General features: G+C 54.2%; 53 protein-coding genes and 2 pseudogenes (1 of these 55 running past the window's edge). 26 read left to right on the top strand and 29 right to left on the bottom strand.

What is annotated here, in order from left to right:
• Positions 1–295: 295 nt before the first annotated feature.
• Positions 296–913 (bottom strand): C10 family peptidase, encoded by a 618-nt coding sequence (locus B9Y90_RS06695; protein WP_085540679.1) that lies wholly within the window; start codon positions 911–913, stop codon positions 296–298.
• Positions 913–1290 carry a C10 family peptidase gene (locus B9Y90_RS06690; protein WP_085540678.1) on the bottom strand — a complete coding sequence of 126 codons (378 nt, stop codon included), beginning with the start codon at positions 1288–1290 and terminating at the stop codon, positions 913–915. The genes B9Y90_RS06695 and B9Y90_RS06690 overlap by 1 nt, the downstream gene beginning before the upstream one ends.
• 378 nt (positions 1291–1668) lie before the next feature.
• On the opposite strand from B9Y90_RS06690, the gene B9Y90_RS06685 reads away from it, so the two are divergent.
• From B9Y90_RS06685 to B9Y90_RS06670, 4 genes are all read left to right on the top strand, one after another.
• The gene (locus tag B9Y90_RS06685; RefSeq protein ID WP_085540677.1) at positions 1669–2058 is read left to right on the top strand and encodes a DUF2946 domain-containing protein; all 390 of its coding nucleotides are present in this window, start codon (positions 1669–1671) and stop codon (positions 2056–2058) included.
• Between the two features lie 77 nt (positions 2059–2135).
• Positions 2136–3503, top strand: coding sequence for a PepSY-associated TM helix domain-containing protein (locus B9Y90_RS06680; protein ID WP_085540676.1), 1368 nt, complete (start codon positions 2136–2138; stop codon positions 3501–3503).
• An 81-nt stretch (positions 3504–3584) separates the two neighbouring features.
• Positions 3585–3971: a hypothetical protein gene (locus tag B9Y90_RS06675; protein WP_085540675.1), complete on the top strand. Its 387-nt coding sequence runs from the start codon at positions 3585–3587 to the stop codon at positions 3969–3971.
• Between the two features lie 84 nt (positions 3972–4055).
• Positions 4056–4307, top strand: coding sequence for a hypothetical protein (locus B9Y90_RS06670; protein WP_085540674.1), 252 nt, complete (start codon positions 4056–4058; stop codon positions 4305–4307).
• A gap of 565 nt (positions 4308–4872) precedes the next feature.
• On the opposite strand, the gene B9Y90_RS06665 is transcribed toward B9Y90_RS06670, so the two are convergent.
• The 4 genes from B9Y90_RS06665 to B9Y90_RS06650 all read right to left on the bottom strand — a co-directional run bounded on the left by B9Y90_RS06665 (position 4873) and on the right by B9Y90_RS06650 (position 7953).
• Positions 4873–5265 (bottom strand): tautomerase family protein, encoded by a 393-nt coding sequence (locus tag B9Y90_RS06665; RefSeq protein WP_085540673.1) that lies wholly within the window; start codon positions 5263–5265, stop codon positions 4873–4875.
• A 179-nt stretch (positions 5266–5444) separates the two neighbouring features.
• Complete coding sequence (locus B9Y90_RS27230) at positions 5445–6233, bottom strand: HNH endonuclease (RefSeq protein ID WP_085540672.1); 789 nt, start codon at positions 6231–6233, stop codon at positions 5445–5447.
• Between the two features lie 164 nt (positions 6234–6397).
• Positions 6398–6937: a dihydrofolate reductase family protein gene (locus B9Y90_RS06655; protein ID WP_085540671.1), complete on the bottom strand. Its 540-nt coding sequence runs from the start codon at positions 6935–6937 to the stop codon at positions 6398–6400.
• A gap of 71 nt (positions 6938–7008) precedes the next feature.
• Positions 7009–7953: a GlxA family transcriptional regulator gene (locus B9Y90_RS06650; protein WP_176227848.1), complete on the bottom strand. Its 945-nt coding sequence runs from the start codon at positions 7951–7953 to the stop codon at positions 7009–7011.
• Between the two features lie 117 nt (positions 7954–8070).
• On the opposite strand from B9Y90_RS06650, the gene B9Y90_RS06645 reads away from it, so the two are divergent.
• The 5 genes from B9Y90_RS06645 to B9Y90_RS06625 all read left to right on the top strand — a co-directional run bounded on the left by B9Y90_RS06645 (position 8071) and on the right by B9Y90_RS06625 (position 15294).
• Positions 8071–8868, top strand: a complete 798-nt coding sequence (locus B9Y90_RS06645; RefSeq protein ID WP_085540670.1) for an SDR family NAD(P)-dependent oxidoreductase — start codon at positions 8071–8073, stop codon at positions 8866–8868.
• A 209-nt stretch (positions 8869–9077) separates the two neighbouring features.
• Positions 9078–9950 (top strand): ChaN family lipoprotein, encoded by an 873-nt coding sequence (locus tag B9Y90_RS06640; protein WP_085540669.1) that lies wholly within the window; start codon positions 9078–9080, stop codon positions 9948–9950.
• Positions 9951–9957: 7 nt separating this feature from the next.
• Positions 9958–10746: a cell envelope integrity protein TolA gene (locus B9Y90_RS06635; RefSeq protein WP_085540668.1), complete on the top strand. Its 789-nt coding sequence runs from the start codon at positions 9958–9960 to the stop codon at positions 10744–10746.
• An 81-nt stretch (positions 10747–10827) separates the two neighbouring features.
• Positions 10828–12936 carry a S9 family peptidase gene (locus B9Y90_RS06630; RefSeq protein WP_176227847.1) on the top strand — a complete coding sequence of 703 codons (2109 nt, stop codon included), beginning with the start codon at positions 10828–10830 and terminating at the stop codon, positions 12934–12936.
• 90 nt (positions 12937–13026) lie between these two features.
• Positions 13027–15294, top strand: a complete 2268-nt coding sequence (locus B9Y90_RS06625; RefSeq protein WP_085540667.1) for a TonB-dependent receptor domain-containing protein — start codon at positions 13027–13029, stop codon at positions 15292–15294.
• Between the two features lie 41 nt (positions 15295–15335).
• Here the strand turns inward: B9Y90_RS06625 and B9Y90_RS06620 are convergent, their stop codons facing one another.
• Positions 15336–16223, bottom strand: coding sequence for an SDR family oxidoreductase (locus tag B9Y90_RS06620; protein WP_085540779.1), 888 nt, complete (start codon positions 16221–16223; stop codon positions 15336–15338).
• Positions 16224–16347: 124 nt separating this feature from the next.
• On the opposite strand from B9Y90_RS06620, the gene B9Y90_RS06615 reads away from it, so the two are divergent.
• Positions 16348–17244 (top strand): AraC family transcriptional regulator, encoded by an 897-nt coding sequence (locus B9Y90_RS06615; protein ID WP_085540666.1) that lies wholly within the window; start codon positions 16348–16350, stop codon positions 17242–17244.
• 10 nt (positions 17245–17254) lie between these two features.
• Here the strand turns inward: B9Y90_RS06615 and cybB are convergent, their stop codons facing one another.
• The 9 genes and pseudogenes from cybB to B9Y90_RS06575 all read right to left on the bottom strand — a co-directional run bounded on the left by cybB (position 17255) and on the right by B9Y90_RS06575 (position 24310).
• A complete protein-coding gene (cybB, locus tag B9Y90_RS06610; RefSeq protein WP_085540665.1) occupies positions 17255–17791 on the bottom strand; it encodes a cytochrome b561 in 537 nt (178 codons plus the stop codon).
• 144 nt (positions 17792–17935) lie between these two features.
• Positions 17936–18730 carry a YdcF family protein gene (locus B9Y90_RS06605; protein ID WP_085540664.1) on the bottom strand — a complete coding sequence of 265 codons (795 nt, stop codon included), beginning with the start codon at positions 18728–18730 and terminating at the stop codon, positions 17936–17938.
• An 86-nt stretch (positions 18731–18816) separates the two neighbouring features.
• Entirely contained in the window at positions 18817–19272 is a 456-nt protein-coding gene (locus B9Y90_RS06600) for a GNAT family N-acetyltransferase (protein ID WP_369678983.1), read from the bottom strand.
• Positions 19264–19662: pseudogene (fos, locus tag B9Y90_RS06595) on the bottom strand (fosfomycin resistance glutathione transferase); the annotation flags it as partial. The pseudogene fos and the gene B9Y90_RS06600, both read right to left, overlap by 9 nt.
• A gap of 2 nt (positions 19663–19664) precedes the next feature.
• Complete coding sequence (locus tag B9Y90_RS06590; RefSeq protein WP_085540663.1) at positions 19665–19943, bottom strand: VF530 family protein; 279 nt, start codon at positions 19941–19943, stop codon at positions 19665–19667.
• 124 nt (positions 19944–20067) lie between these two features.
• Positions 20068–21762 carry a methyl-accepting chemotaxis protein gene (locus B9Y90_RS06585; protein WP_085540662.1) on the bottom strand — a complete coding sequence of 565 codons (1695 nt, stop codon included), beginning with the start codon at positions 21760–21762 and terminating at the stop codon, positions 20068–20070.
• Positions 21763–21990: 228 nt separating this feature from the next.
• Positions 21991–22125 (bottom strand): annotated as a pseudogene (locus B9Y90_RS27225) (hypothetical protein); the annotation flags it as partial.
• 178 nt (positions 22126–22303) lie between these two features.
• Positions 22304–23953 carry a putative bifunctional diguanylate cyclase/phosphodiesterase gene (locus tag B9Y90_RS06580; RefSeq protein ID WP_085540661.1) on the bottom strand — a complete coding sequence of 550 codons (1650 nt, stop codon included), beginning with the start codon at positions 23951–23953 and terminating at the stop codon, positions 22304–22306.
• Between the two features lie 105 nt (positions 23954–24058).
• Entirely contained in the window at positions 24059–24310 is a 252-nt protein-coding gene (locus B9Y90_RS06575) for an HTH domain-containing protein (RefSeq protein ID WP_045782434.1), read from the bottom strand.
• Between the two features lie 265 nt (positions 24311–24575).
• Between B9Y90_RS06575 and B9Y90_RS26895 the strand changes: the two genes are divergently transcribed.
• Positions 24576–24752: a hypothetical protein gene (locus tag B9Y90_RS26895; protein ID WP_176227846.1), complete on the top strand. Its 177-nt coding sequence runs from the start codon at positions 24576–24578 to the stop codon at positions 24750–24752.
• Here the strand turns inward: B9Y90_RS26895 and B9Y90_RS06570 are convergent.
• A complete protein-coding gene (locus B9Y90_RS06570) occupies positions 24708–25250 on the bottom strand; it encodes a GNAT family N-acetyltransferase (RefSeq protein WP_085540660.1) in 543 nt (180 codons plus the stop codon). The genes B9Y90_RS26895 and B9Y90_RS06570 overlap by 45 nt on opposite strands.
• 186 nt (positions 25251–25436) lie before the next feature.
• Between B9Y90_RS06570 and B9Y90_RS06565 the strand changes: the two genes are divergently transcribed.
• On the top strand, positions 25437–27734 hold the full coding sequence (locus tag B9Y90_RS06565; RefSeq protein ID WP_085540659.1) for an FdhF/YdeP family oxidoreductase: 2298 nt from the start codon (positions 25437–25439) through the stop codon (positions 27732–27734).
• A 67-nt stretch (positions 27735–27801) separates the two neighbouring features.
• Complete coding sequence (locus B9Y90_RS06560; RefSeq protein ID WP_085540658.1) at positions 27802–28458, top strand: O-methyltransferase; 657 nt, start codon at positions 27802–27804, stop codon at positions 28456–28458.
• A 33-nt stretch (positions 28459–28491) separates the two neighbouring features.
• Here B9Y90_RS06560 and hrpA read toward each other — a convergent pair whose 3' ends face one another.
• Positions 28492–32391, bottom strand: coding sequence for an ATP-dependent RNA helicase HrpA (gene hrpA, locus B9Y90_RS06555; protein WP_085540657.1), 3900 nt, complete (start codon positions 32389–32391; stop codon positions 28492–28494).
• 213 nt (positions 32392–32604) lie between these two features.
• Between hrpA and azoR the strand changes: the two genes are divergently transcribed.
• On the top strand, positions 32605–33210 hold the full coding sequence (azoR, locus tag B9Y90_RS06550) for an FMN-dependent NADH-azoreductase (protein ID WP_008459208.1): 606 nt from the start codon (positions 32605–32607) through the stop codon (positions 33208–33210).
• A 72-nt stretch (positions 33211–33282) separates the two neighbouring features.
• On the opposite strand, the gene paaY is transcribed toward azoR, so the two are convergent.
• From paaY to B9Y90_RS06515, 7 genes are all read right to left on the bottom strand, one after another.
• Positions 33283–33879: a phenylacetic acid degradation protein PaaY gene (gene paaY, locus B9Y90_RS06545; protein WP_085540656.1), complete on the bottom strand. Its 597-nt coding sequence runs from the start codon at positions 33877–33879 to the stop codon at positions 33283–33285.
• Positions 33880–33893: 14 nt separating this feature from the next.
• Positions 33894–34820: a phenylacetic acid degradation operon negative regulatory protein PaaX gene (paaX, locus tag B9Y90_RS06540; RefSeq protein WP_085540655.1), complete on the bottom strand. Its 927-nt coding sequence runs from the start codon at positions 34818–34820 to the stop codon at positions 33894–33896.
• Positions 34821–34946: 126 nt separating this feature from the next.
• Entirely contained in the window at positions 34947–36134 is a 1188-nt protein-coding gene (locus B9Y90_RS06535) for a glycoside hydrolase family 5 protein (protein ID WP_085540654.1), read from the bottom strand.
• An 88-nt stretch (positions 36135–36222) separates the two neighbouring features.
• A complete protein-coding gene (locus B9Y90_RS06530; protein WP_085540653.1) occupies positions 36223–37041 on the bottom strand; it encodes a DUF2861 family protein in 819 nt (272 codons plus the stop codon).
• Positions 37038–37700 (bottom strand): response regulator transcription factor, encoded by a 663-nt coding sequence (locus B9Y90_RS06525; RefSeq protein ID WP_085540652.1) that lies wholly within the window; start codon positions 37698–37700, stop codon positions 37038–37040. The genes B9Y90_RS06530 and B9Y90_RS06525 overlap by 4 nt, the downstream gene beginning before the upstream one ends.
• Entirely contained in the window at positions 37687–39105 is a 1419-nt protein-coding gene (locus B9Y90_RS06520) for an ATP-binding protein (protein ID WP_139827357.1), read from the bottom strand. The genes B9Y90_RS06525 and B9Y90_RS06520 overlap by 14 nt, the downstream gene beginning before the upstream one ends.
• A 256-nt stretch (positions 39106–39361) precedes the next feature.
• Positions 39362–40072, bottom strand: a complete 711-nt coding sequence (locus tag B9Y90_RS06515) for a YnfC family lipoprotein (protein ID WP_085540650.1) — start codon at positions 40070–40072, stop codon at positions 39362–39364.
• Between the two features lie 106 nt (positions 40073–40178).
• Between B9Y90_RS06515 and B9Y90_RS06510 the strand changes: the two genes are divergently transcribed.
• The 8 genes from B9Y90_RS06510 to clcB all read left to right on the top strand — a co-directional run bounded on the left by B9Y90_RS06510 (position 40179) and on the right by clcB (position 49194).
• Positions 40179–40451 carry a DUF1161 domain-containing protein gene (locus tag B9Y90_RS06510; protein ID WP_038472878.1) on the top strand — a complete coding sequence of 91 codons (273 nt, stop codon included), beginning with the start codon at positions 40179–40181 and terminating at the stop codon, positions 40449–40451.
• Between the two features lie 207 nt (positions 40452–40658).
• Positions 40659–43100, top strand: a complete 2442-nt coding sequence (ynfE, locus tag B9Y90_RS06505; RefSeq protein ID WP_085540649.1) for a selenate/tellurate reductase subunit YnfE — start codon at positions 40659–40661, stop codon at positions 43098–43100.
• A gap of 89 nt (positions 43101–43189) precedes the next feature.
• Entirely contained in the window at positions 43190–43816 is a 627-nt protein-coding gene (dmsD, locus tag B9Y90_RS06500) for a Tat proofreading chaperone DmsD (RefSeq protein ID WP_085540648.1), read from the top strand.
• Positions 43817–44128: 312 nt separating this feature from the next.
• Complete coding sequence (osmY, locus tag B9Y90_RS06495; RefSeq protein WP_085540647.1) at positions 44129–44845, top strand: osmoprotectant ABC transporter permease OsmY; 717 nt, start codon at positions 44129–44131, stop codon at positions 44843–44845.
• Positions 44846–44863: 18 nt separating this feature from the next.
• Positions 44864–45769, top strand: coding sequence for a glycine betaine ABC transporter substrate-binding protein (locus tag B9Y90_RS06490; RefSeq protein WP_085540646.1), 906 nt, complete (start codon positions 44864–44866; stop codon positions 45767–45769).
• 9 nt (positions 45770–45778) lie between these two features.
• Positions 45779–46417 (top strand): osmoprotectant ABC transporter permease OsmW, encoded by a 639-nt coding sequence (gene osmW, locus B9Y90_RS06485; protein WP_085540645.1) that lies wholly within the window; start codon positions 45779–45781, stop codon positions 46415–46417.
• Positions 46418–46659: 242 nt separating this feature from the next.
• Positions 46660–47805: an osmoprotectant ABC transporter ATP-binding protein OsmV gene (gene osmV, locus B9Y90_RS06475; protein WP_085540644.1), complete on the top strand. Its 1146-nt coding sequence runs from the start codon at positions 46660–46662 to the stop codon at positions 47803–47805.
• 96 nt (positions 47806–47901) lie between these two features.
• Positions 47902–49194: a voltage-gated ClC-type chloride channel ClcB gene (clcB, locus tag B9Y90_RS06470; protein ID WP_085540643.1), complete on the top strand. Its 1293-nt coding sequence runs from the start codon at positions 47902–47904 to the stop codon at positions 49192–49194.
• Here clcB and bioD read toward each other — a convergent pair.
• The 3 genes from bioD to B9Y90_RS06455 form a co-directional block, all read right to left on the bottom strand.
• A complete protein-coding gene (bioD, locus tag B9Y90_RS06465; protein WP_085540642.1) occupies positions 49147–49842 on the bottom strand; it encodes a dethiobiotin synthase in 696 nt (231 codons plus the stop codon). The two genes, clcB and bioD, sit on opposite strands and share 48 nt — an antisense overlap.
• Positions 49843–49964: 122 nt before the next feature.
• Complete coding sequence (gene mlc, locus B9Y90_RS06460) at positions 49965–51182, bottom strand: sugar metabolism global transcriptional regulator Mlc (protein WP_085540641.1); 1218 nt, start codon at positions 51180–51182, stop codon at positions 49965–49967.
• Between the two features lie 125 nt (positions 51183–51307).
• On the bottom strand, positions 51308–52210 hold the full coding sequence (locus B9Y90_RS06455; protein ID WP_085540640.1) for a LysR family transcriptional regulator: 903 nt from the start codon (positions 52208–52210) through the stop codon (positions 51308–51310).
• Between the two features lie 99 nt (positions 52211–52309).
• On the opposite strand from B9Y90_RS06455, the gene B9Y90_RS06450 reads away from it, so the two are divergent.
• From B9Y90_RS06450 to B9Y90_RS06435, 4 genes are all read left to right on the top strand, one after another.
• Entirely contained in the window at positions 52310–53560 is a 1251-nt protein-coding gene (locus B9Y90_RS06450; protein ID WP_085540639.1) for an MFS transporter, read from the top strand.
• A gap of 74 nt (positions 53561–53634) precedes the next feature.
• Complete coding sequence (locus B9Y90_RS06445; protein ID WP_085540638.1) at positions 53635–55119, top strand: carboxypeptidase M32; 1485 nt, start codon at positions 53635–53637, stop codon at positions 55117–55119.
• A 152-nt stretch (positions 55120–55271) separates the two neighbouring features.
• Positions 55272–55697 (top strand): acid resistance repetitive basic protein Asr, encoded by a 426-nt coding sequence (gene asr / locus B9Y90_RS06440; RefSeq protein WP_008459254.1) that lies wholly within the window; start codon positions 55272–55274, stop codon positions 55695–55697.
• Positions 55698–55991: 294 nt separating this feature from the next.
• On the top strand, positions 55992–56798 hold the full coding sequence (locus B9Y90_RS06435; RefSeq protein ID WP_085540637.1) for a trypsin-like serine peptidase: 807 nt from the start codon (positions 55992–55994) through the stop codon (positions 56796–56798).
• Positions 56799–56871: 73 nt separating this feature from the next.
• Here B9Y90_RS06435 and mrdB read toward each other — a convergent pair whose 3' ends face one another.
• Positions 56872–57223 carry the final stretch of a peptidoglycan glycosyltransferase MrdB gene (gene mrdB, locus B9Y90_RS06430; RefSeq protein ID WP_085540636.1) on the bottom strand. 761 nt of this gene lie beyond the right edge of the window, so only the last 352 of its 1113 coding nucleotides appear in the window; its start codon lies beyond the right edge, outside the window; it ends in the stop codon at positions 56872–56874.

Below are 57223 nucleotides of genomic sequence, written 5' to 3'. Positions count from 1 at the left end.
AAAATAATGTTATATTTTTTTGCGATGTAACTTCAGCATCAAATTCCAGTTGCATGGGTATTTTGATTAGCCCCTCTCCTGCTGGAATACTTGTGCACCCTACCGCATTAAATAGATTGAGGTGACTATCAACAAGGTATGCAAAGAGTGTTGCTATGCTATTCTCCTGAGTTCTATTTAGCTCAATGGTAATATTTACAGACTCATTTTGCTTTATTTTTTTCAGGTATGTTTTCTGTACTGATGATTTGAATGTTACTATTAGATAGTCTCTTTGCCTCAATTGCTTGACAGATCAGGTCGTTTTGTAAGTTACGAAGTGGCCTGAAGTTTTTCCATTCTGGCTGTAAAAAACCTCAATGTTTCGCGAGCCAAATGTGATGTCATCAGGAACGGAATACGTTAATGTAATTGATTCTTCTTTATTCGATGCCATCGAGAAAATGGTTTCCCCTGAGATATAACTCCGTAAAACATGTGAATCATCAGTTAACGCTAATTTTAAAAAACCATCAAAAGGCATCTCTTTTGTAAAAACTGACAATGATACATCGCCAATATTTACTGGCGATAATGATAGATTTTCAGCATATACCCCATCAGCAAACAGAACCTCATTTACAGCTGGTTGTATACCTATATGCGCATCAAAAAAATCTAATTTTTCCAGATCATACCATGAATTTGAAGTCGCTCCGGAAGGATCGCCCCAACCCCAGTTTATTGCAAAAAGTCCATCATCACGATAACCGTCACAATAAACCGCATGGGCTAGCACACCAAGAAAAACAATCCTTCCTTCATCTAATTCTCTGCGTATAATATTTTTCACTTCATCCATAGTGTAAAAGAAATCAGGTGTCCTGACTTTTACTCGACGAACATTTGCATCATAAGAAAAATGTTCCGTGATTACTTTTCAATATGAGTGGGGTTAGCCGGAGTCGCAGAACCAAAATCACTGCGCAATGCAAATGCTACATGGTAACAAAAAGCTGCCACAGCATCTTGCTGCTCTATTGTTGAGCCATGAGTGTAATCATCAAGCATTAAATCCCATTGATACTCATATCCATCAATGTCTAAGCTAGAATAATTATCATATGCAGGTAAAATTCCTTTTGCTTTTTTGGGCCAGTTATAATATTTCATTATCTGTGAAAGAGCTGTTCCTGTGCATCCAACAACATAGTCTGGATAGTAGGGAACTTGTTTATTATAAGAGTCACCCTGGCCCCATGCGAGTGTAGTCAATGGACCTACGAATCCAATGGATTTTTTATTTTTCATTCTGATCTCAACTCCTTAATAGTAAGGCTGGAGTTATACCCCTGAATGATTATAAAAAAACTTTATTTCTTTAATGAATTGATAATGATCAAAATAAAATATACTTATGTTAATATAACGGCCTTAATGTTATTAATTTCATCCCTAAATTAAATCCAGCCTTAAGTGATAACCAGCTCACCACCCTGCTCTTTGGGACTTAATAGATAAATCTTTCTTTCGCTCAAGTTATTAAGGAAAAGACGAAAATGATGCCGGGTGTTATCCGGTATCATTGCTGTGACCAATATGCCAATAACCTTGAATAATTTTCACAACAACATTTGTTAACTTCACCGCTTCAAATCACTTACACTCCTCCGGCAGTCTGGGGGAAGCATGGCAGAGAATCGATTTCATCGTGGTCGTAGCAGAGTTATCGCCGCAGGACTGGCGCTGTTTGCGCTTGCCCTGATCGTTGTGGCGCCGTTCGTCTCGATTTCTCTGCAAAAATTGCCGATGCCGATGATGCCAGGCATGATGCATCACCCTATGATGGAAATGGATGAGCACCACTCCGGGCATAAACCGGTTTTGATGCCCATCGATCATGCTGAGGCCTGCGGTTACTGCGTACTGCTGTCGCACATGCCGGGTATACAGCCAGAGCTAATTACCCCCCTTCACACTCTTTTCTTACTCCAGGGCTTTCAACCCTCATCACCTTTACTCGAAATACGGCATTTCTTTGCCTGGCTTTACCCTCATCCTCGCGCGCCTCCGGCATAAACGACTTTATCTGCTAAAAACTAAAAAGATGGGCGTTTCAACGCCATAACTTCGTTTTGCTTGCATTAAGGAAAAGTATGACCACCTGCACCCCGCGCGCGGCCTGGATAAATTTTCTACGTCGATTGCATTTTGCTATTGGTTTATTTGTAGGGCCTTTTATTTTCGTCGCGGCGCTAACCGGCACGCTTTACGTTGCCACGCCTCAATTGGAGTCGTTTATTTATCATGATGCGCTAACGGCAAACACAAGTGGTGAAGCTCACTCGCTTGCTGAACAGATTGCCATCGCCAGGCAAGTCACGGGCGAGCATTTGCCGCTCTACGCCGTTCGTCCGGGGATGATCACCGGGGTGACAACCCGCGTAATGTTTAACGCGCCCGGCCTGGGGAGTTCTGAAAGCCGGGCTATATTCATCGATCCCATTACTTTGGCCGTAAAGGGAGACATGACGGTCTATGGCACCTCGGGCATTTTGCCTCTGCGGCAATGGATTGATTATGCGCATCGCTCTCTGTTATTAGGCTCCGCAGGCAGGCTTTACAGTGAATTAGCCGCCTCGTGGATGTGGATTGTCGCCTGTGGCGGGATCGCACTTTGGTTTTATACCCGCCCCAAGCGCCGAGTGAATAATCTTGTGCAGCGCACCCGCCGCTGGCATGTGACCCTCGGCTGGTTACTGTTGGCAGGTATGCTGGTGTTCTCTGCCACCGGCTTAACCTGGTCTCAATGGGCGGGCGGCAATGTGGATCTACTTCGAGCGGCATTCAACTGGGAAACCCCTCAGCTTAAAACGCAACTCAGTGACGTAAGCGGTGCCCAGGCCTCGCATGCAGAGCATCATGCCGGTATGACGATGCCAATGAAGATGGATATGTCGCCAGATCTTTCCCTTTTTGATAAAACGCGCCAGTTAGCACAAGGCGCCGGAATTGATGCAAACACTATCGAGATAAGGCCGGCCAAAAGCCACGACAAAGCCTGGACTGTGACAGAAATTGATCGCGGCTGGCCGACTCAGGTCGACGCGGTGGCTATCGATCCTGCCACAATGCGAGTCGTGGACCACACCAGATTTGAAACGTTTCCCCTGATGGCAAAGCTGACTCGATGGGGCGTGGACTTTCACATGGGCATGCTGTTTGGCCTGGTTAACCAACTGTTGTTGATCGCATTCGGTACAGGCTTATGCGTAATGATTGCCATGGGCTACCGCCTGTGGTGGATACGTCGCCCCACCCCAGCCAAATACAATCCACTCCTGACGCTGACGCAGAGCTGGTACGATCTCTCCTTCCGAGCAAGAGTATCGGTGCTGATTCTTGCGATTCTGTTCGGTGTTGCCATGCCGGTGCTTGGCGTCAGCCTGCTTATGTTTATCGGATTCGATGTGGTTCGCTGGCGACGGGCCAACGATTTTTCTGCCGCGCACCAGACGGAGTAATGGCAAAATAGGTATTCAGCCCGGCCAACTGACTGGCCGGGCTTTATCAAAAACAGTGACGAAACTAATCAGCGAGGCAGCATGAAGCCTGATGTAACTTACACCTTCCATCATTTTGGTATTCCCTTACAGGATGGCCTGTCTGAAGGCACGCACAGTGAAAAAGCCGGGATGTACACCGCCGATAATCCGGGTAAATTCCGGGTCCAGTGGCACAGATTTACCGATGAATCGCCGCTGCACCCACTGCTAAAAACCGTGCCACACGTAGCGTTCAAAGTTGACAATCTGTCAAAGGCCATCGAAGGAGAGGATGTTATCCTGGGGCCATATGAACCGATTGATGACTTTTTTGTTGCCGTCATTAACGATAATGGTGTTCCCATCGAGCTCATTGAAACCACGCTGACGGATGAAGAGATCTGGGGTCGAGCAAGGTCGGGCCAGGGCAATTTATACCGAAAGTAATAATTTGCCCTACCAGGATTAATAGCTGACGCACTGGAGATAAAACCGCTAGAAATAGGCGGTGCAAAAAAATGGATGATGGCCATGAATCGTAGAGAAATGTTGATCGAGTGCAGAGCTCTTCTTTCCTACAGTAGAGAAATTATCGCCGATGGTTGGGTGTGTTTTGCCACTATTTACGCCTGCTTCTCCCTGGGCAATCTAATTGGCGAAAAATACTATCATGGAGCACAGCTTCCCGGTCTGATCGGTATATGGGTTGCCACCTTCATTTGCTGCATTACGCCATCGTTCACAAAGATGGCGAAAGCAGCGAAAAATAAACCTATCACCTGAATAGTTTTCTACGCCCTACTCACATCAACAATAAGTGACCTGCTCCCCATTGATTAATGCATTACGCCCTTAGCAATTTGTGGCTATTGTTGATAGTCATACAGAAATGCCGCGGTGGTGTGCTTATGTGGTGATTGGCTATGAAAACCTCAGGAGTCTAAGTATCGAAGAAATCATGCGGTTTGATATTCATCGTCAGGCTAAAATCCACGGACATACCGCCAGTGATAAGCGATAAGCTCACAGATACAGTCAGCCGGGCGTTGAGATAGACATCTTCCGGCCGTTGCGCTTCATCTGTGTAGCCTTACCCTTTGCACTGGGCTGTACGGCCTCTTTGCTCGCCTGCGTGTACGCGTGCTGCTTACCTGAAGCGCCGTATCAGACGCCCGACCAGATCATTATGAGTGATATTTTCACCGCAAAGACAGGAGGCATGTTCAGCCATAACCACGCCCCCAATCTATAGCTTTTCACTAAATGTTATGAGCGCAGAGTTGTTGTGACAAAGAAAAACCTGTGGCCCGCAAAGAATGTCCTGAAATATAAAAAATACGCCCGTACCTCATTGAGACATCGAGACAGGTGATGCTCTTCTCCCCCCTCCAAATGAACTATTCAGACGATCGACCTCGCTGAAAAGCACCATCAGATCATTGCTATCCACCCCGATCATGCCGAGTTCGTGAACCAGAGATTCAAGGAGCAGATGCTTACGGGCATCAGGAGAACCAGAGGAGAGTACGGCCTCAATCAGCACGAAATTAGCACTCCGCGGATGTTCAAGATCGGGATACGTTGGATCCACATAGAGCGACTCGTCATCAAGACTGATAAAGCGCTGGAACAGATCGTTATGGGGGTAGCCGGTTGCCACCGTGGCGGCGTGAATGGCGGTCGAAATTCTTTTTTTATCTAACGTACCGGTGTTTCGCAGTGTGATCGTAAATACGGGCATGGTCTGACTCCTCAGGGTAGTAAAAGGAGTCTACTGACTTCCGTTCCAATAGATAGCCTCAAAACTGTTTCGCACTGTAACTACTGCCCATTTTTAGCGTGCAACTCTCCGGCTTCGGCAAAGCTGGCGGCAGTTTTACCCCAGCCGCACTCATGTACGGCTGGTACTAAAACCCACTTTCAGTTAACTCTAAACTTCACCGGAGTCTTGGGTGTTTGAATCTCAGCATTATGAAGCGCGTGATATCGCGGTTCATTCTGAGCCTTTAATGACAATATAACTCTATTCCCCTCAAAGCTTAGATCGTCACTGTCGAATAAATGGTGTAAATCCGCCGCTAACGCAATACCGTTTTCAACAGTAGGTTCTCCTTGCGAGGCATGGCTGATGATATGACAAGCCTCAACGGCAAGTGAGCTCCCTGTTATTGCACATTTATTATTCCAGTTATTCAAAACATCGCGTCTAAATGCAGCCTGATCTTGCCGAACTTTAACCATTCTAAGGCCATCTTCTCGGCGAGGCCTATGCTCAAACTGTGCTTCAACAGCCTCCCCAACCAGCGAACTTAAGACTTCAACGACATTGCTATCCAGCGCTCTGGCAAAGGCTGCCCCCTGGCGGCAAAAGTGCCGCTGAAATATATTCCAACGACTATCACCGTCTCTTTTTGGTAGCATTTTACTTAATGCAATAGGATCAAGTTCTATGAAATGATCTAACTGTGATACGTCTTTCAGTGCAAAGCGATACTTATAATTAAGTTTATTGTTTATCGAGTGCCCGGTAATTTCATATTCACCGCAAAGATAGAACAGGCTATTTCTTCCTGCAAGCTTCTGGATAATGAAGACACGATCACCATCTTTAACCCGTTCATAATTATGTTGCAGACGAGTACCATATCCTCCTTTAGGATCGAAGTCTTTTTCGTTTTGAGGGCCGTGATAGGCATAAAAATACTGCATTTCACTCTCCTTGTTAAAGGTCTTCTTATAAAAAATAATATTTAAACACCAAATCGTGTTTATTTGGCCATGGGTAAAAATATTTGATGAAAATATTTAAATTTATCTTACACAGCAATTGAAAAAACCGGCTATTTACCGGCAAATACAAAAACATCAAGCCATCACCCCACTACCACATCATAAACAAGCTCGACGCCCCCGCTTTTAAGCACTTTTTGCGTGACTGGCTTAAGGCTTACGGGCTTACTCACCGGTAACAACGGGATTCCCGCTCCGATAACGACCGGGATCTGGGTGATAAACAGACGCTGTAGCTCTCCTGCTTCGGCAAACATAGCGGCGGTTTTGCCTCCGCCCACCAGCCAGACATCTTTGCCTTTGGCGGCTTCGCGGGCCTGCGCTGCAATATCTGCGGCTTCACCCTGCACCAGCGTGATAGTTTGCCCCTCAGGCACGGATAACGAACGATGCGTGACGATAAATGCCGGGACATAGGCATAGGGCCAGGCTTCTGGCGAGTTTTCCTGGATCCAGCTGTAGGTTTCCGCCCCCATGATCACCGCCCCGACGGTCTGATAGAACTCATCGTATGGCGTTGCGTCATCCCCCAGCGGGAAGTTCATTAACCAGTCCAGCTGATGCTGCCGATCGGCAATGTAACCATCCAGCGTCGCCGCAACGTAATAGACTAAATTCGCCATGTTTTTCCCTCTCAGTCAGACCATTATCCGACTGATAATACAGAGATAAAAACCTGTCGCCACTGCCAATTTTAGGCTTGCAGTTCTTCATCTCCTCGCGCCTGGCGGCGTATCACCTGCGGTGGCTGGCCGTAGGCGCGAAGAAATGCCCGGCGCATTCTGTCCCGCTCGCCAAACCCGGTCTGCCGGGCCACTTCATCGATGGAGCGCGCGCTGGTTTCAAGCAGCATGCGGGCGGACTCCAGGCGCAGATGCTCTATGGCGCGGGCGGGCGACTGCCCGGTTTCCGCCTGGAAACTGCGGCTAAACTGCCGGGGCGATAAATTTGCTACCGCCGCTAGCTCTTCCACGCTCAAGGCGTTTTCCAGGTGTGCACGAGCGTAAGTCATCACTTTTTGAATACGGTCAGATTTAGGCTCCAGTTCAAGAAGGGAGGAAAATTGAGACTGCCCACCGGCGCGGCGATGATAGAGCACCAGCTTCCGGGCGATGGTTCGGGCGATATCAGCCCCCAGATCGTCCTCAATCAGCGCCAGCGCAAGGTCGATGGCCGCCGTCATCCCTGCCGAGGTCCAGTAAGGTCCGTCGCAAATAAAAATCTTATCTTCTTCCACGCTGATGCCTGGAAAACGCTGCTGCAGGTCTCGCGCGTACATCCAGTGCGTGGTGGCTCTTCTGCCTTCCAGCAACCCGGCTTCGGCCAATAAAAATGTGCCCAGACAAGCAGCGGCCACGCGGCGTGCATAGGCTGCCGCCTGGCGAACAAAATGAATCGTCGTGGGGGAAGCCTGCTCCATCGTGGCGCCAAACAGCAGGAGATCGTACTGCGTATCTGCCATTGACTCGGTCATCACGTCAAACCCGGCTGACGTCTGCACCTTGCCGCCGTGTTCAGAGAGTAAATGCAGTTCATAAACCGGCTCGCTCGCCATCAGGTTAGCGACTTCAAACGCCGTTATTACGGCAAAGCCCATGGTGGAGTACCCCGGGGTAACAACAAAACCGACCTTTTGCATGACACAGACCGCCGTGATTGATGGTGTCATAAAAAGACGGTTATATGTCATTTGAGACACAAAAAGCCAGTGTTAATGTTGCCTTCGTCAATTAATCCCCTTTTCAGGAGTCACACAATGAGCAACGTATCTAAAGGCACGGCCCTGGTCACTGGCGCATCCGGCGGGATCGGCGCTGTCTACGCGGCCCGTCTGGCCAAACGTGGTTATGACCTTATTCTGGTTGCACGGAACACTGACCGCCTGAACCAGGTTGCCCGACACATTCGCGAAGAAAGCGGGCAAGCGGTGGAGGTCGTTACCGCCGATCTGGGTAACGCGGCTGAACTGCTGCAGATCGAAACGCGGCTAAAAAACGACGAGTCCATTTCGCTGCTGGTTAACAACGCGGGCTTCGGCTCAAAAGAAAGCGTACTGGAAGCCAGCGTGGATGAAATGACCGCGATGATAGACCTCAACGTCACCGCGTTAACCCGCCTGACCTATGCCGCAGCCCCGGCAATGGCCGCCCGCCAGCACGGCACCATTATTAACATCGCCTCGGTCGTCGCCATTGCGCCTGAATTGCTGAACGGCGTTTACGGTGCCAGCAAAGCGTTTGTGCTGGCATTAAGCCACTCTTTGCAGCAGGAACTGGCGGAGGCTGGAGTGCGTATTCAGGCCGTACTGCCTGGTGCCACGGCCACGGATTTCTGGAATATTGCCGGCGTGGGCGGGCACGAAAATCTGCCGCAAAGCTGGGTGATGAGTACGGAAGATATGGTGGATGCCGCGCTGGTCGGCCTTGATGCTGGCGAGAAGGTCACCATCCCTTCTTTACAAGAAGGCAGCGAATGGGATAACTGGGAGGCAGAACGCCGGACAATCGGCTCACATCTCAGCGCTTCTCAACCTGCGCCGCGTTACGCTCGCTAACCGTTCACGCTATTTTGCCCCGCAGATGCCGCCCTCAGGCGGCATTTTTGCTGCCATGAATGCGATCTTCCGCTCAAATCACCGTCTTATAAAAACATTCAAATGATAATGAGTATCATTTGATTTTATTGTTTGTTAACATCCTGCCCGCGGTAAATTGATCGACATCAAGACTAACAGCCAGTGAAGGCTACCTCCGGGCAAAAGATATGCATAAAAAATTGATCCTTACGTCTTTGATAGCGTTAGCCAGCCTGGGCCTCAGCGCCTGCAGCCAAACCACTCACTCTCCTCAAGCAGCAAGCCATGTCGCCGTCGCGCATGGGCAAATCATTGATTTGCAGAGCGGCGAAACGCTGACTGAAAGGCAGTTGCTGGCCAAACTCGCCAGCGCTCAGCGGCTCATCGTCGGCGAAAAGCACGATAACGCCGAACATCATCAAATTGAACTTTGGCTGTTGCAAAATCTGCAACAGGCGCGCCCACAGGGCAGCGTCTTGCTGGAGATGCTGACCGCTGACCAGCAGCCGCGCGTCAACCAGGTGAAAGCCTGGCTGAAAGAGGAGCCGCAGGTGCGGGACAGCCGCATTCAGGAACTGCTTCACTGGCAAAAAGGCTGGCCGTGGGAGATGTACGGCTGCGTTGTGATCGAAGCCCTGCGCGCGCCCTCACCTTTGCTCAACGCCAATATCAACCGCGATGAGATAATGCGCCTTTATAAATCCCCGCGCTTCCCGGAAGGAAAAAAATCAACTGCGCCCGCCGTCCAGGCCGCGCTGAAAGAAACGATCATTGCCATGCACGGAGGCAATATCGAAGGCCAGCAATTAACGTCGATGCTGGCGATTCAGCAGCAGCGCGATCGCTATATGGCCCAGCAGTTGTTGAACGCCCCAACGCCCGCCTTACTGATTGCAGGCGGCTATCACGCGTCGAGAAGCATCGGCGTGCCGCTGCATATGGAAGACTTGTCTCCATCGTCGCAGCCGGTTGTGCTGATGCTGGCGGAAAAAGGCATGAATATCACGGCGGATCAGGCTGATTATGTCTGGTTTGTTGCTCCTGCTCCGGCAAAACGGTAAACCGTGGATGACAGACACGTTTACTACTGCGCTGGCGGGCAGAAAGGGCACGGGCTTTACGCTGTCTTTGCTTCTTCATGGGAGCCTTTTTTTAGCGCTAATTTGGCAAGTGTCTGACACGCCGCCAGCCCTGCAGCCTGCGCCCGCTGTCATGCTGGAATGGGCGGACGATATCGAAGCCCCGCCTGCGCCAGTCCCGCTTCCGGTGGGTATTGCCCAGCAGGAGTCAGCGGCAGCTGAAGAAAAGCAGCAGGCCGAAGACAAGCAGCAAAGGCCGCTGCCAGAAGATAAAGACGCGCTAATTGAAGTCACCCGTCGGAAAAAAGCCGCCGAAGGTGAGAAGAAAAAACCGCGTCCACCGCGCAACGTCAGGGAGCAAACCAGCGACAACAGCCAGGCGGCTATCTCGACCAATGCCGCACCTCAGCCCAGCGTGGTGTCCTCGCGCATTGCCGCGCCCTACCACAGTGATGCCGAGAAGCAAAACAGCCAGCAGGATGCCTGGGAGAGCCGGGTAAAAGGCCATCTCAACCGCTTCAAACGCTACCCCGGCGACGCCCGTCAGCGTGCCAGAACGGGTATCGCGGTGGTGACGTTTACCGTGGATGCTGCGGGCAAAGTTGTTGCCAGTTCTCTGACCGGTTCATCGGGAACGCGCTCGCTTGATCGGGAAGCCGTGGCCGTTTTAGAACGCGCCCAGCCGCTGCCGAAACCGCCCGCCGAGCGCTTAAAGGGAGGCGTGTATAACGTCACAATGCCAATCAATTTCGACCTGACGGAACTTAGCCGAAGCTAGCGCTAAGCCCCACAACCTGAACGTTAACTTTATGCTGAATATTCGGCAGGGCGCCCCATCGCCCGACATTAAGGACGCATCATGGAAAAACTATGGCAAGCCACGCCGCTGCTCCTCGTTTGCTCGCTGCCAGCCAGTTGGGCCATCGCTGACGCGCCACAGCCCCCGGCTACGCCCAAAATCCCCCATCAGCTTATTGAGCATGGCGATGTTCGCGTGGATAACTATTTTTGGCTCAGGGATGACAGCCGCAGCGACGCCAAAGTGCTGCGTCACCTTGAGGAAGAAAATATCTACGCCCGGGAGGTACTGAAACCGTCCGCCGCGTTAACGGACACGTTGTATAAGGAAATGGTCGCGCGAATGAGCCCGGAAAACCGCTCGGTGCCCTTCCAGCGAAACGGCTATCGCTACCAGGATGTTTATCTGGCCGGGCAAGAATACGCCGTCAGCCAGCGGCAGCCCGTCGGGGGCAAGGGCGACTGGCAAACGCTGGTGGACGGCAACCAGCGCGCCAAAGGCCAGACCTATTACCAGCTAAACGGCCTGGTCGTCAGTCAGGATAACCAGATGATGGCAATTGCCGAAGATACGACGGGCCGCCGTCAGTATCGCCTCTCACTTCGCGATTTAAAGAGCGGGCAATGGCTCCCCGATGCGATCGAAAATACGTCCGGAAATATGGTCTGGTCCAATGACGGGCGCTACCTGTTTTACCTCCGCAATAATCCGCAAACGCTGGTGCCCTCGCAGGTCTGGCGGCATCGCCCAGGCACGCCTGTCGCCGAGGATGTGCTGGTCTATCAAGAGTCTGACGGCGGCTATTACCTCGGGCTTTCCCGTTCGGCTTCGGATCGCTATTTAATTATCACGCTTAGCGCCAGTACCTCCTCGGAAGCTCGCCTGATCGATGCGGATAAACCCGAAACACCCCCTGTGCTTTTCGCCACCCGCAGGCCGGGGATTGAATATTATCTCGACCATTTTGAGGGCGAATTCTACCTGCGTGCAAATCAGGAAAGCGCCAATTTTGGGCTCTATAAAAGCCACGCGCCCGGCGACAAGTGGCAGGCAGTGGTTGCGCCCAACCCCAATAAAATGGTGGAAGGATTTACCCTCTTTAAAGACTGGCTGGTGGTGGCAGAGCGCCAGGACGGGCTGAGCCAGATACGTAAGATTAACTGGCTGAACCGCAGCGAGCAGACGCTACAGTTTGATGACGCGAGCTATATGGCCTGGCTCGGCTATAACCCGGAGCCACAGGCTGGCAAGCTGCGCTATGGCTACTCTTCGATGACCACGCCCACCAGCACTTATGAATGGGATCTGACCAGCGGCGAACGCACCCTGCTTAAACGCCAGGAGGTCAATAACACCTCTCCGCAGGATTATCACAGCGAACGAATCTGGGTCGCCGCGCGTGACGGCGTGAAGGTGCCTGTCTCGCTGGTTTATAACAAAAAAATGTTCAAACCGGCCCACAGCCCGTTGCTGGTTTACGGCTATGGTGCTTACGGAATGAGCATGGATCCGGCCTTCAGCGCCAACAGACTCAGCCTTCTGGACCGCGGTTTTGTGTTCGCTATTGTGCACGTTCGCGGCGGGGGTGAGCTTGGCCAGCGTTGGTATCAGCAAGGCAAGCTGGAAAACAAGCCCAACAGCTTTAATGATTTTCTCGATGCGACCCACGGCCTGGTTAAGCTGGGCTTCGGACAGGCTGGCAGACTTTACGCCATGGGCGGAAGCGCCGGGGGCTTGTTGATGGGGAATGTGATTAACCAGCAACCCACGCTCTTCAATGCCGTGGTCGCGCAGGTGCCCTTTGTGGACGTGGTGACAACCATGCTGGACGAATCACTGCCGCTCACGGTGGGAGAATATGACGAATGGGGCAACCCACACCGCAAAACGGACTATCTACGGCTCAAATCCTGGAGTCCTTACGACAATGTTAAGCCTTCGCACTACCCGAATCTGCTGGTGACCAGCGGCCTCAATGACTCGCAGGTGCAGTACTGGGAGCCCGCAAAGTGGGTTGCGAAGCTACGTGAAAACCAACGCGGGCCAGGCAAAATCCTTCTGCTAACCGATATGCAGGCCGGGCACGGCGGGAAATCAGGCCGAATAAAGCGCCTGGAGAATACCGCGCTTGAATACAGTTTTATTCTGGAGGCAGATAAACAGCGCTAACCTGGAAGCCTTCCCTTAATGGGAAGGCCACCTCAGGTAACATAATAATAAAAATAACTTTTATTTTATTACAATACTTCAAGGACACGTATGAACGTTAATAAACTGGCCGTGACTCTCGGCTCGGGCATGTTATTGCTCAGCGCCAGCGGATTGGCAAAAAATAATGATGAAGTAACTAACGGGGATAAAAAAGGTTCGGCAGTATTTAGCCCACTGAATGTTTCCGCCGGAAATATTACCCGCGAGCAAGAAGCGTTGGAAAAACCTGGCGCAACCAGCTCCCGTGCCACGGATAAAAACCTGCAATCTCTGGATGCCACGCTGCGCAGCATGCCTGGCACCTATACCCAAATCGATCCCGGTCAGGGAACGGTGAGCGTGAACATTCGCGGGATGAGCGGCTTTGGCCGGGTGAACACGATGGTGGACGGCATTACCCAAAGCTTTTACGGCACCACCACGTCCGGCACAACCGTTCACGGCTCCACCAATAACCAGGCAGGCGTACTCATCGACCCGAATTTTCTGGTCGGCGTAGACGTTACGCGCGGCGACAGCAGTGGCTCAGCGGGAATCAACGCCCTTGCAGGCAGCGCAAACATGCGCACTCTGGGCGTAGATGACGTGATCTTTAAGGGAAATGATTACGGGTTGCGCTCGCGCTTCTCTGTGGGCAGCAACGGGATCGGGCGCAGCGGGATGATTGCAGCAGCCGGAAGAACAAACGCCTTTACCGACACCGGGAGCTTCGGCGCGATGGCCGCCATCAGCGGCAGTTCTATTTATTCTAATTTTTCTAACGGCTCCGGTATTAATAGCGAAGAGTTTGGTTACGATAAATTTATGAAGCAGAACCCGAAATCCCAGCTTTATAAAATGGATATTAAGCCTGATGAGTTTAATAGTTTCGAGCTATCGGCCAGAACTTATGAAAATAGATTCTCTCGTCGTGATATCACCAGCGACGATTATTATATTAAATATCATTATGCCCCGTTCTCTGAGCTGATTGATTTTAACGTCACTGCCAGCACCAGCCGCGGCGATCAGAAATACCACGATGGTTCGCTGTACACGTTTTACAGCACATCCGCGCAAAACCGTTCCGATGCGCTGGACGTAAACAACACCAGCCGTTTTAGCCTGGGCGATAACGATCTGGCGTTTACGCTGGGCAGCAAGCTAATGCGCACCCGTTATACCAAGCTCATTAATGCTGCTGCAGGCGATGAAAAAACCAACCAGGAGGCGATAGAAAACAATCCATTCGCCCCTTCCGGGCGGCAGGATATTTCGGCGTTATATACCGGGTTACAGGTCACGCGCGGTATCTGGCAGGCAAATCTTAACCTTAACTACACGCGCAACCGAATCACCGGGCATAAACCCCCCTGTGACGAACGCGTTATCTGCGTCCCCCAGGGAAGTTACGACGTCGATGAGCGAGAAAGCGGCTTTAACCCATCGGCCCAGCTGTCGGCCCAGGTTACGCCGTGGCTTCAGCCATTTGTCGGCTACAGTAAATCGATGCGTGCGCCAAATATTCAGGAGATGTTTTTCTCCAACTCCGGCGGTGCGTCCATGAACCCGTTCTTAAAGCCTGAGCGCGCGGAAACCTGGCAGGCCGGTTTTAATATCGACACCAAAGATCTGCTCGTTCAACAGGACTCTCTGCGCTTTAAGGCGCTGGCCTACCGCAGCAGGATCCAGAACTATATTTACAGCGAGTCTTATCAGGTCTGCTCCAGCGGACGAAAATGCAGCATGACCGAAGTGCTGGGCAATGACTGGGCGGACATCAGCGACGAATACAGTGACAATATGTATATTTACGTGAACTCGGCCAGCGGCGTTACCGCCCATGGCGTGGAGCTGGAGATGGACTACGACGCAGGCTTCGCCTTTAGTCGCCTCTCCTTCAGCCAGCAGCAGACCGACCAGCCCACGTCTATCGCCAGCACCTACTTTGGCGCGGGGGATATTACCGAGCTGCCACGGAAATACATGACGCTGGATGCCGGGGTGCGCTTCTTCGATAAGGCCCTGACCCTCGGGACGATAGTGAAGTACACCGGTAAAGCGCGGCGGCTGTCGCCTGATTTTGAAACCGATGAACATACCGGCGCCATCATTAAAGAAGATTTGCCGCAGATCCCGACCATTATCGATCTCTACGGCACTTATGAGGTGAACCGTAATCTGATGCTGAAACTCACGGTACAAAACCTGATGAACCGGGATTACTCCGAGGCGCTGAACAAGCTCAATATGATGCCAGGGCCAGGGGATGATGCCAGCCGGGCAAACACAGCGCGAGGCAGAACCTGGATCTTTGGCGGCGAAGTTCGCTTCTGATTGTCCTACCATCGCCCGGTTTTTAGCCGGGCGATAGCGAATTAGCGGTATTTCATCTTCTGCAAATCTTCAATCAGCCCTGGTCCGGTTGGCCGCCAGCCGGTTTTTTGCTGCGTGGCGGCGCTTGAGGCCGACATGTCGTGTGCGGCAAAACTCCCCAGCCAGCCAAAATGATCGCTGGCTTTGTCGGCGGCAATACTGCGTACCGGCACACCAAGCCCTTGCCCGATCGTTTCGGCGATCGTTTTCGTGGCGATCCCTTCTTCCGCCACGGCATTGTAGCGCTCCCCGGCCATGCCTCTTTCCACCGCCTGAACATAAAGACGGGCGGCATCGCTCAGATGCACCGCCGACCAGCGGTTTTCACCTTCGCCAAGATAAGCCGCCACGCCTTTGTCGCGCGCCAGCTCGATCAACGGTGTAATAAGCCCCTGCCTGAACGTGTCATGCACCTGCGGCAGTCGCACAAACGAGGCGTTAACGCCCCGCTCAAGCAGACTGACCCCGGCAATTTCCGTAGCCTTACGCGGATTGGGCGTCAGAAGGTTATACCCCGCTTCCGTCGCCGGTTTGCCCGGTTCAGTAGCGCCCATAGCCACAAAAGAGGTGATCACCATCGGGCGAGCCGAGCCCGCCAGCGCGTTCCCTATAGCGGCAATCACTTTTCCGTCAGCCTCACAGTTGGCGACAAAGTTAGAAAAATCATGGTTAAAAGCCGTGTGAATGACGGCGTCCGCAAGATCCGCCCCATGCTGCAAGCTGGCGAGATCATCCAAATCGCCATAATGTGCTTTTGCTCCCCAGGATGATAAAGCCTCGGCCCCACGCTGAGAACGCGTTAGCCCCAGTACCTGATGCCCGGCAGCAAGCAGTTGTTGAACAATGGCCGAACCAAGAAAACCGGTCGCACCGGTGACAAAAATACGCATAGTCATTATCCCAAACCGTCACTTAGGACTGAGTTGCCGTCCGACAGGATTTACTGTAAACAGAGGGAAGAATACGAACAATGTTCAAAAGTCGCCATTTTTGGTCTCATCGTCCGGAGTTACTATGGATCCGCTGTCTGAACTGCTTTCCCTGCTGAAACCCCAAAGCTATGCCTCCGGTGGCGTTGCTCTGCATGAAGGTATGGCCATTCAGTGGCCTGAACATGTCGGCATCAAGTGCTACGCCGTGGTGTCAGGCCACTGCTGGCTTTCGGTTGACGGTATGAGTGAGCCGCAGTTGCTTCAGGCCGGCGACTGTTATCTTCTGCCGCCGGGGCCGCCTTTTTGTCTGGCTACCGGGCTGGATGCCACCCCCGTGGATTTTTACACGCTGCGCGAGGCAGGGAAGCTGGGGCCTGACGTTGTCCCCGGCCAGCAGGAAAGCTGTTTCCTGGTCGGCGGGCATTTTGTTTTGAGCGGGGAAGCGGCCGAGCTGTTGCTGAGCTCTTTGCCGTTGGTCGTTTGCATTCAGCAGCCAGAGAGTAAGGCCGCCATGCGCTGGGCGCTGGATCAAATGACCGATGAAGTCCGCCATCCACGCCCCGGCAGCGCGCTTATCGTCCAGCAGCTCGCCTGGATGATGCTGATTCAGGCTCTGAGGCTGCACTTAACTCATCAGCCCGCCGTGGGCTGGCTATATGCGCTGGCGGATAAACAGCTCAGTCTGGCTCTGACCTGCATGCATAAAGAGCCTGCCTTCAACTGGACGCTGGAAAAACTGGCGGAGCGCGTGGGGATGTCGCGGTCGGTGTTTGCCGCCCGGTTTAAAGCGGTGACGGGCGCATCGGCTATTGACTACCTGACGCGTTGGCGGATGATGCTGGCTTCCGACAGGTTGCGCCAGTCCGGTGATTCCCTGGCGCGTATTGCTGTGGAATTGGGGTATGAATCAGAAAGCGCGTTCGGTAAGGCTTTCAAGCGGGTGATGGGCTGCTCACCCCGGCAGTATTCAAAAGGCTAGCGGCAGGCAGTCAGGGCTGCTCGCGTTTGCCAGGCATCATCCGTAGCAGCGTGTTGTCTTTCCAGACGTAATGGTGAAACAGCGTGCCGAAGGCGTGAAGGCCAATCACGAAATAGCCGGTGTTGGCGAGAAGCTCATGCCAGGATTTGATGCTGAACTCCATATCTTCGTCCGGTACCGCCGCCACCGGCATTTGTAGTCCAAAGGCCACCCAGTCACTGCCGCGATAGTACATTGCCAGGAAGCCCAGCACCGGCAGCGCAATAAACATCAGATAGACAATCGTGTGAACCAGATGAGAGATGCCGGTCACCGCTGGATGCGGCTTTGGCACAATGGCTGGGGCGCGATATTTGATGCGCACCAGCAGGCGGGCCACCATCAGCACCAGCACGGAAATGCCGCAGGTGAAATGGATAGAGTTAATGAGCGGCCGGTAGCTACGCGGGGCAAAACCACGCAGTTCCATCGCGCAATAAGCCCCCACGACCAGCAGAAAAACCAGCCAGTGGATCGAAATCTGTAACGAGGTGTATTTAGTGCGCATAAGAGCCTCTGCCCTGAAATTACGTTGAATGCCAGGATAACGAAGAAACATTAAAAGAGTATTAACATCAACATATTATGGACGTTAATTTGTTTCAGCGTGTAATTTTTTAGCCTTAACGTTTCTCAGGGCAAAGCTCAAGGTTTACAGCCCGCGCTCGCGGATCAGTGCGCTCAGCGCCATATCCTGCTGAAGAGCGTGCCAGGCGGCCATTACCTGGGGGGGAATATCAACGTGAACGATGAAGTCTCGCCCCTGCGGACCATAACCGGTTGCGTCGTCGCGCAGACGAGGAATTTCCCCCAGCGCCAGAGAGACATAGCGCTCAATCGGCCACAAACCATCAGCTTCTCCGGCAAAAACAGTGCCCTGTTCTCCCTCGACTAATTCAGGATTAATGCCAGGCCAGCTTAGCCATTCCGGCGCCTGCGCATTGCCCTGCCAGACGCGAGCAAAAGTCGCAACGGTGCGGCGCTGCATGGTCGGATCCTGGATAATCAGCACACGCTCGGGGCTCAGGCCAAGTTCAGCCATTTTGTCCACGCTAAAACGCGCATTTTCACCGCAGTTGGTCGATTTCTCTTCGGTGATGATCTTCTCGCTCGGGACTTTCCAGAACTGGTGAGCTATGTCCTGGATGATCGCCGCTTCGGCACGCCCAGTGGTAGGAATCGTGTTGTAGCGCGGGTGGCGGGCAATTTCCGCGTAGAGATACGTTGTGGAATGCCCTATTCCGCCGGTGATTAGCAGCGGTTTTTCACTGTTGGCAGCAAACTCACACGCGGCCTCAAGGGTTGGGATCACGGCGTTACCGGCCAGAATAATCAGATCGGCATCCTGTGCCTGCGGTGTGCCAGTAAAGTCGCTCTGCGCCAGCCACTGACCGAGCGTATTAACGGCCTGAATGGTCGGCTGGCTCAAGGTTGGGGATGTCATCATTAGCGGGATCCTCCCGGTTAAAAACCAGCGTGTAGCCTAACCCGGTCGAGGTAACACGCCTATCAGATGCGACTGAAAGGGCTATTTCAGCCAGGGAGCGATTTTCGAAGCAGCAAACGGTAATCGTCCGGGTCGCCTTTCTGCTCAATATCCATAAGCTGATAGCCGTTTTTAAGCAGCATCATTAGCATGCCGCGAAATTTGTTGCGGGTTTTCACGGTTATCATGCGGTAGCCCTGTTCCATCGCCCATTTTTCCTGCGCGGCCAGCAAAGCCTGAGCGACGCCATCCCGCCTGAACTCAGGTAAAACGCCGCCGAGCCAACTGTAAAACTCCGTCTCACCGAGCGCGTAGCCAAGTTTAAACCCGGCGGGAACGCCGTTCACACAGGCGATGAGTTGGCTGGTTTGGTTCGTTGCGAGACGAGTTTGAAGATCTACCACGCTTCTACAATCATCAAATTCAGGCAGGCGGTGATAAAGCGCGAGGATATCCTCCAGCGATGCATGCTGAACCGTCAGGCCCTCGGCCTGAAAATGCATACCTTGATAAGGTGTTGCCCGACAGGCCGCAAGGCGGCTGACTAAATCCCCGACGTGAAGCTCAAGCTGGTGGTTATCCGGATCAAGAAAGTAGAAGGAATGCCCTTCGCTGCGGTTGTCTTTCCATACCCGCACGCCTTGCTGTTCCAGCGCTTTAACCGTTTGGGGGAAGGCCTCCGCACTCACGCTGAACGCGTAGTGGGTATAATGCACGGGCCGCTCACCGGCCTTTGCGTCCAGAGAAAGACAAAGCCATAAGTCACCGCAGGAAAGATACGCCCCAGCGTCCCAGCGGGCATGAAGCCTGACGCCCGGCAGACTTTGATAAAATGCCAGGCTCCGCGCCAGGTCTCGTACCGCAAGCGTCAGGTGATTCAGGCCGGTTAGCATGCTTATTCCTTATTTTTGGCCTGCCAGTTGGCCCACGGGCTGTCCGCCGGTGCGTCGTCTCTGGTCTCTGGTGCATCCAGAGAGGCGATGTACATTTCTTCCACTTCTTTACGCGCCCAGGGCGTGCGGCGCAGAAACTTCAGGCTGGACTTAATGGTGGGATCGCTTTTAAAGCAGTTGATATTTACCTGCCGCGCCATTTCGGCCCAGCCGTAACGTTCAACCAGGGCGTTAAGCAACGCTTCAAGCGTCACGCCGTGCAGCGGATCTTTTGAACTCATGTTTTTTCCGGCTATTTCGTCAATTTGCGCACACCTTACTGATTCTAAAGATAGGGCGCAACAGGGGCGGAGGCGAAACGAAAAGAAGTGAGAGGCGGCCCATTTCTGAGCCGCGAGAAGTAAATCAGAATGTTTCCCAGTTGTCGGCAGAGGCCGTTGCAGGCCGAACCAGGATGGATGCAGGGGAAGATGTGGCAGCGTGTTTTTGCGGTACAGCGGTGAAACCCGTTGTCAGGCGGAAGGCTCCAACCGCCTCTGTAAGACGGGCAGCCTGCTCTTCCAGAGAAACGGCGGCGGCTGACGCCTCCTCCACCAGAGAGGCATTTTGCTGCGTGACGTTATCCATTTCGTGTATCGCCTGCCCGACTTGCTGAATGCCACGGCTTTGCTCATCCGAAGCCGCGGCAATTTCCAGCATAATATCGGTCACGCGGCGGACGGCCTCCACAATCCCGGTCACCGTGGTGCCGGCCTGTGCCACCTGGCGGGAACCGCTATCGATCAACGACACGGATTCGCTGATAAGCCCCTCAATCTCTTTTGCCGCCTGGGCGCTACGCTGTGCCAGCGTTCGCACCTCGCTTGCCACCACGGCGAAACCTCGCCCCTGCTCCCCTGCTCTTGCCGCTTCCACGGCGGCGTTCAGCGCCAGAATATTGGTCTGGAAAGCGATGCTGTTGATCACCGCGGTGATCTCAGAGATTTTCTTCGAACTGGCGGAGATGTTGTCCATGGTGCTGACCACGCCCGACACAATACGCCCGCCGTCGCTGGCTTTTTGCGAGGCATCTTCCGCAAGCTTTGTCGCGTGATGCGCGTTGTCGGCGTTTTGTTTCACCGTGGCGGTCAACTGCTCCATGCTGGCGGCGGTTTGTTCGATTGCCGCCGCCTGCTGCTCGGTGCGGGAAGAAAGATCGGTGTTCCCGGCGGAAATTTCACTCGAGCCCTGATAGATAGCCTCAGCACCTTCGCGTACCGTACTGACGGTGCTGACCAGTTGCTGCTGCATATGCTGCAGGTGCTGGCTGAGTTTGCCAATTTCGCTGTTGCCGGTCGCTTCTGCTGGCAGGGTCAAATCCCCCTCGGAGATATGTTCAATACGCTTCGCAGCGCGCTGCAGCGGGCCAATCACCACGCGACGCAGCATGATGAAAGTGAACACCGTCATAAACAGCGCAATCGCAAAGGCTCCGGCCATCAGCGCTACACTGGTGCGGGTGCGGCTATCGGCCTGCTCTCTCAGGGCATTTGCACGTTCAGTGCGAATGCTAACGGCCTGCTGCAGTTTGGCATCGTAATCGCCATCCAGCTTGCGTACCACTTCGCTTTCATGGGTGATGATCGCCTCAAACATGCCGTTTTTGGCGAACTTCAGCATCGGCTTCATCCCTTTTTCGAGATAGGCCGCAAAATCATCCTGCAACACTTTGTCTAAAGCCTGATCTGCCGGCGTTTTCACTTTGCGGGCCAGATAAGCGCTGAAGCCAGCCTGCGCCTGCTGGATAAGTCCTTCGGCATTAGCCACGTTCTGTTTAACCTGATCCATATCCGCGACACGGCTTGCGGCTCCGGCGTTGATCAGGTTGATGCGCGCCGTACGCAGGTGATTGGCGCTATCCGCCAGCCCCATTCGCACCTGAATTTCCTCGGTGACATCCTGAAGCGCGCGATCGCTCTGAATGAGAAAATAGCTGGCGAAACCGATGCATAGCGCAAACAGCAGCAGAATGCCGCCGAGAATAGAGGAAAACAGCGGCACCAGCCTGATGTGATGCCAGAAGCGCACGCCGTTTTGTGGGGTCAGAGTTTTTATCGACATGTCCGTGACTCTCTTTGTATGGGGAATTCCCTTCAAAGGTCATCGGCCCCGGCGCGGAAAAACATTACGCGCTACGTCACAGATTTGCGTTAATGACGCTAAAGAAGTCCCGGAGGGTTAAGTGGATCACAGGTTTGGGTCAGCCGCTATTCTGCCTGACCTTTTATCAGCGCATAGCGGTTCAGTAATTGCCTGAACTGCATATCCGTTTGCGCCAGTTGTCCGTCTGTTACGCACCGTCATGCTGGGCGCAGGTGTTTTCATCACCGTGTCAAGCACCGTACCTTGTAACGCGTGACGTGGGATCTGGCCGTTAGTGTCCGTCAGCGACAGGCTTTCATTTTCCGGCTCGGTATGGTCATCCTAAAATTAACTCAGACTCAATCAGGATTGGTTTTTTCGATAAACAGAACAAAAATCCAGCACAAAAAAATAATAACAAGAAGATATTATTTTTTATTAAAACATCAAAGGTGAGATAAAAAACCTAAACACTTCGCCATAGTCATTGGCAGCGCAAATGCATGCGCCGCCATTCATTTCATCGATGAATGTTTTTAATGTCAACAGGTTGGCCAAACAGGAATCCCTGAATTTCAGTACAGCCTTCTTCTTCCAAAATACGCAACTGCTCGTTGGTTTCCACACCCTCGGCAATCAACGGTGTATTGATGGAGTTGCCGAGAGAGATGATCGCTCGCACGAAGGAACGCGCCTGAAAGTTGCTTTCAACATTCGTCAGGAAGCTGCGATCCAACTTGATGACGTCAAAATGGAACTCCCGCAGCGTACTCAAAGAAGAATATCCTGTGCCAAAATCATCCAGCGCAATGCTGATCCCCATTTTCTGGAATTGATGCAGGATGTTAAACGTCAGTTTTTTATTAATGATGAAGGCGGTCTCTGTCACCTCGAATTCAAGTAACGTTATTGGCCATGCGGTTCGCATTAAAATGTCGCGGACATTGTCGATAAAGCTGAGATTACGCAGCTGCACTGGAGAAATGTTGATCGAAATTTTTTTGTCCAGCTTGTTGGCTAGCGACTCTTTACATACCGTTTCAATCACCCAATAGCCCAGCGGGACAATAGCCCCACTTTCCTCGGCAATAGGGATAAATTCATCGGGCGGAATCAGTCCTTGCTCCGGGTGATTCCAGCGAAGTAGCGCTTCATAGCCGGTAATCGCCTTGTCTTTCAGCGAGCGTTTTTCCTGGTAATGGATGAAGAACTGCCCTTCTTTGATGCCACGGCGAATATCCGCGGCCATCAGGTTGCGCAGCCTCGTTTTTTCATCCATGTCTTTTTCATACCAGCAGATCTTGTTATCCAGATTGGCTTTGGCACGGTACATCGCCAAATCTGAATTGCTGATAAGCGTATTGATGTCCGTGGCATCATCCGGGTAAACCGCCACGCCGATACTGGCGCTAACGGTAATTTCGCTGTGAGCAAAAATCTGTTTGCCAACAAAACAGCTGTGCAAGCGCTCGGTGAAATTACGCAGTTCGTCGTCGTGGTTATAAGGCTTGGCGGCGACAAATTCGTCGCCGCCAAAGCGGGCAACTATCTCATCTTTTTCCATCGCTTTAAGCACCGAGGACGAAACCCGCTGCAGAAGCAGGTCGCCAACCAGATGCCCTTCGGTATCGTTGATCTCTTTGAATTTATCGAGATCAACCGTGCAAATAGCAATGTGGTTATAGTCAGACTCAGTGAACAGTTTCTCCACAAAACTGAAGAATTCGACGCGGTTAGGAAGCCCGGTCAGCGCATCGTAGCGGGCAAGCCATGAGATTTTATCAATCACGACCTTCTGCTCGCTGATATCGCGGGTAATTTTGGCAAACCCCAGCAGCGTTTGGTGCTCATCATAGATGGCATCAATCACCACGTGCGCCCAAAAACGGCTCCCGTCTTTACGGTATCGCCAGCCTTCGCCTTCAAACTTTCCGTTTTTTAGCGCGATATTCAGGTTCCGCTCAGGTAGCCCGTTTTTTTGCTCCGCTTCGCTGTAGAAAACGCCAAATGACTGTCCCACAATCTCATCGCGCAGATATCCCTTCGCTCGCAGCGCCCCCTCGTTCCAGGTGGCTACGGTGCCATCAATATTCAGCATGTAGATCGCGTAATCTTTTACGCTCTCCACAAAGTGCCGATAGGCGATATCAGTTAAGCTTTCAGTACGCATCTTGCCCTTGAGTTAATTGTGGTTTTTCATGAATAAAAAGAGTAATTTATCGCATTATCGGCGGCGTAGCCACGAAGCTTTAAGCCCGTTTTCACCGACGTAAGATCATTTTTCTCGCTTTACCCGCTGCAGGTAACTTTCCAGTTGTTGAGTCACTTCCCGGCTGAGGGCGTACTGATCGTCCCCCACATGATAAACATAGTTGCTTAGCCGCCGGAGATCCCGGTATATCGTCCGTTCGCTTACGCCAAATTTACTGGCCAGTTGATGGCGGGACACGCGCTCGCAGCTCAGCATTTCACAAAAAATACCGGCAATTCTGTTGGCAAGCAGCGTGCTTTTTTCGGGGGGGGTCATGAGTGTGTCTCCTGCAAGTAGGTGTCAGGAATGTTAGCGCGAACAAATGACAGGTCGTGTCAGCCATTGACAGAATATATCGTGCGTCCGCAGGGTAATTATTACGCAACATTATGACAAGGCTAGATTTTTTTGATCAAAAATTAACGTCCGTGGAGATCGGACGACATATTGACAGCTTTGCAGGGTATAATCGCGCCTCACAATAAGCTGGCAGACTATGACCGTGAGTAAACATCGGGTAACAAGACCAGATGAAGTTGAGATGAAACAACGAGCCTGGTATCAGGCCCGACGGGCCATCCTGAGCGGCAGACCCGATGTCGCCCCGCTGACGCCCCCATCGACGCTGTACGAAGAGCTGGCTATTGGCTACCACATCCGCCAGCTCACGCGGTTACAAAAATGGTTTACCGATCGGGGGCTTCCCCTCCCCGAGTAAATACCGCATTGCGCAACGGGGTAAAACCATTAAGCCTTCGTCGCGCTGGTGCGCAAGGCAGCGAGCAAGCATTGGCGTTAACGCCGCATCATCTATAACGACAAAACCGTGGCGTCCGTACCAGGGGGCATTCCAGCTCACATCCCTGTAAGTTGTCAGCGTGATTTGGCTTACGCCAAGCAGCTGTCCCATGCGTTTGACCTCAGCCAGCAACATAGCCCCCACGCCCTGGCGCTGAAAATCCGGGTGGGTCGAGATCTCAGCCAGATAAAGCGTATCTTCGTGCCGTTCACAATAGCAAAAACCGTGGATCCTACCGTCGTTCCCAGTCACCTTCCAGGCGAGTTTATTTTCTATGGCGGCGGCATGAGTTTGCCTATCGGTCACTCCTGCACTGGCTAAAAAAGCCAGCTCGGGCACCGCAAGAAAACGGCGTGCAGCGACTGCCTCAACGCGCTGTAGTTCATCAATATCTCTACTATCAGTGGCATATAGCATTATTATCCCTTTCTTTTATTGGCACTAATGCCACGCAGTTTAACAGCCTGTTTCCGTGAACCCTGGCCGTTTCGTTGATGGCCGATTGACGTTAGCACTTCCACAAATGTTAATCAGGAGTAAACTAAAGGTAAGCAACTCATCTGTGTTATTGCGCAATCAACCATAACAAGTGACACCTGCCATATGAAATTCAAATCGGCGATTAAGCCTTACCAGGCCGCAGCGGGCGGCTGGGGTTCTCTCGAAGCGACAACCCGCTTCGTCATCGACAGCAAACATGCCCTGAAAAATCTGCGCAACCTGATGCGCATGAACAAAGCCAAAGGCTTTGATTGCCCGGGTTGTGCCTGGGGTGACGATAACAAAAGCACCTTCAGCTTCTGCGAAAATGGTGCCAAAGCGGTCACCTGGGAAGCGACTCGCCGTTTTATAGACAGCGACTTTTTTGCTCAACACAGCGTCACTAAACTTTACCAGCAAAGTGACTATTTCCTCGAATATCAAGGCCGCCTGACCGAACCGCTCAGCTACAATCCACAAACCGATCGCTACGAACCTATCAGTTGGGCCAACGCGCTAAGCCTGATTGCGCAACACATCCAGGCGATGGATAACCCCGACCAGATTGAGCTTTACACCTCTGGCCGCGCCAGCAATGAAGCCTCTTACCTCTATCAACTTTTTGGCCGAATGCTGGGTACCAACAACTTCCCGGATTGCTCAAACATGTGTCATGAGGCCAGCGGCAGCGGGCTAAAACGCAGTATCGGCGTCGGGAAAGGTACTATCCGGCTGGATGATTTCGATATAGCCGACGCCATTTTTGTGTTTGGCCAGAATCCCGGCACCAATCATCCTCGAATGCTGCACAGCCTTCGCCATGCAGCAGAAAATGGGGCACAGATTGTCACCTTCAATACGCTGCGCGAACGCGGCCTGGAACGCTTTGCCGATCCGCAAAAACCGCTGGAAGTGATCACCCCGCTGGCGGGTACCATCAGCACCAACTACTACCAACCGAATCTGGGCGGCGACATGGCGGCGGTGCGCGGCATGGCAAAAGCGCTGCTGGAAACCCACCGTCGCCTGATCACTGAAGGTGAAGATGGCGTGTTTGATCTGGCGTTTATCGAAGCCCATACCCACGGCGTTGAGGCCTGGCTTACCGCCATTGATGAAACCAGCTGGGAGAAAATCACCCATCAGTCCGGCCTGAGCGAACTGCAGCTGCGCGACGCCGCCGCTATCTGGCAGCATTCAAAACGGGTGATTTTTACCTGGGCTATGGGCATCACTCAGCACAAACATTCGCTGAATACCGTGCGTGAAATCGTCAACCTGCAACTGCTGGGCGGCCATTTAGGCCGTCCGGGCGCGGGCCTTTGTCCTGTACGTGGGCACAGTAATGTGCAGGGCAACCGTACGATGGGGATTGATGAAAAACCGCCGGTGAGCCTGCTGGATAATCTGGCCAAACACTTTGATTTTGAGCCCCCGCGCGAGCACGGCCATAATACCGTTGAAGCCCTGGCAGCGATGCTGCGCGACGAAATCAAAGTGCTCATTGCCCTGGGCGGAAACCTCGCCGCTGCGGCACCGGACAGCCCTCGCACGGAAGAAGCCATTAGCCGCTGCGGCCTGACCGTGTTCATCAGCACCAAGCTGAACCGCAGCCACCTGGTGCCGGGTAAAGCCTCGCTGATCTTGCCGACGCTTGGCCGTACCGAAGAAGACATGCAGGTTTCCGGGCGCCAGTTTGTCACCGTCGAAGACTCCTTTAGCATGGTTCACGCCTCCGAAGGCATCGGCAAGCCGATTGCCGACACCCAGCGTTCTGAAACCGCGATTGTTGCCAGCATAGCTGATGCCGTTCTGGGCCGAACCAAACTGGACTGGCTGGCGCTGGCCGACGACTACAACCTGGTTCGCGATCACATCGCTGCCACGCTGCCCGGTTTTAAAGATTTCAATCAGCGCTGTGAAGAACCTGGTGGCTTTTACCTCGGCAACGCCGCGGCAGAACTGCGTTTTAACACGCCAAGCGGCAAGGCTGAATTCAGCGATGCCCCACTGCCGGATTCGCTGTGGCAAGGTGTGGAAGCCCCGTTCACCCTACAGACGCTACGTTCTCACGATCAGTACAACACCACCATTTATGGCCTCGACGATCGCTATCGTGGCGTATACGGCCAGCGTGAAGTGCTGTTCATTCACCCTGATGATATGGGTGAACTCGGCCTGAACGACGGCGATAAAGTCGATATTGAAACCATCTGGCATGATGGCATCGTCCGTAAAGTCAGCGGTTTTAAACTGGTGGCGTATGACATCCCTCGCGGCAATCTCGCGGCCTATTACCCGGAGACAAACCCGTTGGTGCCGCTTGGCAGCGTCGGGGACGGCACGGGCACGCCGACGTCAAAATCCGTACCGGTGAAAATTACCCGTAGCGAAGCGGAGAATACGCGACGAATTGCCTGATCGGGAATCACATTCCCTCTCCCACAAGGCGAGAGGGAAAACGTTATCTCTAAACATGGAGTAAGCGATGCAGAAACAATGGTCCGATGTTGATGAGTACCTTGTTCATTCCCTAATCCCTTCCGATGCCGTTTTCCAGCACATTCTTGCCAATAATCATGCCGCCGGGCTACCTGCCCATGATGTTGCTCCTAACCAGGGGAAATTCCTGCAATTGCTGGTGGAGATTACCGCCGCGAGAAAGATTCTGGAGATCGGAACGCTCGGCGCGTACAGCTCCGTCTGGATGGCGAGAGCACTACCGGCTGACGGCAAGCTGATCACGCTTGAAGCCGACCCTCGTCATGCGGAGGTTGCACAAAAGAACATTAAGCTGGCAGGACTGGAAAAAAACATTGAACTGCATCTCGGCCCCGCGGCAGAAACGCTGGCCAATTTAGGGAGCGAAGCGCCGTTCGATTTGATATTTATTGATGCCGATAAGCCGAATAACCCGGTTTATCTTGAGTGGGCATTGAGATATTCACGTCCCGGCACGTTAATCATTGGCGATAACGTGGTCCGCGATGGTGAAGTAGCCAACCCCGAAAGCGGCGATGACCGCGTTCGGGGTGTGCGAACCTTTATCGAGCTGATGGGCAACAACCCAAATCTCTCTGCCACTGCGCTACAGACGGTCGGCAGTAAAGGCTGGGATGGTTTTACGCTGGCAAGGGTGAAATAAGATCAGGCCCTTTCCTGGGGAAAGGGCCTGATATCAAAGTGACACCTGCTCCATGGCCTGCAAAATACGCTTATCGGAAATCGGGTACGGGGTCCCAAGTTGCTGCGCGAAGTAGCTGACGCGCAGTTCCTCAATCATCCAGCGAATCTCCTGCACCTCTTCGTTTTCACGGCTTGCCGGCGGTAGCTTGTTCAGCCACTGCTGCCAGGCCTGCTGCACGCTTTCCACCTTAAGCATCTGCGCGCGGTCACGGTGCGGATCGATAGCCATTTTTTCCAGCCGTTTCTCGATTGCCTGCAGGTAACGTAGTGTATCGCCGAGCCGTTTGTAGCTGTTGCCGGTGACAAAACCTCGGTAAACCAGGCCGCTCATCTGCGCCTTAACATCCGACAGGCCAAGCGCCATGGTCATATCCACGCGCCCTTTCAGCCGTTTGTTGATGTTAAACACCGCCGTGAGGATCTGCTCCACCTGTTTGGCAATCTCAACCACCGTGTCGTTCAGCTCTGCGCGAACTTTCTCATGCAGCGCGGCAAATCCTTCTTCGCTCCAAACTGGACCGCCGTTTTGCGCGATCAATTTATCAATACCGCAGGAAATGCAGTCATCGATAAGCTCCAGCACCTTGCCATAAGGGTTAAAGTACAGCCCCAGCTTGGCTTTGTTCGGCAATTTTTCGTGCAGGTATTTCACCGGCGACGGAATGTTCAGCAATAGCAAACGGCGCAGCCCGCGCCACATCGCTTGCTGCTGCTCGAGCGGGTTATCAAACAGCTTAATCGCCACGCTCTCTTTTTCATCCACCAGTGCCGGGAAGGCTTTCATCCGGTAATTGCCGCGTTTCTGCTCATAGCTTTCCGGCAGCGAACCAAAGCTCCAGATGTGCAGCCCGCTCTGCTCAATGCCGTCATCCGCCACGGCGGAAAGCGTCTGCTGCACTTTATCCTTCAGGCCGCCTTTTAGCTCGCTGAGGTCTTTGCCCTCTTTCAGCTTCTTGTTGTGCTCGTCCACCACGCGGAAGGTCATTTTCAGGTGATCGGGCACCTGATCCCAGTGCCAGTCTTCCCGGTCAATGGTGACGCCCGCCATGCGGCGGAATTCTCGCTCCAAGCTATCCAACAGCGGCAATTCCAGCGGCGTAGCCCGGCCTAAAAATGCCTCCGCGTAGTTCGGGGCTGGCACAAAGTTACGGCGCACCGGCTTCGGCAACGATTTGATCAGGGCAATAATCAGCTCGCGGCGCACGCCAGGGATTTGCCACTCAAAACCAGACTCTTCAACCTGGTTCAGCAGCGGCAGCGGGATATGCACCGTCACACCGTCGGCGTCCGCCCCCGGCTCAAACTGGTAGGTCAGCCGCAGCTTGAGATTGCCCTGATGCCAGAAGTTAGGGTAGTCCAGCTTGCTGACCTGCTCCGCGCCTTCCCTGATCAGCATATTTTTTTCAAAATTCAGCAGATCCGGCGTTTCGCGGCTGGTCTTTTTCCACCAGCTGTCGAAGTGGCGCGCGGAAATCACATCATGGGAGATGCGCTGGTCATAAAATTCAAACAGCGTTTCGTCATCCACCAGAATGTCGCGGCGACGGGACTTATGCTCCAGATCTTCGATTTCCGCCCGCAGCTTGAGGTTGTCGCGGAAGAACGCGTGGCGGGTTTGCCAGTCGCCTTCGACCAGCGCATGGCGAATAAACAACTCGCGGCACAACGCCGGATCGATATCGCTGTAATTCACTTTACGTGCCGCCACAATCGGCAGGCCATAAAGGGTCACTTTTTCCTGCGCCATTACCGCGCCCTGGGCTTTCTCCCAGTGCGGTTCGCTGTACGAGCGCTTAATCAGGTGCTGCGCCAGCGGCTCAATCCACTCCGGGTCGATCCGGGCGGCGATACGCCCCCACAGGCGGCTGGTTTCCACCAGCTCGGCCACCATCGTCCACTTCGGCGGCTTTTTAAATAAACCTGAGCCTGGGAAGATGGAGAAGCGTGCGTTGCGCGCCCCGGTGTATTCCTGCTTTTCCGTGTCCTTCTGCCCGATATGGGACAGCAGCCCCGTCAGCAGCGCCGAATGCACCGAGCGGAAGTCACCTGGTTCGCTGTTCACCGGCAGGCCAAGCTCTTTCACCACCTGGCGCAGCTGGGTGTAGATATCCTGCCATTCGCGGACGCGCAGGTAGTTGAGGAAGTCCAGCTTGCACTGGCGGCGGAACTGGTTTGAAGAGAGCGCTTTTTGCTGCTCGCCGAGGTAATTCCACAGGTTCACGTAGGCCAGGAAGTCAGACTCTTTGTCGTGGAAGCGGCGGTGCTTCTCGTCCGAGGCCTGCTGTTTATCCATCGGTCGCTCACGCGGATCCTGAATCGACAGCGCGGAGGTAATAATCATCACCTCACGCACGCAGCCAAATTTCTGCGCTTCCAGCACCATTTTGGCGAGACGCGGGTCAACCGGCAGCTGCGAAAGCTGGCGGCCTGAGGCCGTCAGTTTATAAACGCTATGGTCTTCATCGCTGGTAATGGCGCCCAGCTCTTCAAGCAGGCGCACGCCATCCTGGATGTTGCGCTTATCCGGCGCCTCAACGAACGGAAACGCCTGAATATCCCCCAGGCCCAGCGCCGTCATTTGCAGAATGACCGACGCCAGGTTAGTGCGCAGAATTTCCGGGTCGGTAAATTCCGGGCGCGACAGGAAATCATCTTCGGAATAGAGGCGAATGCAGATCCCTTCCGACACGCGGCCGCAGCGGCCTTTACGCTGGTTGGCCGAAGCCTGAGACACCGGCTCAATCGGCAAACGCTGAACCTTGGTGCGGTAGCTGTAGCGGCTAATACGCGCCGTACCAGGATCGATAACGTATTTTATCCCCGGTACGGTCAGCGAGGTTTCTGCCACGTTGGTCGCCAGCACAATTCGCCGCCCGACGTGCGCCTGGAAAACACGGTTCTGCTCGCTGTTGGACAGGCGCGCATAGAGCGGCAGAATTTCCGTATGCGGCAGATTGAGCTTCGTCAGCGCATCAGCGGTGTCGCGAATTTCACGCTCGCCGCTCATAAAGATCAGGATATCGCCCGAACTTTCATGGCCCAGCTCATCCACCGCGTCGAAAATCGCCTGCAGCTGATCGCGATCGACATCGTCGTTATCTTCCACCATCGGGCGGTAGCGCACTTCCACCGGGTAAGTTCGGCCTGAAACTTCGATAATCGGCGCGTTATGAAAGTGGCGCGAGAAACGCTCCGGATCGATGGTCGCCGAGGTAATGATGATTTTAAGATCGGGACGCTTCGGCAGCAGTTCCCGCAGGTAACCCAGCAGGAAGTCGATATTCAGGCTACGTTCGTGCGCTTCATCAATGATGATGGTGTCGTACTGCATCAGCAGCCTGTCCTGCTGGATTTCCGCCAGCAGGATCCCGTCCGTCATCAGTTTGACCATCGTGTTATCGCCGACGTGGTCGGAGAAACGCACTTTATAGCCTACGCAACCGCCGGGTTCGGTTTGCAGCTCTTCCGCAATACGGTTAGCCACGGTGCGTGCCGCCAAACGGCGAGGCTGAGTGTGGCCAATCAGCCCTTTAACACCGCGCCCCAGCTCCATACAAATTTTTGGCAACTGAGTGGTTTTGCCGGAGCCCGTTTCACCGGCCACGATCACCACCTGGTGATCGCGCACGGCGTTCAGAATGTCCTGTTTCTTCTGGCTGACCGGAAGATTTTCAGGATAGGTAATCGCCGGGCGCGCGGCTTCACGCAGTTGGACTTTGCCAACTGCGGCGTCAATTTCTGCGCCCAGCGTGTCGAATAAGGCCTGCTGAGAGTCAGCATTTTTAATTTTCTTCGCACCGTGCAGGCGGCGAGAAAAGCGTTGTCTGTCGCGGAGCATCAGCCCGTCAAGACGGGCGAACAAAGAGGACAGCGAGGGTTTTGTCATTTCCATTTTATCTATCGTTATTTCGCTACCGGGCACAACCGGATAAGTCACGGCGTTGATTTCCGCTATTTTATCACACCCCGGTTTTGAGCGCCTTGTTCAATAAATTCGAATATAGGGTTCGATATATTGCGCTATCTCTGCAATCGGATTGTGAATACAGTAAGTCCTAGCAAACGGGCACACTGTCCGACTGACCAAACACTAAGGAATCACCCCATGAGCAAAGTATTAGTTCTGAAATCCAGCATCCTGGCAGGTTACTCTCAGTCCAACCAGCTGTCCGACTATTTTGTTGAACAATGGCGTGAAAAACACAGCGCTGACGAAATCACCGTTCGTGACCTGGCGGCAAACCCAATTCCAGTACTGGATGGCGAACTGGTCGGTGCTCTGCGCCCTTCCGATGCCGCGCTGACCCCACGTCAGCAGGAAGCTCTGGCACTGTCTGATGAGCTGATTGCCGAACTGAAAGCGCACGACGTGATTGTCTTCAACGCGCCAATGTATAACTTCAACATCCCTACTCAGCTGAAAAACTATTTCGACCTGGTGGCTCGCGCTGGCGTGACTTTCCGCTACACCGAGAAAGGCCCTGAAGGCCTGGTGACCGGTAAACGTGCTCTGGTTGTGACCAGCCGCGGCGGGATCCACAAAGATACCCCAACCGATTTGCTGGTGCCTTACCTGAATGTGTTCCTGGGCTTCATCGGGATCACCGACGTGAACTACGTGTTTGCTGAAGGCTTTGGCTATGGCCCGGAAGTGGCGGCTAAAGCACAGACTGACGCGAAAGCGGCTATCGACAGCATCGTTGCGGCGTAAGATTTGCTCTCTGGGTGACTGACCCTCACCCTAACCCTCTCCCTAAAAGGGAGAGGGTCGGGGTGAGGGGAATTAACCACTCTTCTTAGGCTGGTGCAAATCCTCGAACACCAAACGCTTTCGCCCCGCCTCAACTTCCCGCAGCGGCTCCACCTGATGCATCGTTTGCTGGCAGCGAATCACTAAATCCTGATACTCCTTCGTGCCCTGTTTCTTCCAGGCTAACTCTTCTGGCCGTAATTCACGTATCGCTTTCGCCGGGCTGCCGATGATCATCGTATTTGCCGGGAATTCCGCTTTGCCTTTAACAAAAGCCGCCGCGCCGACAATGGAATTTTCACCAATTTGCGCCCCATCCAGGATCACTGCATTCATGCCCACCAGCGCATTTTTGCCAATCCGGCAGCCGTGCAGAATGGCTCCGTGACCAATATGGCCGTCCTGTTCAACAACGGTATCCTGTTCAGGGAAGCCATGCATTACGCAGTTATCCTGCACATTCGCACCATCTTCAACGATAATTCGCCCAAAATCACCGCGCAGGCTGGCATTGGGGCCAATATAAACACGGTGCCCGAGAATAACATCGCCGATCAGCACCGCAGTCGGGTGAACATAGCTGTCTTCCGGAACAACAGGCGTAAGACCATCAATCTGATAAATGGACATACAGGCTCCTTATTTTAGAGGGTGAGTCCACCGAATCGTTTCTGGTAACCGCTAACCGGGGCGGGCAAATCACCCACCGAGGTTTCCCCCAGCTCGCTGACGTAGGTCAGCGCGCCGGCGGCGACCCGCTGGTAGATATTGATACACAGTTGGCGGGCGTTCTGCCCCAGCCAGTGCGGCGGCAGTAGCTCATCCGGCAGTAGGGGATCTTTCAGTACGACTCGGCGGTAGAAGTGGATCAGCAGCAGTTGAATGTGAAAACAGCGCTGCGGCGTTAGCTCATCGCTTCCTGCCTCACGTAGCAGCGGTAAAAGCGGGCGAAAGGAGTTGATAAATTCAGCGTAACGTTCGTTTTTGTCGGTCAGCAGCCAGCACTCTTCTACGCGTGATCTCAGTGCAGCGCGGGACGTTTGCAGCGGCGATTCAGCCTCAAAACAGATGACCTGTTCAGCCACCCCCGCTTCATGCAGCAGGCTTTGAATGTCCGCGAGGTTTTGCGAGGGCGAAGCCATCAGGTTCGGCGCGAGCGCCCCAAAACCCTGCCAGATAAGCTGTTTTTTCACCTGCTGCAGCGTGGTTTTTTCCAGTCCTTCAGAAAGCAGCAGCAGCCACTTTCCGTCCCAGGCGGGCTGCCCGGCGCGATAAATTTTCGATTCGGCGCGGCGGGTCATTCTCTGGCCCATATCGGTCAGGCGATAAAAACTACGGCGCCCCACTCGCTCCACGTCCAGCCAGCCCTCTTTATTCAGGCGGAAAAGCGACGTTCGCACAAAACGCTCGCCAAATCCCAAAGGCTCCAGCATCGCCGCCAGACTACCTAGCCAGATTTCGCCGCCGCGATGAGCCAGCGCATCGCCGTACAAAGAGACAATCAGCGACGTGCCGCTAATGGGCACCGCGCTGACGGCCTGCTGAATAAAATTGTCGAGTTTGCTGCTCATCCTGCCTCATTGCCGCTATGGGAATTTCAGAGAAAAAACATAGCATAATAAAGCGGACGACCCACATTGAATTGGCCATTATGATTCAAAAAAAATCCAGTTTATCGTCAAAGCGTAACGCATAAATCAGCGTATTGACGACTCCAGCCGGCGGCTAATCGGCTCAAACTCAGGCGTGGAATGACGCGGTAAAGTGTCCGGCTTATGTTCATCCATCGCCTGCCAGTAGGACCAGGGCACTTTGCTTTTCCCCAACTCATAATCCATGCCGTCCCAGGCGTCTTCGCGAAAGCTGTAGAACGCCCAGTGTGCCTGCGTTTTATCCAGCGAGCTGAGGACATCCTCGAGATACTGGCGACACCCGGCCAGCTGACGCATACAGCCAAATTCCCCCGCCACCATGCGGTTCTGCGCCACCCCTCGCTGCTTAGCCCACCAGAACGGCTGCTGCAAATATCCGGCCACGCGCTCCCCGTTCCATTTTTCCTGTTTGCCGCCAAAAGGGACAACGCCGGGATAGGCATACGGCTTCAGGCGTTTGAGGTTTGGCGCGCTGGTTGCGTCGTAAGGTTCGTACATATGAAAACTGTAAAGCACGCGATTGTCACTCAGGGCGGAAGGCCAGTAGCTAAAGCTATCGGCAGCGGCGTACCAGCCGCTATCCACCATGATGGGCGTCGTTTTATCCACTTCGCGAATCGCTTTGATCACGGTTTGATAAAACGCCGGCAAGTCTCTGGCCGTGCCCTGGTGTGCTTTGTACCAGGCTTTCATTTCGTCCAGCGAGGCATGTTCCGGCAGGCCACCCCGCTTCTCCGGCGCTGGCTCATTAATCAGGTTATAGGCGGCAATCGCCGGGTTATCTTTTAGCTGCCCCGCCAGGTCGCGCCAGAACTGGGCACTTTGCTGCCAGTAGCGTTTATCCTGCCACAGCCGATCGTCAAACCGGCCATCATTGTTTTGTGCCCAGCGCATACCAGGCAGCGAAAGCGGCGTAATCACCACTTTAAGCCCGGCGGCATGAGCACGCGCCAGCGTCTCTTTGAGGGTGCGAAGATCCTGCGTCATCAGCCCTTGATAGTGGTCGGCATTACCCAGCAAAAAATCACGCTGTTCCGGCTGCCATTTGTCCCACGAGAGCCGTACCCAGCTGGCACCGTAGACTTTGAGGGCGGTAAAATAGGCTTGATCGGGCGGTAGACGGTTAAAACTGTTGCCGCCGTGCTGCGGCGAGTCCCAGAAGGCAATGCTGTCCATGGCAAAAGCGGAAATAGAGAGCAGCGTCAGCCCCGCGAAAAGTGCTTTGAGTTTCATGGCAAATACCTCGTGATGAAAGAGGCAGCAGTATTGCCGGTTCGTGGTCGCAGATTGTCAGAGGAATGTCAGGATAACGTTGTCGGCCTTAGTTTTTCATCGTCGCCAACGGATCAGCGAGGCGATGCTCGGTTCTTATCGCCACGCTGCCCCGGTTTTCCGCACTCACCACGGCCACCGTGGCCCATACGCTTTCGACTGACTTCGAAGGCCAGGGCACCAACGTCAGCTGGTCGCTTTTCGCCCACCAAATCTGGTTATAGTCGCTACGATTAAGCAGCGTTTGTTCAAGCCAGGGTTTGGGGCAAGCAGAAGACACCTGCGGTATATTGATCTTGATGGCACGATCGTGAAGCTGGATTTGCGTTAACCCACCCACGCCCTGTAACGCCAGAGGCTGCTGCCATTGCTGCCCGCCGCTCGACACGGTCAGCACATAAACCCCTTCGCTCAGTGGCTGAGTAAACTCTTCGCTTTCGACCCGGAATTCACCTTCCGCTTCATATTGCACCGGCATGGCGGCGAACGCTTTTTTGCCATCAGGCAGCATCAGGGCAGCGCTAATATCATGGCGGGGGCTGTTTCCACTCAGGGTAATGCGATAAATTCGGTTAAGCGGCATGTCACGCTGCATCAACGTAAGCGTTAAGTCGTCCAGCCACTCAGGAACCGCCGTAGAAAGGTCTTTACCGCATTGCCGACTGACCACGGCATTAAGCGCCTCTTTCCAGGCCTGCCGCTGTGTCTCGCTGTTCAGCCGCGGCCAGACATCAACCAACTGACTGTTAGCCAGATCGCTACGCTGATTAAACAGCTGATGATATACGGGCTCCAGCGGCGTCTGGGGCAACGTCGCGCCGACGCTGAAAGTGGCGATGATCGGCAGCGCGGACAGAGGCAACTTCATGCAGCCAACTCCAACCGATAGCCAATCCCACGCACGCTCGCAATTGGCAGACCCGGCAGTTTTTGCCGTAGCTGTAAAACATGCGTATCGACGGTTCTGGTTGACGGAAAACGTTGATAGCCCCAGACCTGATTGAGTAATTCGTCCCGGGTAAACACGCGCCCCGCCATCTGCATCAGCATCGCCAGCAGCGCAAATTCGGTTGCCGTCAGCGCGACTTCTTTTCCCTGCCAGCTTGCCACATGCCGGGCCGGAAGTAAGCTGAGTTCCCCGCAGACCAGCAGCCCGTCACCCAGGGGGCGAAGCTGTGCCCGGATGCGAGCCAGTAATTCTACGTGCGCAAAAGGCTTGCTCAGGTAGTCCCGAGCCCCGGCCTCCAGCCCCGCCACTCGCTCTTCAACGCTCACTTTTGCCGTCAACACGATCACCGGCAGGGCTTTTTTTGCCAGCCACTGTGGCAAAAAGCGGAGGCTGTCGCCCTCGGGAAGCTGACGGTCGAGAATCGCCAAATCCGCCTGATACCAATGGTCGAGGACGTGCTCACTGCTTCGCAGCCAGCGGCAGATAAAGCCCTCCTGCTGCAAAAATGCCGCCAGCCCTTCACCCAGCGCGATATCGTCCTCAATCAACAATAAAGAATGCGCTTTATTCGGGATCATACGGTAACTCCAGGGTAAACGTGGTTGGCGCGGCGCTGAACGTCAACCGGCCATTAAGGCGGCGAGCAACCCGCTGAACAATGGTCAGCCCCAGGCCAAGGCTGCTGTTTGACCAGCGTAAACGGCGGCTGTTCAGCAGCGGATTTTGAGTGATATTTCCGCTATCGCTGACCTGAAAAATAAGGTGCGTTCTACTTTTATGGACCGTTAGGTGCACAGGACGCTTCCCGTGACGAAACGCATTATCCAGTAAATTCGTCAGACACAGGCTGCCCCAGTAGAATGACACGCCCACGGCTATGTTTTCGTCCAGGCAGTACGTCAACCCGTCCCGATTCGCACAAAGGTGATCGAGCCAGTCGCTGAGCTGCACCTGAGTGGGTGTTTCCAGTGCCTCCCGCTGATGCTCCGCAATCAGGTAGTGCTTGCTGGTTTCTGCCATCTGACGCATCCGCTGTAGCGTATCGGCCAGGGCCACAAAATTAAGCTGGGCACCTTCCGGCAACTGGTCGAAGTCGCGGCGAAAATGTTCGACAACGTTGCTCAGTTGAGCAATGGGCGTACGCAGTTCGTGGGTCAACATTTGCGTGATAAATCGCTGACGCTCGCGCTGCCGACGCCGCTGCCAGGCCAGCCATATTAATCCCAACACGGTAAACAGCGTCAACAGGCCAAAAAGCCCGCGCCAGATATCGCGATAGCCTTCACGAGCATTGACGCACAGCGCCCCTGCCCGCATATCGCAGCGCCCTCCGGCACTGACAAGTTCTATACCGGACTGTCGAGCCAGAGGCTGCCAGGCGTTTGCCTCATAGCGACGCCAGTGCTGCTGGCTGAATCGCCAGAGTTGGCCGTTTTGCAGCAACCAGTGCTGCCCCCCAAGCAACGCCTCGAGATTATCATCGGACAGTGCGCCAATGCCCGCCAGATCGTCCGGTCTTTCCCGCACGTGCAGCGAGTTTTTCAGTGCAGCTGCCGCTTCTGGATGACGCAAGATATACTGCCAGGCACTACTTCCCCCAAGTGGATAAAGGGGATGTGCAGCAAACCAGGATGCAGACGGAATGTTCGGCTGGCATAACGCCGCAATAAATGATTTCACAGAGGCTGGTTGCCCAACCTCGCTGACACAGCGCTTATCCAGCTGATAAAACGCCGTGAGTTCCGGCAGTGACCAGGCCTGAAACTGAGGATACATGGATGCGGGCTTGAGCAGTGCAGTATCCAGCTGTTGCAGTGTTTGCAGCGAGACCTGAGCCGCAGGGGTCGATTGATCTAACGCCGCGCTAAATTCAGCCAAATTATCGCCAAGTTCAGCGGCACTGGCTGAGCCGGAATGCAGCCAAAGGGCAGCGCATAGCCAAAGCATAACGTAACGGAAAAGCGCTACAGCTCGCCTAGTCACGAGAATGACCTTACTTGAGAAGGTTCGCAAAGCAGCTCTGTTGCCAACATAGTTATCTCGACGATTGCGCAACAAGAAAGGCTTCGATTTGCGCACGGGCCACGCTGCGAAATCGCCAGCGAGCCGCTGCCATTGATCAGGGGAATGCCCCTCGCACCGCCAGAACAACCGAAACGCAGCTGGTTATCCCGTTTGTTTGGTTAACTTCCTATGCCGGATGTCACTGTGGCATCCGGCATTTGTAACACCGACGCGATCAATAATACTCCACCGTATTTTTAATGGTGTAATGGTCCACCTTTGGCGGCGTGGCGGAATCATCCGTCATTTCCAGATCGCAGGACAGCGAGTTGAAATGGCTGTCATAATCACAGCTTTGCTTTGCGACACCGATGATTTTGCCATTCAGGCTGGTTGTCGCGCTGTAATCCAGCTTTTTCTTTTTATCGACGCCCGCTTTCGCCACGATCGCAAGCTCGCTGTCTTTCGATTTGGTGATTTTCCCTAGCGGATAGCCTTCGCTGTCGTACTGATAGGTGACCAGCACATCTTTGCCTTTGGCGGAGGTAACAAAGTCGTTGTCGTCGGTATCATAGCTGATGCCCGCGGCAGGCAGTTCGGCAAGCTGACATTTCCCCTGCAGGCGGACTCGTTTTTCAAGGCTGACCGCATCAACATAGTAGTTTCCATCGAGCGTCAGCGATGCCCCGCTGTTGTTCTCCAGATCGTGAAACTCCAGAGTATCGAAGCAACCTTCTTCCGACAGCGTACCGCTAATCCTTTTCAAGACCTGGCCTTTCTCATTCATCAGCGTCTGGCTAAAATCCTTTATCGGGCCACGCATCGGGTCAAAATCAAATTCGTTAGAAAAACTGGACATTTCCGGCGTGTACGCCTGCGGCGACGTCGAGTTATCGCAGCCAACAAGGCTCAAAACCAGCGCACCGAGGGTAATGATTTTCTTCACGTTTTGCCGCTCTCCTGTTTTTATGTCATAACATGATATAAGCAAATACAACACTTTACACTAAAAGCGCTATTCTTAACGTTCAACTCAACATAAGGAAGAGATGATGAAACGTACCGTTTGGTTAAGCACGATACTGCTGATCGCTGCCGCCCCGGCGTTGGCCGCACAGGGCAGTTGCGAAAAGGTGAAAGCGGACATTCAGCAGAAAATTATCAACAACGGTGTGCCTGAGTCAGGCTTCTCGCTCACTATCGTACCGAACGATCAGGCAGACAAAGCCGGCGGCCAGGTCGTCGGCCACTGTGCAAACGACACGCAAAAAATCGTTTATACCCGTATCGCGGGCGGCGCTGCGCCAGAAAATGAACCGCAATAATTACCTGCAGGGTGCTTCGCACCCTGCTTTCCCGCATCTATTTTCCCTCAACCACCGCAACTTTGACTGACGTTAATAACGTCTACTCCTAATTAAGTAACACTCTTCCCCCGAGTGCCCCCTTATGGGCAGCCTCAGCAATCACCGATCCACAAAAAAACATAAATAATAACGTCTTCCACACGACAAAAAGTCATGGAGAGAGCGATGTCGAACCTCAATCATCCTGGCGGGATTAGCCGCCGCAGTCTGGTAAAATCATCGGCCATTGGCGGCCTGGCCCTCGCCGCAGGCGGTATATCGCTGCCTTTTGGCATGCGTAGCGCCGCCGCCGCGGTTGCCGACGCCCTGACGCCAGAAAATAAAGACAAAGTTGTCTGGGGAGCCTGTTCGGTTAACTGTGGCAGCCGCTGCGCCCTGCGGCTGCACGTCCGCGACGAAGAGGTTTACTGGGTGGAAACCGACAATACCGGCCTGGATACCTATGGCGATCACCAGGTCCGCGCCTGCCTGCGCGGGCGTTCCATCCGCCGCAGGATCAACCATCCGGAACGCCTGAATTACCCGATGAAGCGCGTAGGCAAACGGGGTGAAGGTAAATTTGAACGCATCAGCTGGGACGAAGCGCTGGAGACAGTCAGCCGCAGCCTGAAGCAGACCGTAGAGAAATATGGCAACGAAGCGGTCTACATTAATTACTCTTCCGGCGTGGTCGGCGGGAACATCACCCGCTCTTCCCCTTACGCCTCGCTGGTCGCCAGGCTGATGAACTGCTACGGCGGTTTTCTGAGCCACTACGGGACCTACAGCACGGCGCAAATCGCCTGCGCTATGCCGTACACCTATGGCAGCAATGACGGCAACAGCACTTCGGATATCGAAAACAGCAAGCTTGTCGTCCTGTTCGGCAATAATCCAGCAGAAACGCGTATGAGCGGCGGCGGTATTACCTATTACCTTGAACAGGCTCGCGAACGTTCAAACGCCCGCATGATTGTTATCGACCCGCGCTATACCGACACGGCCGCAGGCCGGGAAGATGAATGGATCCCTATTCGCCCCGGAACGGATGCGGCGCTGGTGGCCGGGCTCGCCCACGTCATGATCGGTGAAAATCTGGTCGATCAGCCCTTCCTGGATAAATACTGCGTCGGCTATGACGAGAAAACCCTGTCGGCCGAGGCTCCGCGCAACGGTCACTACAAAGCCTATATTTTAGGTGAAGGCGATGACCGGACAGAGAAAACGCCGCAGTGGGCCTCCCGGATAACCGGTATTCCGGCGGACAGAATTATCAAGCTGGCTCGCGAAATTGCAGGCGCAAAACCCGCCTATATTGCTCAGGGCTGGGGACCGCAGCGCCAGGCCAACGGCGAGCTGACCTCACGTGCCATTGCCATGCTGCCGATCCTGACCGGTAACGTAGGGATTAACGGCGGCAACAGCGGCGCACGTGAATCAACCTACACCATCACCATTGAACGTATGCCGGTGCTGGAAAATCCGGTAAAAACGCAGATCTCCTGCTTCAGCTGGACGGACGCCATCTCCCGCGGGCCCGAAATGACGGCCAAACGAGATGGCGTACGTGGGAAAGATAAGCTGGATGTGCCGATCAAGTTCATCTGGAATTACGCTGGCAACACGATTATTAACCAGCATTCCGACATCAATAAAACCCACGCCATTTTGCAAGATGAAAAGCAGTGCGAAATGATTGTGGTGATAGAAAACTTTATGACTTCGTCGGCGAAATATGCCGACATCCTGCTGCCGGACCTGATGACCGTCGAGCAGGAAGATATCATTCCTAATGATTACGCAGGCAATATGGGCTACCTGATTTTCATCCAGCCCGCCACCGCGCCTAAATTTGAGCGCAAGCCTATCTATTGGATGATGAGCGAAGTGGCTAAGCGGCTGGGCGACGAGGTACATCAGGCTTTCACAGAAGGGCGAACCCAGCGCGAGTGGCTGCAATATCTGTACGCAAAAATGCTGGCAAAAGATCCGGCACTGCCTGCCTATGAAGAACTGCGAGCGATGGGCATTTATAAGCGTAAAGATCCGGCAGGCCATTTTGTCGCCTACAAAAAATTCCGCGAAGATCCTCAGGCTAACCCACTCAAAACGCCGTCCGGGAAAATTGAAATCTATTCCAGCAAGCTCGCCGGAATTGCCGCCAGTTGGGAGCTGGAAAAAGACGAAACTATCAGCCCGCTGCCGGTGTATGCGTCGACGTTTGAAGGCTGGGACTCTCCGCAGCGCAGCGAGTTCCCCCTGCAGCTGTTTGGTTTCCACTACAAATCCAGAACCCACTCAACCTATGGCAACATCGACGTCCTGCAGGCTGCCGCGCGTCAGGAAGTCTGGATTAACCCACTCGATGCCAAACGTCGCGACATTGCCAATGGCGACAAAGTCAGCGTGTTCAACGGCCGCGGTGAAGTGCATATTGAGGCGAAAGTCACCCCGCGCATTATGCCGGGCGTTGCGGCGATGGGCCAGGGCGCCTGGCACGACGCCGACATGAACGGCGACCGTATTGACCACGGCGCCTGCATTAATACGCTGACCACACACCGCCCTTCGCCGCTGGCAAAAGGCAACCCGCAGCACACCAATCTGGTTGAAATTAAGAAGATTTAAACGTAATGGCAAAGGCTTGCCGCTTTGCCTGTTTTCACCTGGCCCCAGCGACGTAAAGTGGAGCCAGGTGCCCGACTAAAGGAATGAAAATGCTCTCTGAACAACAACGTCTGCCCGCGATAGCCCTTAGCGGCCGGGTGCTCGGAGCCCTGTTTTATCATGCCCCCAATCATCCGGACTGTGCTTCGCTGATGGCGATGCTTGCTTTACCGGACTGGGTGAGCGAATGGCCGTTCCAGGCACCAACGCTGTCCTCAGTTGCGCCCCTGATGGCTGCGGGCCAGGCGGACAAGACCACGCCGGTAAAAGAAGAGTTCCAGCGCCTGTTTATCGGCCCTTATGCGCTTCCGGCCCCGCCGTGGGGCTCCGTATACCTCGACAAAGAAAACGTGCTGTTTGGCGACTCGCTGCTCGAACTTCGCCAGTGGATGCGGACCCAGAGCTTTGCCCCACAGACGGAACAAAACGAGCCTGAAGATCATTTTGGCTTAATGTTGATGCTGGCGGCCTGGCTGGCCGACCAGGGGCAGCAGCAGCCATTGGATGAGCTGCTGGCCTGGCATCTGCTGCCCTGGGCCGATCGTTATCTGAGCCTGTTTACCAAAAACGCGGCAAATGATTTCTATCGTGGATTGGGTGAGCTGGCAAAACTGACGCTATTAGGCTGGCAAAACGGCATGTTGATGCCCGTTGCCAGTAAAGAACTCCATTTCTAAGAATCCTGGGCTTTCAGGAAGCCGGATATCTCCGGTTTCCTGAAAAAACGAGGGTTTCTGCACTTATCCAATGTGACAACGTCACCTTACGTTAACATTTTTAAGACAAATCTTTACTTTTCGTCCACAGGCCAGAAGCCATAAGGCCTGAACATCAGTTTATCGGCTAAATCATTAGCCTCTTAATTGTCTCTTAAACTGGAATCCTTCCCGCTGCGTTGCTATAGCTCCAGACACCCTGCCGACACATGGCATAACAACAGGCCGCCTCCCCGGCGGCGATAACGCGTGCATACAGGGAGACACACTGCAATGCAAAACACATCCTTCGCAACACGGTTTTTACTTGGACTGGTGGCGCTGATTTTAGTGCTTGCTCTGGTGGTTTGGGGCATCGGCCTCGACACCCTTAAAGCCCGGCAGGTCGATTTACTCTATCTCGGGCAGCAGCACCTGATTCTGGTATTCAGCTCAATGGCGCTCGCCCTGTTGGTCGGTATTCCTAGCGGAATATTGCTCAGCCGTCCTGGCGCGCGCCGCTGGGCCGAGTATGTCATGCAAATTTTCAACATCGGCAACACGCTGCCGCCGCTGGCGGTGTTAGCCCTGGCAATGGTGATTATCGGCATTGGCGACAAACCGGCGATCATTGCCCTATTCCTCGCCTCACTGCTTCCCATCGTCCGGAATACGTATGCCGGGCTGTGCAGCGTCCCGACGTCACTTATCGAAGCCGCCAACGGGATTGGCATGACCAAACTGCAGCGGCTGCGCCAGGTTGAAATCCCTAACGCCTGGCCGGTGATCCTTTCTGGCGTACGGATTGCCACCGCCATCAACGTGGGCACCGCCCCGCTAGCCTTTCTTATCGGCGCGAGCAGCTACGGGGAGCTTATCTTCCCAGGGATTTACCTGAACGATTTCCCGACGCTGATACTCGGTGCCGTGGCGACAGCCCTGTTTGCACTGATCCTCGACCTGGCACTTGCCAGCCTGGGCCGGATGCTCAGCCCCCACACCGCCCAATAACAACAACAAGGAGCGTTTATGAGACTGCTTTCACGGATGCTGACGACGGCGTTTGCCGCAGCCTCCCTTATCGCCATGCAGGCCCAGGCCGCACCGCTGATTCTGGCGACCAAAAGCTTTACCGAGCAACATATATTGTCGGCCATGACCACGCAGTATCTGGCTAAAAAGGGCTTCCAGGTCACGCCGCAGACCAATATTGCCACGGTGATTTCCCGCAATGCGATGATCAATAAACAGATTGATATGACCTGGGAGTACACCGGTACCTCGCTGATTATCTTCAACCACATCAATAAGCGAATGACGCCGGAAGAGTCATACAACACGGTCAAAAAACTGGACGCGAAGCTTGGCCTCGTCTGGCTTAAACCGGCGGAGATGAACAACACTTACGCCTTTGCCATGAAGCGCGAACGGGCAGAAAAGGAAGGCATTACCACGATGTCACAGCTGGTGCAGCGCATTGAACATATTCGCCAGACAGACCCGAAACATAACTGGATGCTGGGCCTGGATCTGGAGTTTGCCGGGCGCAGCGATGGCCTGAAGCCACTGCAGCAGGTTTACAACATGCCGCTGGACCGCCCGCAGATCCGCCAGATGGACCCCGGTCTTGTCTATAACGCCATCCGCGACGGATTTGTTGACGCCGGTCTGATCTACACCACCGATGGCCGAATGAAGGGCTTTGACCTGAAAGCGCTGGTAGACGATAAGGGCTTCTTCCCAAGTTACGCTGTCACGCCTGTCGTACGGAAAGACGTGTTGGACTCACATCCAGGGCTTGAGGAGGCGCTGAACACCCTTTCGTCCGAGTTGAACAACGAGGTGATAACAACCCTGAACGCTAAAGTTGATATCGACCATGAAACCCCGCAGCAGGTGGCCCGTGAATTCCTGCAGCAGAAAGGCTTGCTCTGAGGAGGTATCGTGGAAACGTTACACTATATGATTAATAACGCTGGCTATATTGGTTCCCTCACCCTGCATCACCTGTGGCTGGTGCTGATTGCCGTCGGGCTCGCAATTCTGATTGGCGTACCGCTGGGCATTCTTATCGTGCGCCATAAATGGCTAGCCACGCCGATACTCGGCTTTGCCACTATTTTGCTCACCATTCCGTCCGTGGCGCTGTTCGGCCTGATGATTCCCCTGTTTTCGCTGATCGGTCAGGGTATTGGCGTAGTGCCTGCGGTAACGGCGGTATTCCTTTATTCGCTGCTGCCAATTGTCCGCAACACCCACACCGCACTGGACAGTCTGCCGCCGGGGTTACGTGAGGCCGGGCGAGGTATTGGCATGACCTTTTGGCAGCGCTTGCGCTGGGTGGAAATTCCTATGGCGCTGCCGGTGATTTTTGGCGGAATTCGAACCGCTGTAGTGATGAACATTGGCGTTATGGCCATTGCTGCCGTCATTGGTGCGGGCGGCCTGGGCTTGCTGCTGCTTAACGGTATCGGTGGGAGTGATATCCGCATGCTGATTGCCGGGGCGGTGATGATCTGCCTGTTAGCCATCGTGCTCGACTGGCTGCTGCATCGCCTGCAGCTGCATTTCACTAAATGGTAAAAGAGGCCGCTATGCATTTCGCCCGACTCTTCATGCTTGCATCTTTGGTACTGCTGACTGCCTGCTCCACCCGGCCAGCGCCCAAACCGCCTCAGAACACCCCCGAGTGCATGAATTATCACCATATGATGACCGCGCCTATGCTGCCGGACGCGGTGCAACGACTTAAGCAGAAGTGTGAAGACTCCCGCCGCAAGCTTATGAATTAATGCGCTGAGACCAGCGCCAAAGAGGACCTGATAATGATAAAACTTGAAAACCTCACGCGACAATTTGTACAGAAAAATGGCCAGACTTTTAACGCTGTCGACAACATCAGTCTGAACGTGCCCGAAGGTGAAATGTGCGTGCTGCTCGGCCCATCCGGCTGCGGCAAAACCACCACCCTGAAAATGATCAACCGCCTGATAAAACCTACCGGCGGCAAGATTCTAATCAACGGTCAGGATACCAACGATCTGGATACCGTCACCCTGCGCCGCAACATCGGCTACGTTATCCAGCAAATCGGCCTGTTCCCGAACATGACGATTGAAGAGAACATCACTGTTGTGCCACGTATGCTGGGCTGGGACAAAGCCCGCTGTAAAGCACGTGCCCAGGAGTTGATGAGCATGGTCGCCCTCGATCCTAACCGCTTCCTTAACCGCTATCCGCGCGAAATGTCGGGCGGCCAGCAGCAGCGTATCGGGGTGATTCGTGCCCTGGCGGCGGATCCTCCGGTGCTGCTGATGGATGAGCCTTTTGGCGCGGTGGACCCGATTAACCGCGAAACGATCCAGAACGAGTTTCTGGAGATGCAGCGTCAGTTGAAGAAAACGGTGATGCTGGTCAGCCACGATATCGACGAGGCGCTAAAGCTGGGTGACCGGATTGCGATCTTCCGTCAGGGTAAAATTGTACAATGCGCCAGCCCGGACGAGCTGTTGGCAAAACCGGCCAATGACTTCGTCGGATCATTCGTTGGCCAGGACCGCACGTTGAAGCGTCTGTTGCTGGTGCAGGCCGGGGATGTGACCGACCAGCAGCCCACGATTACGGCTCGTGAATCCACGCCGCTGGCAGAAGCTTTCGCCACCATGGACGACAACGACATGCGTTCCATCACCGTCGTTGACGCCGGAGGTAAACCGCTGGGCTTCGTTAAGCGGCGTGAAGCACGAGGCGCGGCAGGCACTTGTACCGACCTCATTCACCCGTTCCGCGTCACCGGCCGCGCAGAAGAAAACTTGCGCATCGTGCTCTCTAAACTCTATGAGCACAATATGGTCTGGATGCCGATCACCGATGAAGAAGGCCGCTACAGCGGGGAGATTTCACAGGATTATATTGCCGATTATCTCAGCTCGGGCCGCACCCGTCGGGCGTTGAATATTCAACAAAGTTAATCAACCTGATGCGCTGCTTTACGGCGGCGCATTTTCCTTTGAGCTTATCCGCGTTCTCCCCCACAATAGCGCCATTCCCCCGCTACCTTTTGCGCTATGCACCGAATACACGCTTTTCCTGACATCCGTGAGATGCTTCGCCGGTTGGTGATTGCGGTCTTTATTGGCCTGGCTTCCGCGTTGGTGGTCTGGCTTTTTCGTCAGGCCATGTACCTGCTTGAGAACGTGTTTCTCGGCGATCATGGTGGCAGCCTGGTTGCAGCCGCTGCGGCACTCGCCCCCTGGCGGCGCGCGCTGACCCCTGCGGCAGGTGGTCTGCTGGCCGGGCTTCTGCTGTGGAGCTGGCAGCGAGCCACCCGCCAGCGTCCTTCTGCCCCCACCGACTACATGGAAGCCATCGAAACCGGGGATGGTCGTCTGGATGTGCCGTCCAGCCTGGTGAAGTCCGCCGCTTCGCTAGTCGTCGTCGCCAGCGGCAGCGCTATCGGGCGTGAAGGGGCGATGATTCTGTTAGCCACCGTTTTTGCTTCGCTGTTTGCCCAACGCTTTACCCCGGACAAAGAATGGAAACTGTGGGTAGCGTGCGGTGCAGCTGCCGGGATGGCGAGCGCCTACCATGCGCCGCTGGCGGGTAGCCTGTTTATTGCGGAAATACTGTTTGGCTCACTGATGCTTGCCTCGCTGGGGCCGGTGGTGATTGCCGCCGTCAGCGCCCTGCTGATGACGCATTTGCTCAACGGCGGCCAGGCTCCGCTGTATATCGTCACGCTTCTTGATCCCCCACAGCCTTCTCATTATGGACTAATGGCGCTGCTCGGCTTAACCGCAGGCGTTCTCGGGCCACTGGTGCTGTGGCTGCTGGCGCAAAGTAGTGCGCTGTTCCGTTCACTTAAGCTTTCGCCGCCGCTGCAGCTGGCGCTCGGCGGATTGATTGTCGGCCTGCTTTCGCTCGTGACCCCGACGGCCTGGGGCAACGGTTACAGCGTGGTGCAGTCGTTTCTGACCAACCCACCCGCGCTGCTGTTTGTGGCCGGGGTATTACTGTGCAAACTGCTGGCGGTGATGGCAAGCAGCGGCTCCGGTGCGCCAGGCGGCGTATTTACACCTACGCTGTTTATGGGGGCGGCGCTGGGGATGTTGTTTGGCCAGGTTTGTGGTCTGTGGGGCGGCGGCGAACCGCTGATGATCCTGCTGGGGTTGACGGGCATGGCGTCTTTGCTGGCGGCTACCACGCACGCGCCGATCATGGCGACGCTGATGATTTGTGAAATGACCGGGGAATTTACCCTGCTCCCCGGCCTGCTGCTGACCTGTGTGATCGCCTCAACGCTTTCGCGTTGGCTACGCCCGCAGTCGGTCTACCGTCAAAGCGCTACGCAGCCGGGTTAGATCGATATACGCCGCCAGCTCACGCTGTTCGGCTCGAGGCAGGTACGGTAGCTCGCCGACCAGCGGCCCCGGCAGTTTTTTGCTCAATACGTCGATAATTTCTGCATAATGCGCAAGGCCTGGGTTGATGCGGTTCGCCACCCAGCCAATAAACGGCAACCCGTCATTGGCAATGGCCTGCGCCGTCAGCAGCGCATGGTTAATGCACCCTTCCTGAATCCCCACCACCAGCAGTACCGGCAGCTGTTCCTGTACCACCCAGTCAGACAGCGGACGGAGATCGTTCATCAGGCTGCGCCAGCCGCCCGTGCCTTCGACGACGACATGATCCATTTGATCGGAAAGCCGTTGCAGTCCGCTCGACAGCAGCGAATAGTTGATCGGCCCATGATGGCTGATGCTGCTCTCTTCTTCGCTTAACGCGATAGGATTGATCGCTTCATAGGGCAATTTGATTGTGGAGACGCTTTGCAGCACCAACGCATCCCTGTTGCGCAGCCCCTCTGGCGTCTCTTTACTGCCCTTAGCGACCGGTTTGTAACCGACGACGCTTTTCCCGCTGGCCAACAACGCCTGCAGTAAGGCTCGTGAAACCACCGTCTTCCCTACGGCAGTATCGGTACCTGTTATAAAGAAACGCTTAAGCATGACTGTCTCCCGAGGTAATGCTAGCAATATAAGTAAAGAGAAAAATTAACCCGGGAAGTCTAAAAGAATGGTGTTGTAGCCAGATTGAGATAGCGCAATTTTTGGTGAATCAGGGCCGAAGATTAGCCCTGCAGCAGACGAATTAATAAAGAGCCGTTATACATTGCATCTTTTACCAGCGCCGCACCGGCCATGGTGCCGCGGTTATCAAACTGCGTCCCTTCTACCACCGTATGACTGCTATAAGCGGGTAACGCCTGCTGGCGAATACAGTCGGTGATGGCTGGATGAAGAATGGCGGCGGCGCGGTTAAGTGGCGAACCGATAAGAATTTTTTGCGGATTAAACAGGTTAACCATGATGGCCAGAATGCGGCCTACGTTTTGCCCGACGCCAATAATAATATCTTTTGCCAGCAGGTCTCCGCTTAGCGCCGCGTCACACAAGGATTCCACACTGAGCGGCTGGCCGTGCAGCATCGAGCCCATCGACTGACTCATACGCTGCTGCGCCAGTTCCAGCACGCTTTCGACGCTGGCAATGGTTTCAAGGCAACCGTGGTTGCCGCAGTAGCAGCGCTTGCCGTAAGGGTCGACCTGCGTGTGGCCAATTTCCACCAGACTGCTGCTGCCAGCATGAAGCAGGCGCCCATCGGTGATAACGCCTGCCCCCACGTTATGATCAATCACCACCTGAATGACATCTCTCGCTCCCTGAGAGGCGCCGAACAGCCCTTCGGCCATGGTCCAGGCGCTAATATCGTGCTGGATAAATACCGGCACACCCGTGTGATTGCCCAGCGCTTCGCCCAGCGGCATATCGCAGATATCGTAGAAAGGCATGCGATGAATCACGCCGCGAACGGTATCAATGATACCCGGTAGCGTAATGGCGATGGCGGTCAGGCGTTCAAGCTTTTGCTGATGGCGAATAAAGAATTGATCGACCTGAAAGATGATGCGCTCCAGCAAAGGCTGTGGGTCGTCCGTAGGCAAGTCTACCGTGTCTTCCACCACCAGCTTGCTGCTGAGGTCGCGCAGGCCCAGTGAAATTTCACCCCGGCTCAGGCGAATTGAGAGGTAATGCCACGCTTCTGTTTCAAGCATTAAGCCCACCGCTGGGCGACCACGGCTGCCGGGGTCCTGAATCTCCGTTTCTTGTACCAGATGCGCCTCAAGCATTTCCCGCACAATCTTGGTGATACTGGCCGGAGCCAGTTGCGCCAGGCGGGAAAGATCGATTCGCGACACCGGACCGTGGGTATCAATCAAGCGATAAACAACGCCAGCATTGGTTTGTTTAATCTGATCGATATGGCCCGGTTGACTATCAGCAACCACGTGGTACTCCCTTTATTTTCGCGCTTCGAAATAAACTTTTAGGCTATGGTGAAACACTTCAAGTGGGGTCGTCAAATATTTACGTAGGGTTGTGATTTACCGCACATATTCCCGCCACATTTGCCCTATTTTAACGCCCAGGAGGCTTCGGTCAGCAGCGCCGAGATGCGCTTCGCCGCCTCCGATAATTCGCGATGCTTCGGCCAGACCAGCCACAGTTCAGACTGTGCCTCTGGCTCATCAATGGGCAGCCATACCACATCACTCAAACGAATACGTTGAAACGAAGCCGGCAGGATGGAAACACCCAGTCCGGCGGACACCAGCCCAATGATCGTCATCGCCTCGCCAACTTCCTGGGTGATATATGGCACGATGTTATACTGGCGAAGCAGCCCGATGATGTCGTCGTACAGTCCGGTGCCAACATGTGGATCAAAGAAAACAAACGGCTCCTGCGCCAACTGTTTCAGCGATATCGAGCGGCTGCCTGCCAGCGGATGATCGCGATGTACCATCGCCAACAGCGGTTCACGCAGGATGAGCGTCCAGTTAAGGGTATCTGGCAGGCGCGTATTGCGCATCAGCCCCAGCTCAAGCTCGCCCTCATTCAGCGGGGCAATTTGCTCGCGGGTATTCACTTCACGCATCTGGAGATGCACGTCGGGGTAGCGCTTGCGAAAGCGGGACAGACTGTCAGAAACGGCCTTAATAAACGGCGCAGAGGAGGTAAAGCCAATGCGCAGTTCGCCGGTTTCACCCTGATGCAGACGCGCCGCACGCGCGGCTGCGGCATCCACCTGACCGAGAATTTGCCTGGCATCGGTGAGAAACTGCTGGCCGGCTGCGGTGAGGTTAACGCTTCGGTTTGTCCGCGCCAACAGGCGAGCGCCAATTTGCTCTTCAAGGATCTGAATTTGTTGGCTAAGAGGCGGCTGGGAGATCCGCAGCCGTGCTGCCGCCCGGCCAAAATGCAGCTCTTCGGCAACAGCAATGAAATAGCGCAGATGACGTAACTCGATATTCATATGTTTAAAGTATCATTTGAGATTATTAATATATTAGACAGAACATTTACACTTTTCTACTCTGTAAAGAATAAGTTAACACCTGCGTAAGGATCTCCCTTGAGTCGTACAACTACCGTCAACACAGCCCCGACAGAGGATGTTGACGAAAGCCGGTCTGCCCCTTCTGTCAGCTATATCAAACGTGGTACTCCTCAGTTTATGCGCGTCACGCTGGCGCTGTTTTCCGCCGGGCTGGCTACCTTTGCCCTGCTCTATTGCGTCCAGCCCATTTTACCGGTGCTCTCCCATGAATTTGGCGTCAGCCCGGCAAGCAGCAGTATTTCGCTTTCGGTTTCTACCGCTATGCTGGCTATCGGCCTGTTGTTTACCGGCCCGCTTTCGGACGCCATTGGCCGTAAACAGGTGATGGTCACGGCTCTGCTGCTGGCTTCCTGCTGCACTTTACTGTCAACGTTGATGACCAGTTGGCACGGCATTTTAATCATGCGCGCACTCATCGGCCTTTCTTTGAGCGGCGTCGCAGCCGTGGGCATGACCTACCTCAGCGAGGAGATGCACCCGAGCGTGGTGGCGTTTTCGATGGGTCTGTACATCAGCGGGAACTCGATAGGCGGGATGAGCGGCCGCCTGATAACCGGGGTACTCACCGACTTCTTTACCTGGCGCGTGGCCGTCGCGGCTATCGGCTGTTTTGCCCTCGCCTCTGCGCTGATGTTCTGGAAGATTTTGCCGCAGTCGCAGCATTTTCGCGCCTCCAGTCTTCGCCCTAAAACGCTGTTTATTAACTTCCGTCTGCACTGGCGGGACCAGGGGTTGCCGCTGCTGTTTGCGGAAGGCTTCCTGCTGATGGGGGCGTTTGTCACCCTCTTTAACTACATTGGCTACCGCATGATGGAAGCCCCGTGGTTTCTGAGTCAGGCGGTGGTGGGCCTGCTTTCCGTGGCTTACCTGACCGGGACATGGAGCTCACCTAAAGCGGGCGCAATGACTGCAAAATATGGCCGTGGTCCCGTATTGATTGGCTTCACGGCCATTATGTTCCTTGGCCTGACGCTGACCGTTTTCTCCTCGCTTATCGTCATTTTTGCCGGGATGCTGCTGTTCTCCGCCGGTTTTTTTGCCGCCCATTCGGTTGCCAGCAGTTGGATTGGGCCGCGCGCACGCCGGGCTAAAGGCCAGGCTTCATCGCTGTATTTGTTCAGCTATTACCTGGGCTCCAGCCTGGCGGGTACGCTTGGCGGCGTATTCTGGCACCAGTTTGGCTGGAACGGCGTGGCGGCGTTTATCGGCTCACTGCTAGTGGTTGCCCTGCTGGTTGCTGCCCGTTTGCACCATAAGACGCACTAACCACCTGCCGCTCTCGTGTTCAGGTAAGCTTAATGCTATTTTCTTTGGCGTTAACAACCTGTTCACGAGGCCATATGGAAAAGCAAAACTATAATCACCTGACCCGTACCTTCCAGCGTCTTTCCCGGTTTGATCATCTGTCAGCCATTGCCGGCTGGGACATGTCCACCATGATGCCCGCTAACGGCAGCCAGGCGCGCGGCGAGGCTCTCGCTGAACTTAGCGTGCTTAAGCACCAAATCCTGACCGACAAGAAAATTGCCACCCTGCTCCAGGCCGCAGCTCAGGAAGATCTGAATGATGTGGAGCGTGCAAATCTCCGCGAAATGACGCGGCATTACCAGGAAGCGGTGCTGCTCCCGGATGCGCTAGTAGAAGAGAAATCCCTAGTAGGGACGCGCTGTGAACACGGCTGGCGTACCCAGCGCACGACCAACGACTGGCAAGGGTTCTCCACTAACCTGAAGGAAGTCGTACGCGTCAGCCGCGAAGAAGCTCGACTGCGCGCGGAGGCAAAAGGCATTTCTCGCTATGATGCGCTGCTGGATATCTATGAACCCGGCATGACCAGCGCCAAGCTCGACGTATTGTTTGGCGATCTGCGTGGCTGGCTACCGGACCTGCTTCAGAAGGTGGTTGATAAACAGGCCAAAGAAAAAACGCTGGCGCCACAAGGTTCTTTCGCCACTGAAACCCAGCGTCAGCTCGGGCTGGATACAATGGGGCTGCTTGGCTTTGACTTTAACGGCGGTCGTCTTGACGTCAGCGCGCATCCTTTCTGCGGTGGCGTGCCAGAAGACGTGCGTATAACCACTCGCTATAACGAAGAAGAGATGTTCAGCTCGCTGTTTGGCGTGATTCATGAAACAGGCCACGCCCGCTATGAGCAAAACCTGCCGCGGGAATGGCTCGGCCAGCCCGTCGCTCTGGCGCGTTCTACCGCCATCCATGAATCCCAAAGCCTGTTCTTTGAGATGCAGCTTGGCCGCAGCGCGCCGTTCCTGAAACTGTTGTTACCCAAAGTGATTGAGCGTTTTGGTCCACAGCCGGCGTTCGAGCTGAACAACTTTATCAACGTTAATCAACAGGTTCAGCGCGGCTATATTCGCGTAGATGCCGATGAAGTCAGCTATCCGGCGCACGTTGTGCTGCGTTATGAAATTGAGCGGGCGCTGATCGACGGTGACATTGAGGTGGACGACATCCCGGGGCTGTGGAATGAGAAGATGCAGTCCTGGCTCGGCCTGTCCACCGAAGGCAATTATCGCAATGGTTGTATGCAGGATATTCACTGGACTGATGGTGCCTTCGGCTACTTCCCGTCCTACACCCTGGGCGCGATGTACGCGGCGCAGCTGTTTAACGCGGCGTCACGCGCGCTGCCGGATCTGGACCAGGCGATCGCCAGTGGCAATTTCACCGCATTATTCGACTGGTTGAAGCAAAATATCTGGCAGCACGGCAGCCGTTTCACCACGTCACAGCTGATAACCAACGCGACCGGAGAAGACCTTAACCCATTGTATTTCCGCAAACATTTAGAGTCGCGTTACCTGTAAACCCCTCGTGCCGGGTCGTCTGTACCCGGCCTTGTACATTACGTTACATGCCGATACCAATCACTCACTGAACACTTTGATTCCCCAGCCTATAGTTCATTTCAACGGCCCCGCAGTGGGGTTGACACACAAACAAATTCGAGGATTTCGAAATGAAAAAAGTATTAGCTCTGGTTGTTGCCGCTGCTATGGGTCTGTCTTCTGCCGCTTTCGCTGCTGACACCACCGCTACCGCTCCAGCTGCTGCTCCAGCAACCACCGCTGCTGCTCCTGCTGCTAAAGCGCCAGCTGCAAAAGTAACGCATCACAAGAAACACAAAAAAGCTGCCGCTCAGAAAGCTCAGGCTGCTAAAAAGAAACACAAAAAAGCCGCTAAACCAGCGACCGAGCAGAAAGCTCAGGCTGCTAAAAAGCACCACAAAAAAGCAACCAAACCAGCAGCTCAGAAAGCCCAGGCTGCTAAAAAACACCACAAAAAAGCAGTAAAACCAGCTGCTCAGAAAGCTCAGGCTGCCAAGAAACACGTGAAAAAACATCACAAAGCCGCTGCTAAACCAGCTGCACAGCCAGCAGCATAAGTTAAACGGGGCTACCCGTTAGCTTAAAGCGTTTACATAAACACCCGGCTTGCCGGGTGTTTTATTAGGAATAAGGCACAGCCTTTAGCACGTACTTATTTCTGGAGTGCGGATAATGTTGCGACGCTACAGTTTCGAGTTAATCCTCGCCCTGCTGATCATCTGCGGTATTATTACGCTGAGCTTCTGGCTCTGATAGCGTAGTCTGCTGTTTTCACTCCCACTTTCGGTCCGTTCCGACTATAGTTACTGCATCTATAAAAACCATAATTATTAGCCCCTTCAGAGAGAGCTATGCGCAAAAGTGTTGTGTTGTTTTTAGGAGCATTGATCCTTTTACCTCAACTTGCTCACGCGGACGAAGACGACAGCCCGGCGAACGTTAAAACACTGTTCTTCGGTAAAGATGATCGTGTTCGTGTCACCAACCCCGAGGATGCCCCGTGGGATGCCATTGGCCAGTTGGAAACGGCCAGCGGCAACTTATGTACCGCCACCCTGATTTCACCCCATCTCGCCTTAACCGCCGGACACTGCCTGCTGCAGCCGCCGCGCGGCAAAGCAGACAAAGCCGTCGCCCTGCGCTTTATTTCCCATAAAGGGCAATGGCGCTATGAGATCCATGATATCGAAGGCCGCGTGGACAAATCCCTCGGTCGCCGCCTCAAGCCGGACGGCGACGGCTGGCTGGTCCCGTCTAACGCGGCACCTTATGATTTTGGTCTGATTATTATCCGTAACCCGCCTTCAGGCATCACGCCGTTGCCGCTGTTTACCGGCGACAAAGACGCGCTAACCGAAGCATTAAAGGCTCACGATCGTAAAGTGACGCAGTCTGGCTATCCGCTGGATCATCTCGACGACCTGTATACCCACAGTAACTGCCTGGTTACAGGCTGGGCTCAGGCGTCCGTGCTGTCTCACCAGTGCGATACGCTCCCCGGCGATAGTGGTTCACCGCTGTTACTGAAAACCGATCAGGGCTGGCAGCTGATTGCGGTGCAAAGTTCCGCCCCGGCAGCCAAAGACAGATACAGGGCGGATAACCGCGCCATTTCAGTGACCGGCTTCCGCGACAGGCTGGAAGCACTGGCACAATAAAGCTTTATCCTGATACCGCCGGGCAACGCAATAAGAGTGTTTCCCGGCGGCAAATGACTCGCCCCTCCTGCCGCTAAACACTCTTTGACATCATCTTGCGATGCGTATGCACTGACATCATGATGCCAAACCCGGCCATCAGCACGATCAACGCCGAGCCGCCATAGCTTATTAACGGCAGCGGAACCCCCACCACAGGCAAAATACCGCTCACCATACCGATATTCACAAACACATAAACAAACAGGATCAGTATCAGGCCGCCGACGACCATCCGCCCGAAGAGCGTTTGAGCCTGAGCCGCGATGATTAGGCCTCGCATAATCACCAACAGATACAGCGCAAGCAGCACCAGAATGCCGATAAAGCCCAGTTCCTCCGCAATAACGGCAAACACAAAATCGGTATGCCGCTCCGGTAAAAAC

This window comes from Cedecea sp. NFIX57, from assembly GCF_900177785.1.
Classification (GTDB): domain Bacteria; phylum Pseudomonadota; class Gammaproteobacteria; order Enterobacterales; family Enterobacteriaceae; genus Cedecea; species Cedecea neteri_C.
The sequence above is the reverse complement of the archived record's forward strand: the minus strand, read 5'-3'. Positions and strand labels throughout refer to the sequence as shown.

Excerpts from the sequence above, each read along its gene's own strand:
- B9Y90_RS06690 (WP_085540678.1), bottom strand. The coding sequence starts at position 1,290 with ATGAAAAATAAAAAATCCATTGGATTCGTAGGTCCATTGACTACACTC.
- B9Y90_RS06685 (WP_085540677.1), top strand. The coding sequence starts at position 1,669 with ATGGCAGAGAATCGATTTCATCGTGGTCGTAGCAGAGTTATCGCCGCA.
- B9Y90_RS06680 (WP_085540676.1), top strand. The coding sequence starts at position 2,136 with ATGACCACCTGCACCCCGCGCGCGGCCTGGATAAATTTTCTACGTCGA.
- B9Y90_RS06675 (WP_085540675.1), top strand. The coding sequence starts at position 3,585 with ATGAAGCCTGATGTAACTTACACCTTCCATCATTTTGGTATTCCCTTA.
- B9Y90_RS06670 (WP_085540674.1), top strand. The coding sequence starts at position 4,056 with ATGAATCGTAGAGAAATGTTGATCGAGTGCAGAGCTCTTCTTTCCTAC.
- B9Y90_RS06665 (WP_085540673.1), bottom strand. The coding sequence starts at position 5,265 with ATGCCCGTATTTACGATCACACTGCGAAACACCGGTACGTTAGATAAA.
- B9Y90_RS27230 (WP_085540672.1), bottom strand. The coding sequence starts at position 6,233 with ATGCAGTATTTTTATGCCTATCACGGCCCTCAAAACGAAAAAGACTTC.
- B9Y90_RS06655 (WP_085540671.1), bottom strand. The coding sequence starts at position 6,937 with ATGGCGAATTTAGTCTATTACGTTGCGGCGACGCTGGATGGTTACATT.
- B9Y90_RS06650 (WP_176227848.1), bottom strand. The coding sequence starts at position 7,953 with ATGCAAAAGGTCGGTTTTGTTGTTACCCCGGGGTACTCCACCATGGGC.
- B9Y90_RS06645 (WP_085540670.1), top strand. The coding sequence starts at position 8,071 with ATGAGCAACGTATCTAAAGGCACGGCCCTGGTCACTGGCGCATCCGGC.
- B9Y90_RS06640 (WP_085540669.1), top strand. The coding sequence starts at position 9,078 with ATGCATAAAAAATTGATCCTTACGTCTTTGATAGCGTTAGCCAGCCTG.
- B9Y90_RS06635 (WP_085540668.1), top strand. The coding sequence starts at position 9,958 with ATGACAGACACGTTTACTACTGCGCTGGCGGGCAGAAAGGGCACGGGC.
- B9Y90_RS06630 (WP_176227847.1), top strand. The coding sequence starts at position 10,828 with ATGGAAAAACTATGGCAAGCCACGCCGCTGCTCCTCGTTTGCTCGCTG.
- B9Y90_RS06625 (WP_085540667.1), top strand. The coding sequence starts at position 13,027 with ATGAACGTTAATAAACTGGCCGTGACTCTCGGCTCGGGCATGTTATTG.
- B9Y90_RS06620 (WP_085540779.1), bottom strand. The coding sequence starts at position 16,223 with ATGCGTATTTTTGTCACCGGTGCGACCGGTTTTCTTGGTTCGGCCATT.
- B9Y90_RS06615 (WP_085540666.1), top strand. The coding sequence starts at position 16,348 with ATGGATCCGCTGTCTGAACTGCTTTCCCTGCTGAAACCCCAAAGCTAT.
- cybB (WP_085540665.1), bottom strand. The coding sequence starts at position 17,791 with ATGCGCACTAAATACACCTCGTTACAGATTTCGATCCACTGGCTGGTT.
- B9Y90_RS06605 (WP_085540664.1), bottom strand. The coding sequence starts at position 18,730 with ATGATGACATCCCCAACCTTGAGCCAGCCGACCATTCAGGCCGTTAAT.
- B9Y90_RS06600 (WP_369678983.1), bottom strand. The coding sequence starts at position 19,272 with ATGCATTTTCAGGCCGAGGGCCTGACGGTTCAGCATGCATCGCTGGAG.
- B9Y90_RS06590 (WP_085540663.1), bottom strand. The coding sequence starts at position 19,943 with ATGAGTTCAAAAGATCCGCTGCACGGCGTGACGCTTGAAGCGTTGCTT.
- B9Y90_RS06585 (WP_085540662.1), bottom strand. The coding sequence starts at position 21,762 with ATGTCGATAAAAACTCTGACCCCACAAAACGGCGTGCGCTTCTGGCAT.
- B9Y90_RS06580 (WP_085540661.1), bottom strand. The coding sequence starts at position 23,953 with ATGCGTACTGAAAGCTTAACTGATATCGCCTATCGGCACTTTGTGGAG.
- B9Y90_RS06575 (WP_045782434.1), bottom strand. The coding sequence starts at position 24,310 with ATGACCCCCCCCGAAAAAAGCACGCTGCTTGCCAACAGAATTGCCGGT.
- B9Y90_RS26895 (WP_176227846.1), top strand. The coding sequence starts at position 24,576 with ATGAAACAACGAGCCTGGTATCAGGCCCGACGGGCCATCCTGAGCGGC.
- B9Y90_RS06570 (WP_085540660.1), bottom strand. The coding sequence starts at position 25,250 with ATGCTATATGCCACTGATAGTAGAGATATTGATGAACTACAGCGCGTT.
- B9Y90_RS06565 (WP_085540659.1), top strand. The coding sequence starts at position 25,437 with ATGAAATTCAAATCGGCGATTAAGCCTTACCAGGCCGCAGCGGGCGGC.
- B9Y90_RS06560 (WP_085540658.1), top strand. The coding sequence starts at position 27,802 with ATGCAGAAACAATGGTCCGATGTTGATGAGTACCTTGTTCATTCCCTA.
- hrpA (WP_085540657.1), bottom strand. The coding sequence starts at position 32,391 with ATGGAAATGACAAAACCCTCGCTGTCCTCTTTGTTCGCCCGTCTTGAC.
- azoR (WP_008459208.1), top strand. The coding sequence starts at position 32,605 with ATGAGCAAAGTATTAGTTCTGAAATCCAGCATCCTGGCAGGTTACTCT.
- paaY (WP_085540656.1), bottom strand. The coding sequence starts at position 33,879 with ATGTCCATTTATCAGATTGATGGTCTTACGCCTGTTGTTCCGGAAGAC.
- paaX (WP_085540655.1), bottom strand. The coding sequence starts at position 34,820 with ATGAGCAGCAAACTCGACAATTTTATTCAGCAGGCCGTCAGCGCGGTG.
- B9Y90_RS06535 (WP_085540654.1), bottom strand. The coding sequence starts at position 36,134 with ATGAAACTCAAAGCACTTTTCGCGGGGCTGACGCTGCTCTCTATTTCC.
- B9Y90_RS06530 (WP_085540653.1), bottom strand. The coding sequence starts at position 37,041 with ATGAAGTTGCCTCTGTCCGCGCTGCCGATCATCGCCACTTTCAGCGTC.
- B9Y90_RS06525 (WP_085540652.1), bottom strand. The coding sequence starts at position 37,700 with ATGATCCCGAATAAAGCGCATTCTTTATTGTTGATTGAGGACGATATC.
- B9Y90_RS06510 (WP_038472878.1), top strand. The coding sequence starts at position 40,179 with ATGAAACGTACCGTTTGGTTAAGCACGATACTGCTGATCGCTGCCGCC.
- ynfE (WP_085540649.1), top strand. The coding sequence starts at position 40,659 with ATGTCGAACCTCAATCATCCTGGCGGGATTAGCCGCCGCAGTCTGGTA.
- dmsD (WP_085540648.1), top strand. The coding sequence starts at position 43,190 with ATGCTCTCTGAACAACAACGTCTGCCCGCGATAGCCCTTAGCGGCCGG.
- osmY (WP_085540647.1), top strand. The coding sequence starts at position 44,129 with ATGCAAAACACATCCTTCGCAACACGGTTTTTACTTGGACTGGTGGCG.
- B9Y90_RS06490 (WP_085540646.1), top strand. The coding sequence starts at position 44,864 with ATGAGACTGCTTTCACGGATGCTGACGACGGCGTTTGCCGCAGCCTCC.
- osmV (WP_085540644.1), top strand. The coding sequence starts at position 46,660 with ATGATAAAACTTGAAAACCTCACGCGACAATTTGTACAGAAAAATGGC.
- clcB (WP_085540643.1), top strand. The coding sequence starts at position 47,902 with ATGCACCGAATACACGCTTTTCCTGACATCCGTGAGATGCTTCGCCGG.
- bioD (WP_085540642.1), bottom strand. The coding sequence starts at position 49,842 with ATGCTTAAGCGTTTCTTTATAACAGGTACCGATACTGCCGTAGGGAAG.
- B9Y90_RS06455 (WP_085540640.1), bottom strand. The coding sequence starts at position 52,210 with ATGAATATCGAGTTACGTCATCTGCGCTATTTCATTGCTGTTGCCGAA.
- B9Y90_RS06445 (WP_085540638.1), top strand. The coding sequence starts at position 53,635 with ATGGAAAAGCAAAACTATAATCACCTGACCCGTACCTTCCAGCGTCTT.
- asr (WP_008459254.1), top strand. The coding sequence starts at position 55,272 with ATGAAAAAAGTATTAGCTCTGGTTGTTGCCGCTGCTATGGGTCTGTCT.
- B9Y90_RS06435 (WP_085540637.1), top strand. The coding sequence starts at position 55,992 with ATGCGCAAAAGTGTTGTGTTGTTTTTAGGAGCATTGATCCTTTTACCT.